This is a genomic window from Quisquiliibacterium sp., from assembly GCF_982640115.1.
Map to the genome: position 1 here is coordinate 1 of NZ_CEXFHW010000009.1, position 44,445 is coordinate 44,445.

General features: G+C 70.7%; 41 protein-coding genes and 2 pseudogenes. 20 read left to right on the forward strand and 23 right to left on the reverse strand.

Features of this window, described 5'->3' with window-relative positions; all coding sequences use genetic code 11:
- Nucleotides 1-367: 367 nt before the first annotated feature.
- The 11 genes from bchC to AC2H6A_RS02100 all read left to right on the forward strand — a co-directional run bounded on the left by bchC (nt 368) and on the right by AC2H6A_RS02100 (nt 10,224).
- Complete coding sequence (gene bchC / locus AC2H6A_RS02050) at nt 368-1,312, forward strand: chlorophyll synthesis pathway protein BchC (RefSeq protein WP_484271505.1); 945 nt, start codon at nt 368-370, stop codon at nt 1,310-1,312.
- Entirely contained in the window at nt 1,309-2,322 is a 1,014-nt protein-coding gene (locus AC2H6A_RS02055; RefSeq protein WP_484271465.1) for a chlorophyllide a reductase iron protein subunit X, read from the forward strand. The genes bchC and AC2H6A_RS02055 overlap by 4 nt, the downstream gene beginning before the upstream one ends.
- A 10-nt stretch (nt 2,323-2,332) precedes the next feature.
- Nucleotides 2,333-3,859 (forward strand): chlorophyllide a reductase subunit Y, encoded by a 1,527-nt coding sequence (gene bchY, locus AC2H6A_RS02060; protein ID WP_484271466.1) that lies wholly within the window; start codon nt 2,333-2,335, stop codon nt 3,857-3,859.
- On the forward strand, nt 3,859-5,316 hold the full coding sequence (gene bchZ, locus AC2H6A_RS02065) for a chlorophyllide a reductase subunit Z (protein WP_484271467.1): 1,458 nt from the start codon (nt 3,859-3,861) through the stop codon (nt 5,314-5,316). The genes bchY and bchZ overlap by 1 nt, the downstream gene beginning before the upstream one ends.
- A gap of 145 nt (nt 5,317-5,461) precedes the next feature.
- Nucleotides 5,462-5,605 (forward strand): light-harvesting antenna LH1, beta subunit, encoded by a 144-nt coding sequence (gene pufB / locus AC2H6A_RS02070; protein ID WP_484271468.1) that lies wholly within the window; start codon nt 5,462-5,464, stop codon nt 5,603-5,605.
- A 27-nt stretch (nt 5,606-5,632) separates the two neighbouring features.
- Entirely contained in the window at nt 5,633-5,854 is a 222-nt protein-coding gene (locus tag AC2H6A_RS02075; RefSeq protein WP_484271469.1) for a hypothetical protein, read from the forward strand.
- A 15-nt stretch (nt 5,855-5,869) separates the two neighbouring features.
- Nucleotides 5,870-6,085 (forward strand): light-harvesting antenna LH1, alpha subunit, encoded by a 216-nt coding sequence (locus AC2H6A_RS02080; protein WP_484271470.1) that lies wholly within the window; start codon nt 5,870-5,872, stop codon nt 6,083-6,085.
- A 106-nt stretch (nt 6,086-6,191) separates the two neighbouring features.
- Nucleotides 6,192-7,016: a photosynthetic reaction center subunit L gene (gene pufL, locus AC2H6A_RS02085; protein ID WP_484271471.1), complete on the forward strand. Its 825-nt coding sequence runs from the start codon at nt 6,192-6,194 to the stop codon at nt 7,014-7,016.
- 17 nt (nt 7,017-7,033) lie between these two features.
- Complete coding sequence (gene pufM, locus AC2H6A_RS02090) at nt 7,034-8,008, forward strand: photosynthetic reaction center subunit M (protein WP_484271472.1); 975 nt, start codon at nt 7,034-7,036, stop codon at nt 8,006-8,008.
- The gene (pufC, locus tag AC2H6A_RS02095; protein ID WP_484271473.1) at nt 8,005-9,159 is read left to right on the forward strand and encodes a photosynthetic reaction center cytochrome PufC; all 1,155 of its coding nucleotides are present in this window, start codon (nt 8,005-8,007) and stop codon (nt 9,157-9,159) included. The genes pufM and pufC overlap by 4 nt, the downstream gene beginning before the upstream one ends.
- Before the next feature lie 48 nt (nt 9,160-9,207).
- Nucleotides 9,208-10,224 carry a carotenoid 1,2-hydratase gene (locus AC2H6A_RS02100; protein ID WP_484271474.1) on the forward strand — a complete coding sequence of 339 codons (1,017 nt, stop codon included), beginning with the start codon at nt 9,208-9,210 and terminating at the stop codon, nt 10,222-10,224.
- 15 nt (nt 10,225-10,239) lie between these two features.
- On the opposite strand, the gene AC2H6A_RS02105 is transcribed toward AC2H6A_RS02100, so the two are convergent.
- Genes AC2H6A_RS02105 through bchF form a run of 17 tightly spaced genes read right to left on the reverse strand, consistent with a single transcriptional unit; the run spans nt 10,240 to nt 28,617 of the window.
- Nucleotides 10,240-11,166 (reverse strand): short-chain dehydrogenase/reductase, encoded by a 927-nt coding sequence (locus AC2H6A_RS02105; RefSeq protein ID WP_484271475.1) that lies wholly within the window; start codon nt 11,164-11,166, stop codon nt 10,240-10,242.
- On the reverse strand, nt 11,163-11,615 hold the full coding sequence (locus AC2H6A_RS02110; RefSeq protein ID WP_484271476.1) for a DUF2269 family protein: 453 nt from the start codon (nt 11,613-11,615) through the stop codon (nt 11,163-11,165). Before AC2H6A_RS02110 ends, AC2H6A_RS02105 begins: the two co-directional genes overlap by 4 nt.
- Complete coding sequence (locus tag AC2H6A_RS02115; protein WP_484271477.1) at nt 11,612-11,797, reverse strand: hypothetical protein; 186 nt, start codon at nt 11,795-11,797, stop codon at nt 11,612-11,614. The genes AC2H6A_RS02110 and AC2H6A_RS02115 overlap by 4 nt, the downstream gene beginning before the upstream one ends.
- Before the next feature lie 20 nt (nt 11,798-11,817).
- Entirely contained in the window at nt 11,818-12,897 is a 1,080-nt protein-coding gene (locus AC2H6A_RS02120) for a phytoene/squalene synthase family protein (RefSeq protein WP_484271478.1), read from the reverse strand.
- Nucleotides 12,878-14,425 carry a phytoene desaturase gene (locus tag AC2H6A_RS02125; protein ID WP_484271479.1) on the reverse strand — a complete coding sequence of 516 codons (1,548 nt, stop codon included), beginning with the start codon at nt 14,423-14,425 and terminating at the stop codon, nt 12,878-12,880. Before AC2H6A_RS02125 ends, AC2H6A_RS02120 begins: the two co-directional genes overlap by 20 nt.
- Nucleotides 14,415-15,266 carry a putative photosynthetic complex assembly protein PuhE gene (gene puhE / locus AC2H6A_RS02130; protein ID WP_484271480.1) on the reverse strand — a complete coding sequence of 284 codons (852 nt, stop codon included), beginning with the start codon at nt 15,264-15,266 and terminating at the stop codon, nt 14,415-14,417. Before puhE ends, AC2H6A_RS02125 begins: the two co-directional genes overlap by 11 nt.
- A 33-nt stretch (nt 15,267-15,299) precedes the next feature.
- On the reverse strand, nt 15,300-16,379 hold the full coding sequence (acsF, locus tag AC2H6A_RS02135) for a magnesium-protoporphyrin IX monomethyl ester (oxidative) cyclase (protein WP_484271481.1): 1,080 nt from the start codon (nt 16,377-16,379) through the stop codon (nt 15,300-15,302).
- A 14-nt stretch (nt 16,380-16,393) separates the two neighbouring features.
- On the reverse strand, nt 16,394-16,867 hold the full coding sequence (gene puhC / locus AC2H6A_RS02140) for a photosynthetic complex assembly protein PuhC (RefSeq protein ID WP_484271482.1): 474 nt from the start codon (nt 16,865-16,867) through the stop codon (nt 16,394-16,396).
- Nucleotides 16,864-17,535: a photosynthetic complex putative assembly protein PuhB gene (gene puhB, locus AC2H6A_RS02145; RefSeq protein WP_484271483.1), complete on the reverse strand. Its 672-nt coding sequence runs from the start codon at nt 17,533-17,535 to the stop codon at nt 16,864-16,866. Before puhB ends, puhC begins: the two co-directional genes overlap by 4 nt.
- 13 nt (nt 17,536-17,548) lie before the next feature.
- Nucleotides 17,549-18,316: a photosynthetic reaction center subunit H gene (puhA, locus tag AC2H6A_RS02150; RefSeq protein WP_484271484.1), complete on the reverse strand. Its 768-nt coding sequence runs from the start codon at nt 18,314-18,316 to the stop codon at nt 17,549-17,551.
- 32 nt (nt 18,317-18,348) lie between these two features.
- Nucleotides 18,349-19,806 carry a BCD family MFS transporter gene (locus AC2H6A_RS02155; RefSeq protein WP_484271485.1) on the reverse strand — a complete coding sequence of 486 codons (1,458 nt, stop codon included), beginning with the start codon at nt 19,804-19,806 and terminating at the stop codon, nt 18,349-18,351.
- Nucleotides 19,803-20,516, reverse strand: coding sequence for a magnesium protoporphyrin IX methyltransferase (gene bchM, locus AC2H6A_RS02160; protein WP_484271486.1), 714 nt, complete (start codon nt 20,514-20,516; stop codon nt 19,803-19,805). The genes AC2H6A_RS02155 and bchM overlap by 4 nt, the downstream gene beginning before the upstream one ends.
- Nucleotides 20,517-20,530: 14 nt before the next feature.
- Entirely contained in the window at nt 20,531-21,442 is a 912-nt protein-coding gene (gene bchL, locus AC2H6A_RS02165) for a ferredoxin:protochlorophyllide reductase (ATP-dependent) iron-sulfur ATP-binding protein (RefSeq protein ID WP_484271487.1), read from the reverse strand.
- Nucleotides 21,439-25,167, reverse strand: coding sequence for a magnesium chelatase subunit H (locus AC2H6A_RS02170; RefSeq protein WP_484271488.1), 3,729 nt, complete (start codon nt 25,165-25,167; stop codon nt 21,439-21,441). The genes bchL and AC2H6A_RS02170 overlap by 4 nt, the downstream gene beginning before the upstream one ends.
- A gap of 10 nt (nt 25,168-25,177) precedes the next feature.
- Complete coding sequence (gene bchB, locus AC2H6A_RS02175; protein ID WP_484271489.1) at nt 25,178-26,782, reverse strand: ferredoxin:protochlorophyllide reductase (ATP-dependent) subunit B; 1,605 nt, start codon at nt 26,780-26,782, stop codon at nt 25,178-25,180.
- 12 nt (nt 26,783-26,794) lie between these two features.
- On the reverse strand, nt 26,795-28,081 hold the full coding sequence (locus tag AC2H6A_RS02180; RefSeq protein ID WP_484271490.1) for a ferredoxin:protochlorophyllide reductase (ATP-dependent) subunit N: 1,287 nt from the start codon (nt 28,079-28,081) through the stop codon (nt 26,795-26,797).
- On the reverse strand, nt 28,078-28,617 hold the full coding sequence (bchF, locus tag AC2H6A_RS02185) for a 2-vinyl bacteriochlorophyllide hydratase (protein ID WP_484271491.1): 540 nt from the start codon (nt 28,615-28,617) through the stop codon (nt 28,078-28,080). Before bchF ends, AC2H6A_RS02180 begins: the two co-directional genes overlap by 4 nt.
- Nucleotides 28,618-28,893: 276 nt before the next feature.
- On the opposite strand from bchF, the gene AC2H6A_RS02190 reads away from it, so the two are divergent.
- From AC2H6A_RS02190 to AC2H6A_RS02230, 9 genes are all read left to right on the forward strand, one after another.
- The gene (locus AC2H6A_RS02190; protein WP_484271492.1) at nt 28,894-29,778 is read left to right on the forward strand and encodes a cobalamin B12-binding domain-containing protein; all 885 of its coding nucleotides are present in this window, start codon (nt 28,894-28,896) and stop codon (nt 29,776-29,778) included.
- A 61-nt stretch (nt 29,779-29,839) separates the two neighbouring features.
- Nucleotides 29,840-31,258: a transcriptional regulator PpsR gene (gene ppsR / locus AC2H6A_RS02195; RefSeq protein WP_484271493.1), complete on the forward strand. Its 1,419-nt coding sequence runs from the start codon at nt 29,840-29,842 to the stop codon at nt 31,256-31,258.
- Nucleotides 31,259-31,270: 12 nt separating this feature from the next.
- Entirely contained in the window at nt 31,271-32,017 is a 747-nt protein-coding gene (locus tag AC2H6A_RS02200) for a spheroidene monooxygenase (RefSeq protein ID WP_484271494.1), read from the forward strand.
- Entirely contained in the window at nt 32,010-33,509 is a 1,500-nt protein-coding gene (gene crtD / locus AC2H6A_RS02205) for a 1-hydroxycarotenoid 3,4-desaturase CrtD (RefSeq protein ID WP_484271495.1), read from the forward strand. The genes AC2H6A_RS02200 and crtD overlap by 8 nt, the downstream gene beginning before the upstream one ends.
- Nucleotides 33,510-33,566: 57 nt before the next feature.
- A complete protein-coding gene (gene chlG / locus AC2H6A_RS02210; RefSeq protein WP_484271496.1) occupies nt 33,567-34,448 on the forward strand; it encodes a chlorophyll synthase ChlG in 882 nt (293 codons plus the stop codon).
- Between the two features lies 1 nt (nt 34,449).
- Nucleotides 34,450-35,817, forward strand: a complete 1,368-nt coding sequence (locus AC2H6A_RS02215) for a BCD family MFS transporter (protein WP_484271497.1) — start codon at nt 34,450-34,452, stop codon at nt 35,815-35,817.
- Between the two features lies 1 nt (nt 35,818).
- Entirely contained in the window at nt 35,819-37,048 is a 1,230-nt protein-coding gene (locus tag AC2H6A_RS02220) for a geranylgeranyl diphosphate reductase (protein ID WP_484271498.1), read from the forward strand.
- A 5-nt stretch (nt 37,049-37,053) separates the two neighbouring features.
- Nucleotides 37,054-37,356 (forward strand): hypothetical protein, encoded by a 303-nt coding sequence (locus AC2H6A_RS02225; RefSeq protein ID WP_484271499.1) that lies wholly within the window; start codon nt 37,054-37,056, stop codon nt 37,354-37,356.
- Between the two features lie 111 nt (nt 37,357-37,467).
- A complete protein-coding gene (locus AC2H6A_RS02230; RefSeq protein WP_484271500.1) occupies nt 37,468-38,550 on the forward strand; it encodes a GGDEF domain-containing protein in 1,083 nt (360 codons plus the stop codon).
- Here AC2H6A_RS02230 and ptsP read toward each other — a convergent pair.
- The 6 genes and pseudogenes from ptsP to AC2H6A_RS02260 form a co-directional block, all read right to left on the reverse strand.
- Nucleotides 38,531-40,267, reverse strand: a pseudogene (gene ptsP, locus AC2H6A_RS02235) (phosphoenolpyruvate--protein phosphotransferase); the annotation flags it as partial. The gene AC2H6A_RS02230 and the pseudogene ptsP sit on opposite strands and share 20 nt — an antisense overlap.
- 3 nt (nt 40,268-40,270) lie before the next feature.
- Nucleotides 40,271-40,540, reverse strand: coding sequence for an HPr family phosphocarrier protein (locus AC2H6A_RS02240; RefSeq protein ID WP_484271501.1), 270 nt, complete (start codon nt 40,538-40,540; stop codon nt 40,271-40,273).
- Entirely contained in the window at nt 40,527-40,958 is a 432-nt protein-coding gene (locus AC2H6A_RS02245; RefSeq protein WP_484271502.1) for a PTS sugar transporter subunit IIA, read from the reverse strand. The genes AC2H6A_RS02240 and AC2H6A_RS02245 overlap by 14 nt, the downstream gene beginning before the upstream one ends.
- Nucleotides 40,959-40,990: 32 nt before the next feature.
- A complete protein-coding gene (gene gshB, locus AC2H6A_RS02250) occupies nt 40,991-41,953 on the reverse strand; it encodes a glutathione synthase (RefSeq protein WP_484271503.1) in 963 nt (320 codons plus the stop codon).
- 63 nt (nt 41,954-42,016) lie between these two features.
- On the reverse strand, nt 42,017-43,297 hold the full coding sequence (gene gshA, locus AC2H6A_RS02255) for a glutamate--cysteine ligase (protein WP_484271504.1): 1,281 nt from the start codon (nt 43,295-43,297) through the stop codon (nt 42,017-42,019).
- A gap of 241 nt (nt 43,298-43,538) precedes the next feature.
- Nucleotides 43,539-44,445 (reverse strand): annotated as a pseudogene (locus AC2H6A_RS02260) (ammonium transporter family protein); the annotation flags it as partial.

Genomic DNA, 44,445 nt, shown 5'->3' on the forward strand with positions numbered 1-44,445 from the left:
ATGCGTACTACGGGCTCTATCTGCTCGCGATGGGCCGCGGCCGTTCGCGCACGCCGCAGCGCCTGCGCGAACTGCTGCTCGAGGCGGGCTTTGCGCGCGCCAGCCTGCTGCCCACCCGGCTGCCGCTGCAGACCCGGGTGATGCTGGCCCGCGGCCGGCGCGGCTGATTCATCAGCCGCAACCCCGAATTCATTCCTTACCACTCCGGCCCGATGAAGTCATTTTTTCTTGACACCCCTTGCTGTACGGCTAAGATGACACTCAGACAAGATCGGCGGCGTGTCACCAGACCGTCTGCCCGGCCTGCCGGCGCCACACCAGCGCACCCGGCCAGCCGCATAAACCAGGGAGGAAACCGGTGAACACCATGGCTGTCGTGCTCGAGCAGCCCGGGCACATCCGCTTCGGCCAGATCGGCATCACGCCGCCGGCCGAGACCGATGTCGTGGTCGACATCGAGTTCAGCGGCATCAGCACCGGCACCGAGAAACTCCTCTGGAGCGGCAGCATGCCGTTCTTCCCCGGCATGGGCTATCCGCTGGTGCCCGGCTATGAATCCGTGGGCCGCGTGCGCCAGGCCGGCGCCGCCTCGGGCCTGCGCGAAGGCCAGACCGTGTTCGTGCCCGGCGCACGCTGCTTCGGCGAGATCCGCGGGCTGTTCGGCGGCGCCGCCTCCCGCGTGGTGGTCCCTGGCGACCGGGTGGTGCCGATCAGCGACCAGCTCGGCGAGCGCAGCGTGCTGCTCGCGCTGGCCGCCACCGCCTACCACGCGGTCGCAGGCAGCGCACCGCACGGCCCGCATCAGCCGCCCGAACTCATCGTCGGTCATGGCGTGCTCGGTCGCCTGCTGGCGCGCCTCACCGTGCTCTCCGGCGCGCCCGCCCCGGTGGTCTGGGAGCGCAACCCGCAGCGCGCCGCCGGCGCGATCGGCTATCCGGTGATCCGTCCCGAGGACGATGACCGGCGCAACTACCGCGTCATCTACGACGTGAGCGGCGACGCCTCGCTGCTCGACTCCCTGGTGGCGCGCACCGCGCCGGGCGGCGAGATCGTGCTCGCCGGCTTCTACACCCAGCCGATCGCCTTTGCCTTCGCTCCGGCCTTCATGCGCGAGACCCATCTGCGCGTGGCCGCCGAGTGGAAGCGCGCCGACCTGCTCGCCGTCAAGTGGCTGATCGAAAGCGGCCAGCTCTCGCTTGACGGACTGCTCACCCACCTGGAGCCCGCCAGCCGGGCGGCTCATGCCTACCCCGTGGCGTTCGATGACCCGGCATGTCTGAAGATGGTTCTCGACTGGAGGCAAAGCGCATGACCCCGACCGGCCCGTCCACCGCCACCGTGCAGTTCATCCAGAAGGAGCGGCTGCGCGCCGAGGCGGCGATCGAACCCGACCCGGTGAGCACCGCCCCGGCCACCAAGGAAACCCAGATCATCGCGATCTACGGCAAGGGTGGCATCGGCAAGAGCTTCACCCTGGCCAACCTCTCCTACATGATGGCCCAGCAGGGCAAGAAGGTCCTGCTGATCGGCTGCGACCCCAAGAGCGACACCACCTCGCTGCTGTTCGGCGGCCGCGCCTGTCCCACCATCATCGAGACCTCCTCGCGCAAGAAGCTCGCCGGCGAGGCAGTGTCCATCGGCGATGTCTGCTTCAAGCGCGACGGCGTGTTCGCCATGGAGCTCGGCGGGCCCGAGGTCGGCCGCGGCTGCGGCGGGCGCGGCATCATCCACGGCTTCGAAACCCTCGAGAAGCTCGGCTTCCACGACTGGGGCTTCGACTACGTCCTGCTCGACTTCCTCGGCGATGTGGTCTGCGGCGGCTTCGGCCTGCCCATCGCCCGCGACATGTGCCAGAAGGTGATCGTGGTCGGCAGCAACGACCTGCAGTCGCTGTATGTGGCCAACAATGTCTGCTCGGCGGTGGAGTACTTCCGCAAGCTCGGCGGCAATGTCGGCGTGGCCGGCATGGTCATCAACAAGGACGACGGCACCGGCGAGGCCGCGGCCTTTGCCCGCGAGGCCGGCATCCCGGTGCTCGCGGCCATCCCGGCCCACGAGGACATCCGGCGCAAGAGCGCGAGCTACGAGATCATCGGCCGGCCCGGCACGCAGTGGGCGCCGCTGTTCGAGACGCTCGCGGTCAATGTCGCCGAGGCCCCCCCGGTGCGGCCTGCGCCGCTCTCCCAGGACCGCCTGCTCGGCCTGTTCTCGGGTGCGGCGGTCGGCCGCGATGTGGTGCTCGAGCCGGCCACTCAGGCCGACATGACCGGCAGCACCCAGACCGTGCGCCCGTCCCTCGAAGTCGTCTACGACGCCGCCTGAGACCATGGCCATGGACAGCCCCGCTCAGGCTCCCGTCCCCAATCCGCAGGCCCTCGAGGGCGACGGGCTGGGCTGCCATTCCGGCGCCCAGGCGCTGCGCGAGGCCGCCGCCTCGGCCGGCAAGAGCGACACCCTGGCGCGCTACGCCGCCGACTACCCCAAGGGCCCGCACGACCAGCCGCAGAGCATGTGCCCGGCCTTCGGCTCGCTGCGCGTGGGTCTGCGCATGCGACGCACCCAGACCATCCTCTCGGGCTCGGCCTGCTGCGTCTACGGCCTCACCTTCACCTCGCACTTCTACGGCGCGCGGCGCAGCGTGGGCTATGTGCCCTTCAACTCCGAGACCCTGGTCACCGGCAAGCTCTTCGAGGACATCCGCGAGGCGGTGCACGCCCAGGCCGACCCGGCGCAGTTCGACGCCATCGTCATCATCAACCTGTGCGTGCCCACCGCCAGCGGCGTGCCGCTGCAGCTGCTGCCGCGCGAGATCAACGGCGTGCGCATCATCGGTATCGATGTGCCCGGCTTCGGGGTGCCCACGCACGCCGAGGCCAAGGATGTGCTTGCCGGGGCGATGCTGAAGTTCGCGCGTGGCGAGGTTGCAGCCGGCCCGGTGCAGGCGCCCCGCGCCGGCCGTGCGCAAAAGCCCACGGTGGCGCTGATCGGCGAGGTCTTCCCCGCCGACCCGGTGGGCATCGGCATGATGCTCGAGCCGCTCGGCCTGGCCGCCGGCCCGGTGGTGCCCACCCGAGAGTGGCGCGAACTCTATGCCGCGCTCGACTGCAGCGTGGCCGCGGCACTGCATCCCTTCTACACCGCCAGCGTGCGCGAATTCGAGGCCGCCGGACGGCCGGTGGTCGGGTCCGCGCCGGTCGGCCATGACGGCACCGAGGCCTGGCTGCAGGCCGTGGGCAGCGCCGCCGGCGTGGCCCAGGCCCGCATCGATGACGCCAAGAACCGATTCCTGCCGGCCATCCGTGCAGCGCTGCAGCGCACGCCCATCCAGGGCCGCATCACGCTGAGCGGCTACGAGGGCAGCGAGCTGCTGGTGGCGCGGCTGCTCGTCGAGAGCGGCGCCGACCTGCGCTATGTCGGCAGCGCCTGCCCGGGCACGCCCTGGTCGCAGGCCGACCGCGAGTGGCTCGAGTCGCGCGGCGTGCTGGTGCGCTTTCGCGCCTCGCTCGAAGACGATCTCGCCGCCATGCGCGAGTTCAAGCCCGACCTCGCGGTGGGCACCACGCCGGTGGTGCAGGCCGCCAAGCAGGCGGGCATCCCGGCGCTCTACTTCACCAACCTGATCTCGGCCCGGCCGCTGATGGGTCCGGCCGGTGCTGGCTCGCTCGCCACGGTGATCAACACCGCGATCGCCAACAAGGCCCGCTTCGATGACATGAAGGCCTTCTTCGGCGATGTCGGTCACGGTCATGCCTCGGGGGTCTGGGAAGGCGTGCCGCAGGACCGGCCCGAGTTCCGCGAGCACACCCGTCGCCAGGTGATCAAGCTCCAGAAGAAGCTCAAGTCCGAGGAGATGATCTGATGCTGGTCCTCGACCACGACCGGGCAGGCGGCTACTGGGGCGCGGTGTATGTCTTCACCGCGATCAAGGGGTTGCAGGTGGTCATCGACGGCCCGGTGGGCTGCGAGAACCTGCCGGTCACCTCGGTGCTCCACTACAGCGACGCGCTGCCGCCGCACGAGCTGCCGATCGTGGTCACCGGCCTGGCCGAGGAACAGCTCGGCCGCGAGGGCACCGAGGGCGCCATGAAGCGTGCCCACAGCGTGCTCGACCCCGACCTGCCCGCGGTGGTGGTCACCGGCTCCATCGCCGAGATGATCGGTGGCGGCGTCACGCCCGAGGGCACCAACCTCAAGCGATTCCTGCCGCGCACCATCGACGAAGACCAGTGGCAGTGCGCCAACCGCGCCATGTTCTGGCTGTGGTCGGAGTACGGCATGCGCAAGGTGCCGGCACGCAAGCCGCGCGCCCCCGGCGAGAAGCCGCGCGTCAACCTGATCGGCCCGAGCTACGGCGTTTTCAACGCGCCGAGCGATCTCGCCGAGATCCGCCGCCTGGTGCAGGGCATCGGGGCCGAGATCAACATGGTGTTCCCGCTCGGCAGCCACCTCGCCGATGTCTCGCGCCTGGTCGAGGCCGACGCCAACATCTGCCTGTACCGCGAGTTCGGCCAGATGCTGTGCGAGGCGCTCGACCGCCCCTGGCTGCAGGCGCCGGTGGGCCTGCACAGCACCACCCGTTTCCTGCGCAAGCTCGGCGAACTGCTCGATCTCGACCCCGAGCCCTTCATCGAGCGCGAGAAGCACACCACCATCAAGCCGCTCTGGGATCTCTGGCGCTCGGTCACCCAGGACTTCTTCGGCACCGCCAGCTTCGCGGTGGTGGCCAACGACACCTACGCCCGGGGCATACGCCGCTTCCTCGAAGACGAGATGGGCCTGCCCTGCCGCTTCGCGGTGGCGCGCAAGCCCGGCGAGAAGACCGATAACGCCACGGTGCGCCAGCTGGTGCAGGAACAGACCCCGCTGGTGCTGTTCGGCAGCTACAACGAGCGCATGTACCTCGCCGAGTGCGGCGGGCGCGCGGCCTATATCCCGGCTTCGTTTCCGGGCGCGATCATCCGCCGCCACACCGGCACGCCCTTCATGGGCTACGCCGGCGCCACCTACCTGGTGCAGGAGGTGTGCAACGCGCTGTTCGACGCGCTTTTCCACATCCTGCCGCTGGCCACCGACATGGACCGCATCGAGGCCACGCCCAGTCGGGCGAGCGGCACCGGCTCCATGCCCTGGGATCCGGCCGCGCACCGTCTGCTCGAGCAGCTGCTCGAGTCCGAACCGGTGCTGGTGCGCATCTCGGCAGCCAAGCGCATGCGCGATGCCGCCGAGCACGACGCGCGCGCCGCCGGCCTCGAGCAGGTGCAGGAAGAGCAGCTTTCAAGGTTGTTTGGTCGACCCCGGATGGGGAGCCCCGCGTGACAGGCGGAGCCCTCCCCCAGGGTCGGTCGGGCATGCGTCGGGGTTCTCCCGGCGTCTGGGTGCCGGCGCGGGAACGCGCAGGCGTTATGGGCCGCGCCGGTCGGCAAGGCCGTTGCCGCGAGGCAATTCAACGAGGACTTCGACTATGGCTGACAAGGTGAATCCGTCCGGATTGACGGACGCGGAGTGTCAGGAATTCCACAAGTACTACATCCAGGGCTACCTGCTCTGGGCGGCTGGCGCGTTCTTCGCGCACAGCCTGGTGTGGATCTGGCGCCCCTGGTTCTGAGATAGACCCCAACCCAAGGAGGCAGTCATGGCACTGAAATCCGTTGACCAGCCGATGGCGATCGGCAAGCCCCTCGACGGGCTACACCTGATCTTCTTCGCGCTGTTCGCCGTGTTCCTGGTGCTCGCTGTTGTCGGGCAACTGCTGAATTGGAACTGGCGTACCTGGCTCCCCGGAGCCGAAGGGGCGCAATCGACCTGGAGCGGCGTGAAGTCTGCCGTCTACACGGTCATCTCCCATCTGAGCTAGCGAAAGGACACCAACATGTGGCGTTACTGGCGAATCGTCGACCCACGCAAGGCGATCATCCTCACCGGACTGCTGATCGCTTTCGTCTCGACGAGCATCCATCTGATCCAGATCAGCGGCGATCGTTACAACATCAACAGCTGGCACCCCGACACGGCCAAGGCCGCGGCTGCGAAGGCTTCGCAGAACGCGCCGACGCCCCCGGGCAAGGAGCGGCCGCGCGGCGTCTGACGCCGCGCGGGCGGGCGGATCAGGGCTGCGGCCCCCGCCCGCCTTCCGCGACAACGCCGGAACGCGATCGGCCGCCACGCAGCGCACAGCAACTGGAGAACCCGACATGGCCATGCTGAGCTTCGAGAGAAAGTACCGAGTTCGAGGGGGAACCCTCGTCGGCGGAGACCTGTTCGATTTCTGGATCGGACCGTTCTACGTCGGCTTTTTCGGTGTCACCACCGCGTTCTTCACGCTGGTGGGCACCGCCATGATTCTCTGGGGCGCGGCCATGGGCCCGACCTGGAACCTCTGGCAGATCAGCATCGCGCCGCCCGATCTCAAGTACGGGTTGAACCTCGCGCCGATGATGGAGGGCGGCCTGTGGCAGATCATCACGGTCTGTGCGCTGGGGGCCTTCTGCTCGTGGGCGCTTCGCGAGGTGGAGATCTGTCGCAAGCTCGGCATGGGGCTGCATGTGCCCGTCGCCTTCAGCTTCGCGATCCTCGGCTATGTGACGCTGCAGGTGATCCGCCCGGTGCTGATGGGCGCGTGGGGACATGCCTTCCCCTACGGCATCTACAGCCACCTCGACTGGGTGAGCAACGTCGCCTACCAGTACCTGCACTTCCACTACAACCCGTGGCACTGCATCGCGGCGAGCCTGTTCTTCGCGACCACCCTGGCGCTGTCCATGCACGGCGGCCTGGTGCTGTCGTCCACCAACCCCAAGAAGGGCGAGGTGGTGAAGACCCCGGAGCATGAAGACACCTTCTTCCGCGACTTCATCGGCTATTCGGTCGGCACCCTGGGCATCCACCGCCTGGGCCTCTTCCTGGCGCTGGCGGCGGGCTTCTTCAGCGCCCTGTGCATCGTGGTGAGCGGACCTTTCTGGACACGCAGCTGGCCCGAGTGGTGGGGCTGGTGGCTCAACATGCCGATCTGGCGCTAGCCGCTCAGGAGGAAGTCATGGCGGAATATCAGAACCTCTTCACAGCTGTGCAGCCGGTGGGTCCGCTGCACGACGGCGTCGCGCTGCCGCGCGGCGACTGGCAGCGCACCGGCAAGCCCTTCCTGTGGCACCTGCTGGGCCGCATCGGCAATGCGCAGATCGGGCCGGTGTATCTCGGCGGTCTGGGCGTGGCCTCGCTGGTCTTCGGCACGCTGGCCTTCAACATCATCGGCTTCAACATGCTGGCGGCGGTCGACTTCAGCCCCATCCAGTTGCTGCGCCAGATCTTCTGGCTGGCCCTGGAGCCGCCCGCACCGGCCTACGGCCTGAGCATCCCGCCGCTGGCGCAGGGCGGCTGGTGGATCATCACCGGCTTCCTGCTCACGGTCTCGATGATGCTCTGGTGGGTGCGCACCTACCGGCGAGCGCGGCAGCTCGGCATGGGCACGCACGTGGCCTGGGCCTTTGCGGCGGCGATCTGGCTGTACCTGGTCTGCGGCTTCTTCCGGCCCCTGCTGATGGGCAACTGGTCTGAGGCGGTGCCCTTCGGGATCTTCCCGCACCTCGACTGGGTCTCGGCGCTGTCACTGCGGCACGGCAACCTGTTCTACAACCCGTTCCACGCGCTGTCGATCGTGTTCCTGTACGGCTCGGTGCTGCTGTTCGCCATGCACGGCGCGACCATCCTCGCGGTGGGCCGCTACGGTGGCGAGCGCGAGATCGAGCAGATCGTCGATCGCGGCACGGCCTCGGAACGCGCGGCGCTGTTCTGGCGCTGGACCATGGGCTTCAACGCCACCATGGAATCCATCCACCGCTGGGCCTGGTGGTTCGCGGTGCTGTGCCCGCTCACCGGCGGCATCGGCATCCTGCTGACCGGCACTGTCGTGGACAACTGGTACCTGTGGGCGATGAAACATCACGTGGTGCCGTCCTACCCCGCCGTCTATCCGCTGAGCGTCGACCCTGCCCTGCTGGGAGTCAAACCATGAGCGCGTTCGCCAAATCGATCCGGCTGCTCGCCCTGCCGCTGGCAGCCCTGCTGCTGGCCGGCTGTGAGCGCCCGCCGGTTGTCTCGGTCCAGACCGGTTATCGCGGCACGGGCATGGAGCAGGTCTACAACCCGCGCACCCTCGCCACGCAGGCCAGCCTGAATGCCGCACCGGCCCCGCAGCCGGCCGCGGCGTCCGACGGGCCCAAGGCGAAGGAGATCTACCAGAATGTGCAGGTGCTCGGCGACCTCAGCGTGGCCGAGTTCACCCGTCACATGACGTCGATCACGCAGTGGGTGGCGCCCACGCAGGGCTGCGGCTACTGCCACAACCTGCAGAACCTGGCCGACGACAGCAAGTACACCAAGGTGGTCGCCCGACGCATGATCCAGATGACCCAGCATGTGAACGCCGACTGGAAGAAGCATGTCGGCGACACCGGGGTCACCTGCTATACCTGCCACCGGGGCAACCCGGTGCCGGCGCAGGTCTGGTTCGCGCCGAAGGATCGCCGCCACGAGAACTCGCTGATGGGTGACCTCGCCGGGCAGAACATCGCCGCGCCGAGCGTGGCGCTGAGCTCGCTTCCCTTCGATCCCTTCACGCCGTACCTGAAGGACGACAAGCCCATCCGGGTGAATGGCGATCAGGCCCTGCGATACACCGGCGCAGCGTTCAACCGCAACACCACCAAGCAGGCGGAGCACACCTACGCGCTGATGGTGCACATGTCCGAGTCGCTGGGCGTGAACTGCACCTACTGCCACAACACGCGCAGCTTCCAGTCCTGGAGCGAGGCGCCGCCGCAGCGGGTCACCGCGTGGCACGGCATCCGCATGGCCCGTGACCTCAACAACGCCTACATGGAGCCGCTCACCAAGACCTTCCCGGCTGAACGGCTGGGGCCGAAGGGTGACGTCGCCAAGGTGGCCTGCGGCACCTGCCACCAGGGCGCCTACAAGCCCCTGTATGGCGCGAAGATGGCCAAGGACCATCCCGAGCTGCTGGCGGTGTCTGGTGCGGCAGCAGCGGCCGCGCCGGCCACGGCTGATGCCGCGGCGGCCCCGGCGGCTCCAGCAGCCAGCGATGCGGCACCCGGCGCCGCGCCGGCTGCCGCACCTGCCGCGCCCGCGGCAGACGCCAAGAAGTAAGCAGGCCTCGCCCTTCCCGGGGCGGGCGCGCCGGCGCGTCGATACCGAGTGATCGACCCGCCGGTCAGCCTCACCCCACCGGGCAACACGCCCGCCGATCGCGACACTGCGGCCGGCGGGCGTGGTCCTGATGGGGCACCGCGTTTCGACCAGGCCGTTCCGCGCGGCGGCTACCTCTGGTGGTACTTCGATGCCCTGAGTGACGACGGCCGCCACGGCCTGACCGTGATCGCCTTCGTGGGCAGCGTGTTCTCGCCCTACTACGCGCTCGGACGGGCCATCGGCCGCGATAACCCCGAAGACTACTGCGCGCTCAATGTCGCGCTCTATGGCGAGGGCGGCAAGCGCTGGTCGATGACCGAGCGCGGACACCGCCACAGCCAGCGCTCGCGCGAATCGTTTCACATCGGCCCGAGCAGCCTGTCATGGGACGGACGCTGCCTCACCGTGGACATCCACGAGCGCTGCATGCCCATCCCCTTCCCGCTGCGCGGCCGCATCCGCCTCTGGCCGGAAGGGCTGTGCCGCTTCGTCGCGGACCTCGATGCGCCCGGTCGTCACCGCTGGGGGCCGATCGCGCCCTGTGCGCGGGTGGAGGTCGCGCTCGAGCAACCCTCGCTGCGCTGGGCGGGCCATGCCTACATGGACGCCAATGACGGCGCCGAACCGGTGGAGCGGGCCTTCGCCGACTGGGACTGGTCCCGCGCCGGCATGGCCAACGGCGACACCACCGTCATCTACGATGTGCGCCCGCTGGGTGGCGGCGAGCGCGTGATCGCGCAGCGCTTCCGGCCCGATGGCAGCCACGCGCCCTTCGAGGTACCGCCACGGCATCGGCTGCCCCGATCGCTGTGGCGGATCAGCCGCCAGGCGAGAGGCGATGCTGCAGCCCCGCCCGTGCTGATCGACACGCTCGAGGACACGCCCTTCTATGTGCGCTCGACCATCCGATCCTCGCTGCTGGGCGAATCGGTGGTGTCGATCCACGAGACCCTGGATGTGCCGCGCGTGGTCTCGCTGCCGGTGCGGCTGATGCTGCCCTGGCGGATGCCGCGACGGCCCTGACCGCCGTCCGCGAGGCTAGCTCCGGTCGTCTTCCGTTCCTTCGCGGGCCCGCGCCAGCGCTCGCTCGTGCTCGCGCGGCCCGAAGGACGAGGCGAGCGCGCCGTGGCTCTGAAGACCTTCCAGGTAGATGCGCTCGAGCTCCGGTGCGGCGCGACGCAGCTCGCGCTCGGCGCCGCGCAGGTGCAGCAGCGGACGCAGCCAGTGCAGAAGCCGCACCCAGCCAGGCACCCATACACGGTCGGCGCGGACCTCGAGGGCGTCGGCGATGCGCCGGCCGGCCTCCTCGGCGCTCATCTGCGCGCGCAGCATCGGCGGGGCGGCATCGCGCAGGCGCTGGAAGCCGGGATGCATCTCGCCCTCCTCGACCAGCGGCGTGCGCACCCAGGAGGCATGCATGACGCCCACGCCCACACCGTGCGCGGCCAGCTCGATGCGCCAGGCATTGCACATCGCCTCCACCGCGGCCTTGGAGGCCGCGTAGGCCGACATCATCGGCGGGTGGGCAAAGCTGGCGGCCGAGGCCGAGGCGAGCAGGTAGCCGCGCTGCGCGCGCACCGGCGGCAGCGCCGCGCGCAGGGTGTTGAACACGCCGATGACATTGACATCGATACAGCGCCGCCAGGCCTGCGGATCGGTGTGCGAGAGCGGCCCGAAGGATGCGATGCCGGCATTGGCCCAGGCGGCGTCCAGCCGGCCATGGCGTTCGAGCGCAGCGGCCACGGCGGCCTCGCAGTCGGCCATCTCGCAGACATCGCCGACCACGGCCATGGCCTGCGGGCCGATGGCCTTGGCTGCGGCCCGGGCGAGGCCCGCATCGACATCCATCAGCACCGGGAAGGCGCCGCGGCGTGCGAACTCGCGTGCGCCGGCCGCGCCGATGCCCGCGCCGGCACCCGTCACCAGGATCACCTGGCCGCGCAGCCCGGCGCCGGCCGCGCTCATGCCGCCTTGGTGACCATGAAGTAGAGGATCGGCAGCGGCAGGATGGTGGCCCCGGCGCCCCAGATCTGCCACTGGCGCGAGAGCCTGAGGTACTGCGGCGTGATCACATCGTTCTGGCGCAGCAGCTGGCGCTGCTTGAGCTGGATGGGCATGAGCACAAACAGCCAGATCAGGCCCGAGAGCCCGAAGAGCAGGTAGGACCAGCGGATCCAGGGATGCTGCGCCTCGCCGCCCCAGCGGTCGGCCATCAGGTAGCCGGTGATCACCACGCCGAGCGAGCCGGTGAGCGTGAAGAGCACATCGGTGATCAGCACCATGCGGTTGCTGAACTGGATGATGGTGTGATTGCGGGTGCGCTCGGCGAGCGCCGCCCAGGTGCCGCTCACGATCACATTGCCCAGGAACAGGCAGGCGCTGAGCACATGAATGATCTTGAGCGTGGCGCTCACGGCGGGTTCTCCGGACCGGCGGCCGACTGCGCCCGCTCGCGAGCCGCCGCCTGCTCCCGCTCGCGCTCGGTCTGCCGCCGGGCGCGGGCCAGGTCCGAGAACTGCCACCAGGCAAAGCCCACCCCGGCGGCCAGCACCACCAGCACCTCGACCAGCTTGAGCAGGGGCACCGACTCGCTCATGGCGGCTGCTGCGCGGCGGCTCAGCGCGCCCCGCGCTGGTCCTGCTCGGCCAGGCGGGCGAAGAGATCGGCCGCCCAGATCATGCGTTCATCGAAGCTGCGCCGGGGCACCGCGGGCTCACGCCCGATGCGCGCCGGCAGCCCGCCGGCCTGCACCGCGTCGACCAGGAAAGCGATCTCGGGCAGCGGCGCCAGCCCGTCGGACCCACCCGGCGCGGGCAGCAGCATGGCTCCGGTGGAAGCCGCGATGAGCACCAGCTTGCGCCGGCCCGACACCACCGCGCGGCGGCTGACGGAGTCGAGACCGTCGCGCGACAGCTGGTGGCCGATCTCGGCGTAGACCTTGCGGGCGGCGTTGATCGCGGGCCGACAGTCGCGCGGCAGCTCGGCGATGCCGTAGGTGGAGCGGCGGTAGAGCTGATCAGCCTCGTCGAGCAGCCGGCGGACCACGCCAGCGATCGCCGGGGTGAAGCGCGGCTCGCGCAACCAGGCATCGGCATCGACCCCGGCCTGGGCCAGCCAGTCGCGCGGCAGATAGAGCCGGCCGTTGCGGGCGTCTTCACCGACATCGCGGGCGATGTTGGTGAGCTGCATGGCCACGCCCAGCTCGCAGGCGCGGGCCAGCGCGGCCGGCGAGCGGGTCTCCATCACCAGCGCCATCATGGCGCCCACCGTGCCCGCCACACGGGCGCCATAGGCCATCACATCGGACAGGGTGTGGTAGCGCCGCCCCTGGGTGTCCCACAGGAAGCCCTCGAGCAGCGCATCAAGCAGCGCGCGCGGCACCGCAAAGGCATGCACCACCTGGGCGAGCGCCCGGTCGGCATCCTCGGGGCCCGGCCGACCCTGGTAGATGGCATCGAGCCGCGCCTGCAGCGCGCGCATCTCGGCAACCGGATCGGCACCGTGATCGATGGCGTCGTCGGCCAGCCGGCAGAAGGCATAGAGCGCGGTGGCCGGGGCGCGCACCCGCGGAGGCAGCAGCAGCGAGGCGGCGAAGAAGGTCTTGGAGCCGCCGCGCATCAGCGCGCGGCAGGCCCGCAGATCGAAGTCGGCCGCCGGCACGGCGGGTTCAGCAGATTCACGCGAAGGCGCGGACATCGGGAAGCACCTGTTCGAGCGTCCTGGCGGACATGAGCACGCCGGGCACGCCTGCGCCCGGGTGGGTTCCGGCGCCGACCATGAACAGCCGGTCGACATCCTCGCTGCGATTGTGCGGCCTGAACCAGGCGCTCTGCAGCAGCAGCGGCTCCATGCCGAAAGCCGCGCCCTTGTAGGCGAGCAGCCGGTCCTGGAAGTCCTGCGGGGTGGTGACCCGAGAGGTGACCACATGCCGGCTCAGCCCGGGCAGCACGGTTCGCTCAAGCGCCTGCTCGATCGACTGCCGATACGCCTCGGCCTGCGCCGGCCAGTCGGTGCCGCTGGCCAGGTGCGACACCGGGCTGAGCACATAGAAGGCGTCGCAGCCGGGCGGCGCCACCGAGGGATCGCTGGCGCTGGGCCGGTGCAGGTACAGGCTGAAGTCGGCCGGCACCACATGGCGCTTGAAGATGTCCCGCAGCAGGCCTTCATAGCGCGGGCCGAGCACCATCATGTGATGGGGCACCTCGTCCCAGCGGCGATCGGTGCCGAAGTACCAGACGAACAGGCTCATCGAGTGGCGGCTCTTCTCGATGCGCTGATCGGTCCAGCGCCGGCGCCACTGCGGCGCGACGAGATGGCGGTAGGTCCAGAGCGTGTCGGCGTTGGAGACCACGATGTCGGAGGCGATGCGCTCGCCGCTCGCCAGGGTGACCCCGGTGGCACGGCCACGGCCGCCCGCCGGGCCCTCGATGTCGATGCGGGCCACCTCGGCGTCGTAGCGGATCTGCCCGCCGAGGCTCTCGAGCAGCCTCACCATCGCCTGGATGATCGCGCCGGTGCCGCCCATGGCCCAGTGCACGCCGAAGCGGCGCTCCAGCGTGTTGATCAGGCTGTAGATGCGGGTGACCGCCAGCGGGTTGCCGCCGATCAGCAGCGGATGGAAGCTCATGACGATCCGCAGCTTGGGATCGTGGAAGTGATGGCAGGCCATCTGCCAGATGCTGCGCCAGCCGCGCATGCGCGCCATGTTGGGCAGCGCACCGACCAGATCGCCGAGCGTGTTGTAGGCGATGGTGCCGAGCTCGATGAAGCCGAGCTGGTAGCACTTGGCCGCCTCGACGAGGAAGGCCTCGTAGCCGGGCAGGTCACCGGGATTGAACCGGGCCACCTCGGCGCGCATGCGTTCCGGGTCGCCGGAGTAGTCGAACCAGGTGCCGTCGTCGAAGCGGATGCGGTAGAAGGGATCCATCAGCCGCAGCTCGACATCGTCGGCGAAGCGCCGGCCGGCGGCCTCCCAGAGCTCCTCGAGCAGGAAGGGCGCCGTGATGATGGTCGGGCCGGCGTCGAAGCTGAAGCCGTCCTGCTTCCAGACATAGGCCCGGCCGCCGGGCGCATCAAGCTTTTCGAGGACCTGCACCCGCCAGCCGCGCACGGCCAGCCGGATGGCGGCGGCGAGCCCGCCGAAGCCACTGCCGATCACCAGGGCGAGCGGCGCGCGGCCGTCGCCCGCAGAGCCCGTGGGACGGCCCGATGGACTATCGGGCATGAAGGAGTGTTTCATCAGCGCGGACCGGTGAATCGGTACCGGGACCCGCCCGGACGGAAGGGACGGCGGCATCCGGCGCGCCGCCCGAGAATCGCAGCGCCCAGCGCCACAGCGCGGCGGTATCCACCGGCAACACCAGGAGCGCGTGTTCGACGATGGCCAGCGCCAGCATGGTGCCCACCAGGGCGTGGCCCACCGAGGTGGCTGCCGGCGTGGAAGGCTGCAGCGCGACCATCACCAGCGCCACCAGCGCCAGCATCGAGAGGCTGACCGCCACCGGGAAGAAGCCGTTCATGCGCCGCCGGCGGAAGAAGCTCTGCAGGTAGGCGAGATGCTCGGGCAGGAACTGCTCGCTGAGATTGCGCACGCCCAGGAAGAGATTGAGCTTGGCGCTGGTGCGCATCACCCACAGCACGAGGAAGGTGCCGGTGCCCACCTGGTTGGGCTGGCGCCAGGTGATGGCCACGATGATCAGGCCCACCGCGAGGATGCCGAGCTCATGCCACAGGATGGCGCGCACCGACTGCACGAAGCGCGGCCAGCCGCTCAGTCCGGCGGGCAGCGCGGTGCGTCGCGGACCGGTGATCCAGCCGGTGAGGAAGGTGAGCTCGTGCCAGGCCCAGGCCAGCAGCGCACAGGTGAAGGCGCAGTAGGCACCGGCCAGCCCGGTCTGACGCGCGGTATGGGACAGGCCGTAGAGCGCCGCCACACCCACCAGCGTGGCCAGCGTCACGCTCAGGCGGATCGCCCGACGCGACAGGCGCACCAGGATGAGCACCAGGCCCGTGCTGAACCACCACACGAAAACGGCGGTGGCAACGGCGGGCAGCAGGCCGTTCACGCGGGCGGTTCCGAAGCAGGCTGGGCAGCCGGCCTACCAGGCCGGTGCCACCCGGACCTGGGCCGGCAGGTCATGGCGCTTCACCGGATGCAGGTAGAGCCGCGCGAAGGTGAGCGCGCCGGCCACCGCCAGCCCGGCCTGCTGCAGGCGTCCGATGAGGCCGCCACGCTCACGGGCGCGGTTGACCCCGATCTGGATGCGGCACAGGCGCTCCAGCCCGGCCATGAAGGCGGGATGGCGGGTGTCGAGCGAGATGGGGAACACCTGCCGGGAGATCTCGGTGGTGATGTCGAAGACCCGGTGGTCGTAGTCGGTGGAATCGAGGCCCATGGCCTGATGCAGCATCGGCCGGGTGTGGTCGCGCACGTACATGGTGGCGTAGACGGCCAGCAGGAAGAAGCGCACCCAGAGCAGGTTCGCACCCCGCAGCAGGTGCGGGTTGGCGCGCATGATCAGCGCGAAGGACTCGCCGTGGCGGAACTCGTCGTTGCACCAGCGCTCGAACCACCGGAAGATCGGATGGAAGCGCTTGTCGGGGTTGCGCTCGAGCTGCCGGAAGATCGTGATGTACCGGGCATAGCCGATCTTCTCGGACAGGTAGGTGGCGTAGAAGATGAACTTCGGCCGGAAGTAGGTGTAGCGCTTGGTGCGCTTCAGGTCGCCCAGATCGAGACCCAGGCCGAAGTCCTTCAGGCTCTGGTTGATGAACCCGGCGTGGCGTGACTCGTCGCGGGTCATGAAGCGCATCAGCGCCTTGATGTCGGGGTTGCTGACGTTCTTCTGGATCTCGTTGTAGAGGATGCAGCCGCTGAACTCGCTGGTCACCGAGGTGATCAGGAAGTCGAGGAATTCCTGGCGCAGCTCGGGCGAGACTGTCGAGAACACCTCGCGCACCTCCTGCGTGAACTGCTCGTCGCGCTGGAAATGGTCGTGGTTGTTGTCGCCCTCGTACTCGGCCATCATCGCGTCCCACTCGGCCCGGATCGACGAGACATCGATGCGATCCATGGCCGCGAAGTCGGTGGTGTAGAAACGCGGGCTGATCAGCGACTCGGTCTTCGCACGCTGGGCAACATCCTGCGGCGAGTCGATGGTGGCGGTGGCGGGCTGCATGTCGGATTGACCTTTCAGCGGGGAGCCGGTTCGAGCAGCGCGGCAAAGGCGCCCGCGTTGACCGGACCGAAGGACTCGAGATCGATGCGCTGGCCGGTCGCCGGATCGGCGAGCGTCAGGCGACCGTCGGTGCGGGCGATGAGCTGGAAAGGCTGCTCGCTGCCCAGACCGCGCACACGACGCTCGCGGGCCAGGGCGCGCAGCGCACCACGCAGGAAACCCTGTTCGCCATGGATGTCGGCCACCGGCTGGCCGGTGAGCGCATCGACCACCGCGATGCCGCCATCGGGCCGGTCCATGAATCGCAGCGGCCGCTCCTGCACCGCCGGCGCGGCGCGCTGGTCGGGCCCGTTGCCGGTGATGCGCACCAGGGCCACGCTGACCAGCGAAACCAGGATCAACGCACCGGCGCCGTAGAGGAACCAGCGCGGAAAGCTGTCGGGCGCCGGCCGGCCGGCAACCATCCGGGTATGTGGCAGGCTGTTCATGTCGGGCTCGGCTGCCAGTCGGGCGTGCGACCGGTGTCGGCAGCGGTCTCGACGGCCGGGCGCGCGGCCACGCCGGTGGCCTGCGACCAGGCCTGCGACAGGCTGGCGGCCACGGCGCGGGCATCGGGCAGCGCGCGCAGCATCGGCTCGGGTCGGGCGAGCCGCCAGGGTCGGGCATGGGGCCAGAGCTGCAGCCAGGCGATGCGGTCGGTGCCGGCCAGGGTGAGCACGATGTCGCCGCAGCCGTCGGGGCCTTCACGGAAGGCCGCCGACGCGATGCGGGTGTGCGGCAGGTTGAAGGCCATGGTGAGCACGATGCCCACGCGCATGACCACCCGGCGGTCGGTCAGGGTGTAGACCGTGGTGCGGGCCGACAGCCAGGCGAGCAGCGCCACGGCGGCCAGCGCCACCACGGCCAGGAGCGTGGGCCAGAGCAGCGCGCCCAGCGCCTCGGCCAGGCTTGCGCCCTCGGCCAGCACGAACGCGCCGCGCGAGCCGACCATCAGCGCGAAGTAGACCACCAGCTTGCGCCAGTGGAACGCGGTACGCGCCAGCACCCGGGCGTCGGGAGAGCCCTGCCAGAGGATGCGCTCGCCCGCAGGCAGACGCTCCGGGAGCCCGTACTGGGGCTCGAGTTCATGCTCGTGCCGATGACCCGGGATGTTCATGCCGCCTCCGCGTTCAGAGAATCGGTTCGCTGCGCTTGGGGTCGGCGTACAGCGTGCCGCCGCCGTAGTAGGCCGAGATCCGGTCTTCCTCGAGGAAGGTCACCTGATCGGCGCTGCGGGTGGCCGGCACCTGGGCGAAGTGACGGGCCATGATCGAGTTGACCTCGATCCGGTCGCGGCGGATGCGGGCGAAGGGGATCGGCAGCAGCACGCGGCGCGAGCCATTCTCGGCCGAGGTCTCGACCTCGAGGTAGCGGAACATCATCTCGGACTGGTCGAGCCAGATGTCGCGCACGGTGCCGGCCTGCACGCCGTCGGCACCCATCACCGGCAGGCCGCGCGGATCGGTGTCGTTGCCCGAGACCTGGTAGCTGCTGGCCACCCGCAGCGGCACGATCTTCACTTCGCCATGGGCGGTGAGGTCGGGCTTGTCGGCCCGGTTGGACCAGGCGCCGGCGCCGGTGCCGGCGAGCATCGGATCACCGGTGGGTTCGATCGGCGATCCGGGCGAGGCGGCGGTGCTGGCGGCCGAGTAGTTGCTCTCGGATCGGGTCAGATCGGGCACGGTCACCTCATGACCGTCGGCAAGCTTGAAGGTCTTGGGCTCGGGAATCGGCCAGCCACGGATGGTGGCCGTGCCCAGGCTGTCGGACTCCATGGGATAGCCCTCGCGATGGTTCTCGCGGGCCAGGTAGTAGATCAGGCCGGCGAAGAACAGCCAGAACAGGTACAGGAGCACCTGGGCCAGATCGACATAACCGGTGAACGCGCCGAATTCCATGATGACTTCTCCTCTCGTCTTTTTGAGGGCGACTAACCCGGCAGATCGGAAAGCCCGAACCGGCCAGGGGTGTAGGGCACCGCCGACCGCCTTCCGACCAGCGGACCGATGGCAACCAGGGTGATGAACAGCAGCAGCATCTCGAGGTGGTAGACCATGCTGTAGCCGGTGACCGGCGAAGACAGGGCCGTGCCCAGCGCACCATGCGTGGCCAGCCCCGAGATCAGATCGCGCAGGGCGCCGCCCGCGGCCACCGACAGCCCGGCGGCGGTGGCCTGCACCGCGCCCCAGGCGCCCAGCGCCAGACCGATGAATTCGCGCTGCTCCATGCGCATCGCGGCCGAGAGCGTGCCCACCGAGAACACGCCGCCCGCAAAGCCGATGCCGAGCGCGCCCAGGCGAAACAGCCAGGGCGCCTCCAGGGGGGCCGCGAAGATCACCGCCGAGAAGGCCGGCAGGCCGGCAAGCGCGCCATAGGCCGCAAGCCGCAAGGGGTCGACACCCGCGGCGAGCCGGCGGCCCGAGAGCGCGAAGCCGATCAGCGAACCCCCCGCCAGCAAGGCGGTGAGCGCGCTGGTCTGCCCGACCGACAGGCGCAGGATCTCGCCGCCGTAGGGCTCGAGCACGATGTCCTGCATGTTGAAGGCGGCGGTGCCCAGGCCCACCGACCAGAGGAAGCGACGGGCGCGGCCATTACGGATGAAGCGGCGCCACACCGGCAGGAAGGCGGGCTCGGGCTGACCGCGCAGGGCCGCCACGCGCGCGGGATCGCGGGCTTCCTGCTTCCAGAGGGCCACACCGTTCAGGGCCAGGGTGAACAGCGCGGCGCCCTGCACCACCTGCACCAGCCGCTGGGGACTGAAGTCGGCCAGCAGGAGGCTGAACACGAAGCTGCTGCCGACCATGCCGGCCAGCAGCATCACGTACATGAGCGCCACCACACGCGGCCGGGTCTCGTCGCTGGCCTGATCGGTGGCCAGCGCGAGGCCCGCCGTCTGGGCGGTCTGCAGGCCCACACCGACCACCAGGAAGGCGATGGCTGCCACGGCCGGGCCGAACCAGGCCGGCACCGGCACCGCGCCCTGGCCGGAGAGCACCAGCAGCGCGAAGGGCATCACCGCCAGGCCGAAGAACTGCAGCATCGTGCCGGTCCAGATGTAGGGCACGCGTCGCCAGCCGAAGGCCGAACGGTGGGTATCGGAGCGAAAGCCGGTGAAGGCCCGGAAGGGCGCGGCCAGCAGCGGCAGGGCCACCATCAGGGCCACCAGCCAGGCCGGCACGCCGAGCTCGACGATCATCACCCGGTTGAGCGTGCCGACGATGAGCGCCGTGGCCATGCCCACCGACACCTGGAAGAGCGACAGCCGGACCAGGCGTGACAGCGGCAGATCGGCGCTGGCCGCGTCGGCGAAGGGCAGATAGCGCGGCCCCAGGCGTGACCACGCCTGGATCATGCGCACCCCCACCGGCGGACGGCCCGAGGATCTCATCGGCGCACGAGCTCCATGGCCTGCGAGGTGTAGAAGCCGCTGGACACCCGCTCGGTGCGTGCCGGCTGCCAGGCCGCGAGATCGGGATGCGACCCGATGCGCGCCCGCAGCGCGCGCTCGGCCACCGGCTCGATCCAGGGCGCGCGGTTGGCACGCGGGAACAGCCGCCCGGTGGCACGCATCAGCGCAAGCATCGGATTGCTCGGCGCGAAGGTGAAGAGCATGGCCGAGCCGGTGCGCGGCGCCAGCGCCGCGAGGCAGCGCACCGCGTCGGCGGTGTTGTAGTGGATCAGCGAGTCCATGGCCACCACATGATCAAAGGCGCCGAGCGCCGGATCGAGCATGTCGCCGCTGTGGAAGCGGATGCGCTCGGCGAGCAGCGCGGCATCGGGCTGCTCGGCCACCCGGCGGCGGCCGATCTCGACCAGCGAGGGCGAGAGGTCGATGGCCAGCACCTGCGCGCCGCGGCGCGCCGCTTCGATGGCCAGCGCGCCGGTGCCGCAGCCGGCGTCGAGCAGGCGCGCGCCGGAGAGATCGGCGGGCAACCAGGCGAGCAGGGTCTCGCGCATGCGGTCGCGACCGGCGCGCACGGTGGCGCGGATGCGGCCCACCGGCGCGGTGGAGGTGAGGGTCTCCCAGGCCCGGGCCGCGGTGCGATCGAAGTAGGTCTCGATCTGGCCGCGGCGCTGCTGGTACGAGGCGGTGTTCATGGGCGCGCTCCGGCTCAGTCGAACCCGAGCAGGTCGAAGATCTCGCGGTCCTTGAGGGCCTCGGGCGCGAGCGGGTCGGTGCCGGCCCACAGCGCGGCGGCCAGCCGCAGGTACTCCTGCTGCACGGCCTCGAGCTCGGGCGAAGGCTCCATCTCGAACAGGGTGGACTTCTTCAGCCGGCTGCGGCGGATGACATCGAGATCGGGAAAGTGCGCCATGCGCTTGAGACCCACCCGGTCGTTGAAGCGGTCGATCTGGTCGGTGTCGCGGCTGCGGTTGGCGATCACTCCGCCCAGGCGCACGTTGTAGTTCTTCGCCTTGGCGCCGATCGCCTGCACGATCCGGTTCATGGCGAAGATGGAGTCGAAGTCGTTGGCGGTGACGATCAGCGCGCGGTCGGCGTGCTGCAGCGGCGCGGCGAAGCCGCCGCAGACCACATCGCCGAGCACATCGAAGATCACCACATCGGTGTCCTCGAGCAGGTGATGCTCCTTGAGCAGCTTGACGGTCTGGCCCACCACATAGCCGCCGCAGCCGGTGCCGGCGGGCGGGCCACCGGCCTCGACGCACATCACGCCGTTGTAGCCCTCGTAGACGAAGTCCTCGACCCGCAGTTCCTCGGGGTGGAAGTCGACCGACTCGAGCACATCGATCACCGTGGGCATGAGCTTCTTGGTGAGCGTGAAGGTGCTGTCGTGCTTGGGATCGCAGCCGATCTGCAGCACCCGCTTGCCGAGCTTGGAGAAGGCCACCGAGAGGTTCGATGAGGTGGTGCTCTTGCCGATGCCGCCCTTGCCGTAAACCGCGAAGACCTTGGCGTTGCCGATCTTCAGGTTGGGATCGAGCTGGACCTGCTGGCTGCCTTCGCCATCGGGGCGGCGGCCTTGGCGGCGGATTTCGGTGACCGGGACACTGGCGACGTTCATGCGGATGCTCCTTCGTAGACTCCCTCGAGGCGGTCCTCGAGTTCCTCGCTGGCTCGACGCAAGGCTTCGAGTTCCTGGGGGTCTGGCTGCCAGTAGGCCCGCTCGGAGGCCTCCAGCAGGCGGCTGGCCACGCGGGCCGACGCCGTGGGGTTGAGGCGCGCGAGCCGGTCGCGCATCTCGGGATCGAGCATGAAGGTCTGGCTGAGCTGGCGGTACACCCAGGGCTGGACCTGCCCGGTGGTGGCCGACCAGCCCATGGTGTTGGTGATGTGAGCCTCGATCTGGCGCACGCCCTCGTAGCCGTGCTCGAGCATGCCCTCGTACCACTTCGGGTTGAGCATGCGGATGCGGGTCTCGAGCGCGACCTGCTCGTCGAGGCTGCGCACCGCGTCCTGGCCGCGGGTCTGGTCGCCGATGTACACCGGCGGCACCCGGCCGCCGCGGGCGCGCTTGACCGCGCCGGTGATGCCGCCGAGGGTGTCGAAATAGGTGTCGACGGTGGTGACGCCGAGCTCCACCGAGTCGAGGTTCTGATAGGTGAGCTCGACATCGGCCAGCACGCTGCGCAGCAGTGCGGCGTGCTGCGCCGGCTGGCCGCTGCGGCCGTAGGCGAAGCCCTTGCGCCGCGACCAGGTCTCGGCGAGCTCGTCCTCCTCCTGCCAGCGGCTGCTCTCGACGAGGTTGTTGACATTGGACCCGTAGGCGCCGTCAGCGTTGCCATAGACCCGCAGCGCTGCGATCTCGAGCGTGCAGCCATGCTCGCGCTGATAGGCCAGCGCATGCTTGCGCACGAAGTTGCTGTCTTCAGGCTCGTCAGCCGCCGCGGCCAGGTAGGCCGCCTCGGCCAGCAGCCGGATCTGCAGCGGCATGAGGTCGCGGAAGATGCCCGAAATGGTGATCACCACATCAATGCGCGGGCGGCCGAGCTCGGCCAGCGGCACGAGCGTGGCGCCGGCCACCCGGCCGTAGCTGTCAAAGCGCGGCAGCGCGCCGAGCAGGGCCAGCGCCTGGGCGAGCGGGCCGCCCTCGGTCTTGAGGTTGTCGCTGCCCCAGAGCACCAGGGCGATCGACTCGGGAAGCCTTCCCTCACGCTCGATCGTGCAGTCGAGCAGGCGCTGCGCCTGGCGCTGACCGTCACGCATCGCGAAAGCACTGGGAATGCGAAAGGGATCGAAGCCGTGCAGGTTGCGCCCGGTGGGGAGCACATCGGGCGTGCGCAGCAGGTCGCCGCCCGGCGCGGGCGCGATGAAGCGGCCGCGCAGCGCGCGCAGGATCGCCGGCACCTCGGTGTCGTGGGCCAGCAGGCGCGCGGTGCGGGCCAGGTCTTCGAGCAGCGTGACGGTGGACGGCTCGGCACGCTGGCCGCCCGCGGCCAGCGCGCGCTCGGCAGTCTCGCCGCGCACCAGCGCGGCCAGGCACTCACGCGGCAGCGACGCGCCACCGGCGGCCTGCGCCATGATCTCCAGCAGGTCGATGCGCTGCTCGGGCGAGGGCGGGCGGCCGGCCACATGCATGCCGTGGGGGATGACGGTGTGCTCGAGCTCGAGCACATCCCGTGCGAGCTGCGTGATGCGGGCCGGCGCCTCGGCGGCCGACCAGACCGGGTCGGCATCGACCAGTTCCAGGGCCGCGGCCTGCGCCTGGATCAGCACCGCGGCTTCGGTGCGCGCGCCCTCGGCATCGGGCGACAGGCCGCGCCAGTGCTCGAGCGAATCCTTGAGATCGAGCAGACCGGCATACAGGCCGGCCTGCGCCAGCGGGGGCGTGAGATAGCTGATCAGCGTGGCCCCGGAGCGACGCCGCGCCACGGCGCCCTCGGAAGGATTGTTGGAGGCGTAGAGGTAGAGATTGGGCAGGTCGCCGATCAGGCGATCAGGCCAGCAGCCGCCGCTCATGCCGGTCTGCTTGCCGGGCATGAACTCGAGCGCGCCATGGGTGCCGAAGTGCAGCACCGCGTGCGCGCCGAAGTCCTCGCGCAGATAGCGGTAGAAGGCCGAGAAGGCATGGGTGGGCGCGAGCCCCTTCTCGAACATCAGGCGCATGGGGTCGCCCTCGTAGCCGAAGCCCGGCTGCACGCCGACCATCACCTGGCCGAACTGCCGGCCGAGCACGAGGATGGACTGGCCGTTGCTCAGCTGCCGACCCGGCGCCGGCCCCCACTGCGCCTCGATCTCGGCCAGCCAGGGTTCGCGGCGGACATGATCGTCAGCACGGATGGTGGCCATGACATTGGCGTCGGCCCCGTACTGCGCGGCATTGCCGCTGAGGATGGCCTCGCGCAGGGCATCGACGGTGTCGGGCAGCTCGACCGAGTAGCCGTCGGCCTTCAGCGCGGCCAGGGTGTGGTGCAGCGACTCGAACACCGAAAGGTGCGCGGCCGTGCCGATGTTGCCGGCGTTGGGCGGGAAGTTGAACAGCACGATCGCCACCCGGCAGCGGGCGCGCTCGGCGCGACGCAGCGCCACCAGGCGCGATACCCGCGCGGCCAGCATCAGCGCACGCTCCGGGCACGAGCGCATGTCCTGCGCGGTGTCGGCGGGGCCGAAGGTGCAGCGGTGCGAGCAGCCGGTGCAGGTGACGCCCTGCGCGCCGGGGCGGCCGCCGAAGACCATGGGGCTGGTGGCGCCATCGAGCTCGGGGATGGCCACCATGATGGTGCTCTCCACCGGCATCAGGCCGCGGCCCGAACCGCCCCACTGGTCGAGGGTCTGGAACTCCACCGGATGGGCCGCCAGATAGGGCACATCGAGGCGCGACAGCGCCTCCTCGGCGGCATGCGAGTCGTTGTAGGCAGGGCCGCCGACCAGCGAGAAGCCGGTGAGCGAGACCACCGAGTCGACGAGGCTGCGGCCGTCCTTCATGAAGAAGCGCTCGATCGCCGGTCGGGCGTCGAGCCCGGCGGCGAAGGCCGGCACCACCCGCAGACCGCGGGCCTCGAGCGCGGCGATCACGCCATCGTAGTGGGCGGCGTTGCCCGAGAGCAGGTAGGAGCGCAGCAGCAGCACACCCACCGTGCCGGCGGCCTGGGGCGGCGCTGCGGGCAGGTCGTCGGCACGCTCGGAAAGCCGGCCCGGCATGCGCGGGTGGTACACGCCCACCTCGGGGTACTCCACCGGGTCGCCGGCGCGGCCCTGGCCGCGCAGCCCGCGGCGCGGGCCGTCGGCATAGCGGTCGATGAGGGCGCGCACCATGTTGAGCACGTTCTCCTCGGAGCCGCCGAGCCAGTACTGCAGCGTGAGGAAGTAGGTGCGGACATCCTGCGCGGTGCCGGGAATGAAGCGCAGCATCTGCGGAATGCGCCGCAGCATCTTCATCTGCGCCGCGCCGCCGGTGGCCGCCTTCTGGCGGCTGTCGCCGCGCAGGCGCTTGAGCAGCGCCAGCGGCCCGGAAGCCGGCTTGCCCATGTCGAAGCGGCCGACGCGGGTCAGGCGCACCACCTCGGCGGCCGACATCATGCAGATCATCGCGTCGCACTGGTCGCGACGCGCCTGCAGCGCCGGCAACAGGGGGAGGAAGTGATCCTCCATGAAGAGCATGGTGGCGATCACGATGTCGCCCGCGGCGATGTCGGCGAGGCAGCGCTCCAGGCCGGCCGGATCGGCGCTCCACTCGGAGGCCGCGTGCAGGCTGAGCACCAGCCCGGGAAACTGGCGTCGCAGCCCGGCGGCCGCCCGCTCGGTGGCGCTGGCCAGGTGCGTGTCCATCGTCACGATGACGACGCGCACCGGGGTCCGGTCAGCGGCCGAAGTGCGCTTTGGCGTCATAGAGGGTCTCGACGGTGATCAGCGCCACGCCGCGTTCCTGGGCGAACCGCTCGGTGTTGCGCCGTGCCTTGCCGCGCACGAAGAAGGGGATCTTCTGGAGCTCGGCGCGGGCGTCGTCGGACCAGGCGAGGTCATTGGCGGCAGCCGCTTGCGACTCGGCGGCGGGGCTGCCGGCCTCGGCCCGCGCGGGGGCAAGCGTCGTCGGCTCCTGCACCACCGCGACCGCCGACTCGCCCCGGCCCGGCATCGCCCGACCGAGATGCGAGGCCGGCGCCTCGGCGTGGAACTCGAAGTCGTCGCGGAACATGCCCAGCAGGTGCTCCTCGAGGCCCATCATCAGCGGCTGCACCCAGGTATCGAAGAGCACATTGGCGCCCTCCAGGCCCATCTGCGGCGCATAGCGGGCGGGGAAGTCCTGCACGTGCACCGGCGCGGAGATCACCGCGCAGGGCAGGCCCAGGCGCTTGGCGATGTGGCGCTCCATCTGGGTGCCGAGCACCAGATCGGGTTGCAGGGCGGCCACCCGCTCCTCGACCTCGAGGTAGTCGTCGGTGATCAGCGGCTCCACGCCGTAAACCTTGGCGGCCTCGCGCACCTCGCGGGCGAACTCGCGGCTGTAGGTGCCCAGCCCCACCACCGTGAAGCCGAGCTCGGTGGCGGCGAATCGGGCCGCCGCCACGGCGTGGGTGGCATCGCCGAAGACGAACACCCGTTTGCCGGTGAGGTAGGTGGAATCGACCGAGCGTGAGTACCAGCGCGCGTTCTGCGGCAGGCGCGCGATCGCCGGCTCGGGGTCGATGCCGACCAGGGCTGCGGCCTCGCGCAGGAAGGCCAGCGTGGCCGCGATGCCGATCGGCACGGTGCGCGTCATGGGCTGGCGCAGGGTGCGCGAGAGCCACTGCGCCGCCTGCATGCCGGTCTCGGGATAGAGCACCACATTGAAGTCGGCCTGGCCGAGCCGCGCGATCTCGTCGGGGCCGGCGCCCAGAGGCGCGACCACATTCACATCGATGCCGATCTCGGCCAGCAGGCCGGTGATCTCGCGAACGTCATCGCGGTGACGAAAGCCCAGGGCGGTGGGTCCGAGCAGATTGCACGAGGGCCGCTCGCCCTCGGCGCGCGGCGCCCGCGCCTCGGTGGAGGCAAGCCGGCGCACCACCTGGTAGAAGGTCTCGGCCGCGCCCCAGTTCTCCTTGCGCTGGTAGGAGGGCAGCTCGAGGGGCACCACCGGCACCGGCAGGGCGAGCGCCGCAGCCAGACCGCCGGGGTCGTCCTGGATGAGTTCGGCGGTGCACGATGCGCCCACCAGCATCGCCTTGGGCGAGAAGCGCTCGAAGGCCTCGCGCGCCGCGTTCTTGAACAGCTCGGCGGTGTCGCCGCCGAGGTCGCGCGCCTGGAAGGTGGTGTAGGTGACCGGCGGGCGCCGCGGCAGCCGCTCGATCATGGTGAAGAGCAGGTCGGCGTAGGTGTCGCCCTGCGGCGCATGCAGCACGTAGTGGACATCGCGCATGGCGGTGGCCACACGCATGGCGCCGACATGCGGCGGGCCTTCATAGGTCCAGAGGGTGAGCTGCATGGGGTCGGCCGATCAGATGGCCAGGCGGTCGCGACGGACCAGGGGCCGGGCGAACAGCTCGGCGAGATCGCCGGCCTGGTCATAGCCGTGCACCGGCGTGAAGACCAGCTCGATCGACCACTTGGTGGTCATGCCGCGGGCCTCCAGGGGATTGGCAAGGCCCAGGCCGCACACCACGATGTCGGGTTGCGCCTGCAGGCAGCGATCGAGCTGGCGTTCGACATCCTGGCCTTCGGACAACTGGACATCCGCGGGCAGCAGCGCCAGCTCGGCAGCAAGATGCTGGCGGTGCAGGTAGGGCGTGCCCACCTCCAGCGGCAGCATGCCGAGCTCACGGGCGAGGAAACGCGCCAGCGGGATCTCGAGCTGGGAATCGGGGAAGAAGAAGATGCGCCGGCCGCTCAGACGCTCGCGGTGATGCGCCAGCGCCCGGCGGGCGCGGTCACGCGGCGCTCGGGTGACCGCCTCGAAGCGTTCGTCGGACACGCCCCAGGCCTGGGCTGCTGCGCGCAGCCAGGCGGTGGTGCCCTCCTCGCCGAAGGGGAAGGGCGCGGCCAGACGGGTGGCGCCGCGGTCTTCGAGGGCGCGGGCGGTGTCGGCCAGGAAAGGCTGGGCAAGCAGGTAGCGGGTGCCCGGACCCACGCGCGGCACCGCGCCGGAACGACGCGGCGGCAGGAAATCCACCGGGCCGATGCCCAGCTCGCCGAACAGCCGACGGAACTGGTCTTCGACGACATCGGGCAGCGCGCCCACCACCAGCAGCTCGGCCGCCTCGGCGGGGGCTTCGGCCATGGCCGGCACCATCGACGCGAGGCAGGCATCCTCGCCCTGAGTAAAGGTGGTCTCGATGCCGCTGCCGGAGTAGCTCAGGATGCGCACTTCCGGCGAGAAGCGCTGCGACAGGCGCGCTGCGGCACGGGAGAGGTCGAGCTTGATGACTTCGGAGGGACACGAGCCGACCAGGAACAGCAGCTTGATCTCGGGCCGGCGCGACAGCAGCCGGCTGACCACCCGATCGAGCTCTTCGTTGGCATCGGCCAGGCCGGCGAGATCGCGGTCGTCGATGATCGCGGTGGCAAAGCGCGGCTCGGCGAAGATCATGACGCCGGCGGCCGACTGGATCAGGTGAGCGCAGGTGCGCGAGCCGACCACCAGGAAGAACGCGTCCTGGATCTTGCGATGCAGCCAGATGATGCCGGTGAGGCCGCAGAAGACCTCGCGCTGGCCGCGCTCGCGCAGCACCGGCGCGCTTTCGCAGCCGCCCTCGGCGACCACCGGGATGGGCACACGCGCGTTCATGCGACACCTCGGGCAGTCTGGCCGGCCAGACCGGCCGCCTCGAGCCGGGCTGCACGCAGCTTGAGCAGGAACTGCCCGGCATTGATCACATAGGTGAAATAGGCGGCGAGCGCCAGCAGCATCTGCTCACGCGCGCCCAGGACATCGGTGACCAGGGCCACCAGGTAGGCGGTGTGCAGGGCCAGCACCGCCATGCTCACCATGTCTTCCCAGTAGAAGGCCGGGGCGAAGAGGTAGACGCCGAACACGTCCTTCTCCCACAGGCAGCCGGTGATCATGATCGTGTACAGGGTGAGGGTCTTGACCACCACCGAGACAGCCGCCGCAAGCTGCCCTTCGCCGGTGATCAGGAAGCGCGCGATCAGGCCGAGGCTGACCAGGAACACCAGGAACTGGATGGGGGCCAGCACGCCCTGCACCAGCGTCCAGCGCGAGGCGTCGCGGCGGGCGCGTTCGGCAGGGGTGTAGAGCCCGCGACGCGGTCCGTCGAGCGGGGACGACCGGGTCTGAACGAGGCCTGTCGGCGTGGTGTCCATGAGCGCAATCTAGACGCCGCCCTCCCTGATGTCAATTATTCTTGACATCAATTGTCCATGACACTACCGTGACACTCCGTTCGCTGGCTTGACACTGCCGGATGACAACCGCGACACTGGTTCCGCTCCTCGTGGAACCGAGTCCCGGTCGGCGTTACAGACCCTGCGAGCGGTGGCTTCTGACGGCAGGAAGAAAAATCGATCGGGATCCACCGCATGCCGATGCGGTGTCAGGTGGCCGAGTCCCCGCGCGGGGGTCGGCGAAGGAGGAAGCAGATGGACCGGTCCGGACAGGAGAGTCCTGCAGCCGAGGCCCAGGGGTCGAGGTCCCCCATGGGTTACGAGGGCTGGGACCAGGAGCCCGACGCCGCCGATCGCGAGACGTTCCAGAATCGCCTCAAAGCGACGATCGAGGCCGAACTCATTCCGCGCCTGATGCTCATGATGCGGGTAGTGCCGCCCTCCCGCGGCCTGCGAGCCCCCGGCGTGTCAGAGACCTTCTCCCTCGATCCGGAAACCTTCGCCCGGCGTCTGCTGTCCGACGAGGACAGCGCCTGCGCCGAGGTCGAGCGCGCCCTGCGTGACGGCTCGATCGACTTCCTCGGTTTCTGCGAGCGCCTGGTGGTGCCCACCGCGCGCCTGCTGGGCGCCATGTGGGTGGAAGACAGCTGCGACTTCACCCAGGTCACCCTGGCGGTGTGGCGGCTGCAACGGCTGGTGGCCGATCACGAGCAGTCGGGCGATGCCCCGGCCGCGCCGGCGCTCGCCCCCGGCCGCATCCTGCTCTCGTCGATGCCCGGCGCCCAGCACTCGCTGGGGCTGTCGGTGCTGGCCGGCACCTTCCGGCGCGCCGGCTGGGATGTGCGCGCCGAGCCCTGCCTGGGCGTCGACGCATTGACCCGGCTGCTGGCTGCCGACGCATTCCATCTGGTGGGTCTGTCAGCCAGCCTGCAGGCCGATCTCGAGCCGATGCGCTCGGTTATCATCGCGCTCCGTCAGTCGTCTCGGAATCCGACGGTAGGGGTGATGGTGGGCGGTCCGCTGCTGCTGCAGGTGCCCGACCTGTCCTCCCGTGTCGGCGCCGATCTCAGCGCGCCGGACGCCGCCTCGGCGGTGACGGCCGCGCAAGCCTACCTCGCCGCCCGGCATCGCCAGTCCTAGCCATGTCCGCGTCCGACCGCCGTCGCCCGTCTCGCGCAACCCCCTTCCCCCGAAAGTCGCTGTGACCCAAGCTCGCCCGGTGGACCAGACCATCGCCGGTCTGCGTCCGGCCGACACAGCCTCGCTGATCGCCGCTGCGGCCGATGTCGCCCTGCTGCTCGACAATCAGGGCGTCATCCGCGATGTCTCGGTCGCCAGCCAGGACCTCGCCGAGCTGGTGCGGCCCGACTGGATCGGCCGGCCCTGGCTCGACACGGTCACCCTGGAGAGCCGGCCCAAGGTCGAGGCTCTCCTCAAGGGCACCGACGCCACCGCCAAGCCGCGCTGGCGTCACATCAACCACCCCGGCAACCGCGGCGATTCCATGCCGGTGCTGTACTCCATCGTGCGCGCCGGCACGGCCGGGCAGATGCTCGCCATCGGCCGCGACCTGCGCCAGTTCACCGCCATCCAGCAACGGCTGGTCAGCGCGCAGCAGGCCATGCAGCGCGATTACGCCCGGCTGCGCCAGATGGAGATGCGCTACCGCGCGCTTTTCGAGGTGGTGTCCGAGCCGGTGCTGGTGGTCGATGGCGGCACGCTGCGCGTCACTGAAGCCAATCCGGCGGCAGCGCGGCTCTTCGACGAGACCGTGCGCCGCCTGGTCGGTCGGCCGGTGGCCGACTGCGTCGAGGCCGGTGGCCGCCCGGTGCTGCTCTCGCTGCTCGAGACCGTGCGCAGCGGCAAGCAGGCCGAGCCGCTGGCGCTGACCCTGGCCCGCCCCGAGCCGACGCCGGTGGAGGTCTCGGCCACGGTCTTCCGCCCGGATGCCGGCGTGCTCTTCCTGGTGCGGCTCTCGGTGGGTGCGGGCACCGCCGTCGGCCAGCCCTCGGGCACCCAGAGCTCGGTCATGCAGGCCATCGACGCCGTGCCCGATGCGCTGGTGGTCACCGACCCGGGCGGGCAGATCCTCTACGCCAACACCAGCTTCGCCGAGATGGCCGAGCTCGACTCCACCGATCAGGCCGTGGGCGACCCCCTCGACCGCTGGCTTGGCCGCTCCGGTGTCGACCTCGGCGTGCTGATGTCCAACCTGCGGCGCAACGAGGCGGTGCGGCTGTTCCCCACCGTGATCCGCGGCCGCTTCGGCAACGAGACCTCGGTCGAGGTCTCGGCCGCCGCCGCCAACGGCGGCAAGCTCGCCTGCCTGGGCTTCACCATCCGCGATGTCAGCCGGCGCCTGAGCCCTGAGGGCACCGGCAATCCGCGGCTGTCGCAGTCGGTGGGACAGCTCGCCGATCTCGTCGGGCAGATGCCGCTCAAGGACATCGTCGGCGAGACCACCGACCTCATCGAGCAGATGTGCATCGAATCGGCGCTGCAGCTCACCCGCGACAACCGTGCTGCGGCAGCCGAGATGCTCGGGCTCTCCCGCCAGAGCCTGTATGTCAAGCTGCGCCGCTACGGCCTGGGCGATCCTCAGGCCGGCGACGGGCACTAGCCGCCGCCGGCCATGGAGCGGTCGCCGCCGCTGGCCGCTCACCCCCGCGACACCGCTGCCAGCCCGGCGGCCGGACCGGCGCCGGTGGTGCTCTTCTGCCTCTTCGACATCGCGCCGCGCTTCCGGCTGTGGGGCTGGTCGCGCTTCGTGGTCGGCCGCTTCGCGCTGCGCGGCGTGCCGGGGCTGCGCTTCGTCAAGGTGCTGGGCAGCGGTCATGAAGGCCGCTTCGGCCTGAAGCCCAGCGCCTCGATCACCGGCCTGTTCTGCGTCTTCGATGACGCCGCCAGCGCCAACGCATTCACCGCGCCCGGGGGCCCGCTGCAGGCCTGGCGCAAGCGCGCCGGCGACCACTTCTGCGTGCGCCTGCATCCCTGGTCGAGCCGCGGCAGCTGGTCGGGCATGCGCCTGCCGGTCACCGCAGTCGCGCCGGCCCAGGGGCCCGTGGCCTCCCTCACCCGCGCCTCCATCCGGCCGAGCCGGGCCGCCGCCTTCTGGGGCATGGAGCCGGCCGCCGAGCGCGCGCTCACCGGCGTACGCGGCTGTCGACTGGCGGTGGGCGTGGGCGAAGCACCGCTGCTGCGCCAGGCCACCTTCAGCCTGTGGGACAGCGTGGCCGACATGAACGACTACGCGCGCCAGGGCGCGCACCAGGCCGCCATCCGCGCCGCGGCCGAGCGCGGCTTCTTCTCCGAGTCGATGTTCGTGCGCTTCGTGCCCGAGCGGCTCGAGGGCTGCTGGCAGGGTCGCACGCTTGGCTGAGCACCGTGTGGTGGTCATCGGCGCGGGCGCGGCCGGCCTGAGTGCGGCCATCGATCTCGCCCGTCGCGGCCTGTCGGTCACGGTGCTCGAGCGCGCGGCCGAACCCGGCGGCAAGCTGCGCCAGGTGCACGCGCTGGGCGCCGGCATCGACAGCGGTCCCACGGTGTTCACCATGCGCTGGGTGTTCGAGTCGCTGTTCGCCGATGCCGGCGTGCGGCTCGACGAGGCGCTCGCCCTCACCCCGCTGAGCGTGCTGGCCCGCCATGCCTGGGGTGAGGGCGGCCGGCTCGACCTGTTCGCCGACCGTGAGCGTTCGGCGCAGGCGATCGGCGAGTTCAGCGGCCCCCAGGAGGCGCGCCGCTTCCTCGCCTTCTGCGAGCAGGCGGCCGCGGTCTATCGCACCCTGGAGGGCCCGTACATCCGCTCGGCCCGGCCCACGCTGACCGGGCTCACCCGCGCGCTCGGCCCGGCAGGCCTGGCCACACTCTGGCGGCTGGGGCCGCTGCAGACGCTCTGGCGCTCGCTCGCCCGGCACTTCCACGATCCGCGCCTGCAGCAGCTCTTCGGCCGCTACGCCACCTACTGTGGCGGCTCGCCGATGCGCGCGCCGGCCACGCTGATGCTGGTGGCCCAGGTCGAGATGGACGGGGTCTGGGCGGTGCGCGGCGGCATGATCGCGCTGGCGCGCGCGCTGGCCGGCCTGGCGCAACGCCATGGCGCGCAGATCCGCTGTCAGGCGCACTGCGAACGCATCCTCGTGGAGGGCGGGCGGGTGCGCGGCGTGCTGCTGGCCGACGGCGAACGCCTGGCGGCCGACTCGGTGGTGTTCAACGGCGATGTCGGCGCGCTGGCCGGCGGCCTGCTCGGCGAGGCCGCCCGGCCGGCCACCCGGCCGGTGCCGCCCGGCGCGCGCTCGCTGTCGGCACTGACCTGGTCGATGAACGCGCCGACCGAAGGCTTTCCGCTGCTGCACCACAATGTCTTCTTCGACCAGGACTACGCCAGCGAGTTCAGCGATGTGTTCGGGCGCGGCCAGCTGCCGCGCCGGCCCACGGTCTATCTCTGCGCCCAGGACCGGCTCGACCACGACGCCGCCCCGGCGGCAGCCGGCGAGCGGCTGCTCTGCCTGGTGAACGCGCCGCCGGTGGGCGACCGACGCGCTTTCGAGCCGCCCGAGATCGAGGCCTGCGCCGAGCGCGCCTTCGGCCTGCTCGCGCGCTGCGGGCTGCAGGTGACGCGCAACGCGGCCAATGCCGTGGTCACCACGCCGGCCGACTTCGAGCGGCTGTTCCCAGCCACCGGGGGTGCGCTCTACGGCCGCGCCTCCCATGGCTGGATGACGCCCTTCGCGCGGCCGGGCTCGGCCAGCCGGATCCCGGGCCTGTGGCTGGCCGGCGGCAGCGTGCATCCCGGCCCGGGCGTGCCGATGGCGACGCTCTCCGGCCGGCTGGCGGCCCAGGCCCTGATCGCCGGGCTCGGCGGTTCCGCTTAGGCCCGCGTCATGTAAGCAGAGATTGACGCCTGCCGGTGTCATGGGCAGACTGCATCGATGTCCCGGCCCGCGCTGTCCACCGTCACCGAGCTGCTCAAGCCCATCACCTGGTTTCCGCCGATGTGGGCGTTCGCCTGCGGGGTGGTGGCCTCGGGTGTGTCGCCGGTGGAGCGCTGGCCGATGGTGCTGGTGGGCGTGCTGCTGGCCGGGCCGCTGGTCTGCGCCACCAGCCAGGCCGTCAATGACTGGTTCGACCGCCATGTCGATGCCATCAACGAGCCGCATCGGCCCATCCCCTCGGGCCGGATGCCCGGGCGCTGGGGCCTGTACATCGCCATCGGCTGGAGCGTGCTGTCGCTGCTGGTGGCCAGCGCGCTCGGCCCCTGGGGCTTCGGGGCGGCGCTGGTCGGCCTCGCGCTGGCCTGGGCCTACAGCGCGCCGCCCATCCGGCTGAAGCTGAACGGCTGGCTGGGCAATGCCGCCTGCGGCCTGTGCTACGAGGGCCTGGCCTGGGTCACCGGCGCGGCGGTGATGGCCGGCGGCACCATCCCCGATGCCCGTTCGCTCGGCCTGGCTGCGCTCTACAGCCTGGGCGCGCACGGCATCATGACCCTGAACGATTTCAAGTCGGTGGAAGGCGACCGGCGCATGGGCGTGGGCTCGCTGCCGGTGCGCCTGGGCATCGACCGCGCCGCGCGCGTCGCCTGCTGGACCATGGCCCTGCCGCAGGTCGCGGTGATCGGTCTGCTGCTGTCCTGGGAACGGCCGGCGCATGCCGCCGGTGTGGCAGCGCTGCTGGTCGCCCAGGCGGCACTCATGCGCTGGTTCGTCGCCTCGCCCAGCCGGCGCGCCCTGCCCTACAGCGGCTTCGGCGTACCGCTGTTCGTCGCCGGGATGATGGTCAGCGCCTTCGCGCTGCGCTCCCTCGGAGGAAGCTGACATGAGCGGTGCGCCTTTCGGCTGGTGGGCCATCGTCCGCCTGGGCCTGGTCCAGATGTCGCTGGGCGCGATCGTCGTGCTCACCACCTCCACGCTCAACCGCGTCATGGTGGTCGAGCTCGCGCTGCCGGCCCTGCTGCCCGGGCTGCTGGTGGGCGTGCACTACGCCATGCAGGGGCTGCGGCCGCGCATGGGCTTCGGCTCCGATGTCGGCGGCCGGCGCACGCCCTGGATCGCCGGCGGCATGGCGGTGCTGGCGCTGGGTGGTGTGGCCGCGGCCGGCGCCACCGCACTGATGGCTACCGAGCCGGTGGCCGGCACGCTGGCCGCAGTGCTGGCCTTCGCCACCATCGGCGTGGGCGTGAGCGCGGCCGGCACCTCGCTGCTGGTGCTGCTCGCCAAGCGCGTGCCCGAGCCGCGGCGGGCGGCCGCGGCCACCATCGTCTGGCTGATGATGATCATGGGCTTTGCGGTCACGGCCGGCGTGGCCGGCCGGCTGCTCGACCCCTACTCGCCGCAACGGCTGATCGCGGTCACCAGCGTGGTCGCGCTGTGTGCGGTGCTGCTCACGCTGGCCGCGCTCTTTCGCCTGGAAGGCCGGGCTGCGCCCGGTGCCGAGCCCGGCCAGCCGCGGCCACGCTTTCGCGAGGCGCTGGCCGAGGTCTGGGCCGAACCCCAGGCGCGCCGCTTCACGGTCTTCGTGTTCGTGTCGATGCTCGCCTACAGCGCCCAGGACCTCATCCTCGAGCCCTTCGCGGGCGCAGTGTTCGGCTACTCGCCGGGCGAGTCCACCCAGCTCGCTGGTCTGCAGCACGGCGGTGCCTTCGCCGGCATGCTGCTCGCCGCCTTCGCCGGCAGCCGGCTGGCCGGGCGGCAGCTCGGCACGCTGCGGGCCTGGACCATCGGCGGCTGCCTCGCCTCGGCGCTCACCCTGGCCGGGCTGGCCGGTGCCGGCCTGAGCGAAGGCGAGTGGCCGCTGCGGGCCAATGTCTTCGCGCTGGGCGTGGCCAACGGCGCCTTCGCCATCGCCGCCATCGCCTCGATGATGCGCCTGGCCGGCGAAGGCCACGCCCGCCGAGAGGGCGTGCGCATGGGCCTGTGGGGCGCAGCGCAGGCGCTGGCCTTCGGCATCGGCGGGCTGGCCGGTGCGGCCGCCAGCGACCTTGCCCGCTGGCTGATCAGCACCACCGGCTGGGCCTACGCCACGGTCTTCGCGCTGGAGGGGCTGCTGTTCGTGGCTTCTGCCGTGCTCGCCGCCCGCATCGGCCGTGCCGACAGCGGCGAATTCCGCATCGACCCGGCCGATTCCGGCCGGCCCGCCGGCCCCCGGGTCGGCGAACTGCGGGTTGCCCCGCTTGAAAGGGGCTGACATGCCCGATACCGGACACGCGGCGCCCCCGGCCGACGAAACCTTCGATGTGGTGGTGGTGGGCGGTGGCCCGGCCGGCGCCACCGCCGCGCAGGAGCTCGCCAGCAAGGGCCGCAAGGTGCTGCTGCTTGATCGCGCCGGGCGCATCAAGCCCTGCGGTGGGGCGATCCCGCCGCGGCTGATCCGCGACTACGCCATCCCCGACTCCCAGCTGGTGGCAAGGGCCACCTCGGCGCGCATGGTCTCGCCGCGCTCGGCCCATGTCGACATCCCGATCGAGAACGGCTTCGTGGGCATGGTCGATCGCGACCAGTTCGACGAGTGGCTGCGCCAGCGCGCCGCTGCCGCCGGCGCGGTGCGCCGCACGGGCCAGTTCGAGCGCATCGAGCGCGACCCAGACGGGGTGGCCGTGGTGCACTACCAGCACCGCGAGCGCCTGCGCCCCGGCGAGGGCGTGCCGGCGCGGGTGCGGGCCCGCACCATCATCGGCGCCGATGGCGCGAAGTCGGGCGTGGCGCGCCAGGCCGTGCCCGGCGCCGAGAACACCCGCTATGTGTTCGCGTATCACGAGATCATCGCCGCGCCGGCCCGGCCGCCGGCGGGCTACGACGGATCGCGCTGCGATGTCTGGTACCAGGGCTCGCTCTCGCCCGATTTCTACGGCTGGGTCTTCCCGCACGGCAACACCCTCTCGGTGGGCACCGGCAGCGCCGACAAGGGCTTCTCGCTGCGCAACGCGGTGGGGCGCCTGCGCGAGGCCGCCGGCCTGGCCGACGCACCCACCCTGCGCCGCGAGGGCGCGCCGCTGCCCATGAAGCCGCTGCGGCGCTGGGATAACGGCCGCGATGTCGTGCTCGCCGGCGATGCCGCGGGCGTGGTCGCGCCCGCCTCCGGCGAGGGCATCTACTACGCGATGGTCGGCGGCAGCCTGGCTGCCGACGCGATCGACGAACTGCTGCGCACCGGCGACGCCCGCGCGCTGGCCGGCGCACGACGGCGCTTCATGCGCGCCCACGGCAAGGTGTTCTGGGTGCTGGGCATCATGCAGCGCTTCTGGTACTCGAGCGACGCGCGACGCGAGCGCTTCGTGAGCATCTGCCGCGACAAGGACGTGCAGCAGCTCACCTTCGAGTCGTACATGAACAAGGAGCTGGTGCGCCGCAAGCCGATCGCCCATGTGCGCATCTTCCTGAAGGACATGGCCCACCTGCTCGGGCTGGCGCGGGTCTGAGCGGCATGACCTCGCCCGCCGGGCCGGGCGGCCTGCTCGCCGCGGTGGGCATGCCCGATGTCCTGCTGCTGGTCGACGCGGTGATCGCCTTCACCCTGCTCGAGACCCTGCTGCTGCTGGCCTGGCGCCGATACAGCGGCCGCGGCATCGCCCCCCGGCCGCTGCTGAGCACCATGGCAAGCGGCCTCACGCTGATGGCCGCGCTGCGCGCGGTGGTGGCGGGCGCGCCCTGGCCCTGGCTGGTGGCCTGCCTGATGGCCGCCGGCGTGGCCCACGCGATCGACCTGCGGATCCGCTGGCGGGGCTGAGCCGTGGCCGGGGCCCGGGCCCGCGCGGCCGACGCGGCAGGCCGCTCGACCGATACCGGAAACCGACCATGACCCGCCCTGATCCGCGGCCGGTATGATCCGGCCCTGCCCATGAACCCCGACCCGTCCCGCACCACGGCCATCCCGGGTCCGCCCGATGCCGGACCGCGCCAGCCCTCGATGATGCGCAACGCGCTCTGGCTGACGGTACGCCGCATCACGGTGCTCGCCGCGGCCACCGACGCGGTTTTCTTCCTGCTTTTCTGGGCGATCGGCTCGTCGCTGCTGCAGTGGGTGAATGTGGCCAGCATGGCGATCTACGGGCTGGCCTGGTGGCTCAGCCGGGACCGGTTGAATCGCGTCTCGATCGTGCTGATCTGGGTCGAGGTGCTCAGCCACGCGGCGCTCGGTTCGCTCATCCTCGGCTGGGGCAGCGGCTTCCACTACTTCCTGATGATGTTCATCCCGGCCATCGCGGTCAGCACCCGCCCGCGCCGGGCCGTGCCCGCGCTGGCCCTGCTGCTCGCCTTCTACCTCGGGCTGGAGCGGCTGTGCGTGCTGCTCGGACCGCTGCAGCCGGTGTCCCCGCTCAGCCTGGCCGTCGTGCACGGCCTGAACCTGTCGATCGTGTTCGCCATGTTCACGGCGATCACCATCGCCTATGTGGGACTGGTTCGCGGCGCGGAGCGCCGGCTCGAACACATGGCCACCCGTGACCCGCTCACCCGTCTGTCCAACCGCCGGCACTTCTGGCTGCAGGCCGAACAGCGCGCCGCCCAGGGCCCGGCAGGCGGGCCGATGGCGCTGGTGCTGGTCGATGTCGACCATTTCAAGCAGATCAACGACACCCATGGCCACGCCGTGGGCGACGAGGTGCTCACCGGCATCGCCGAACGGCTGCGCGAGGCCTGCCGCGACCATGATGTGGTTGCGCGCTGGGGCGGCGAGGAGTTCCTGCTGCTGCTCACCCGCACCGATCTCGACGGCGGCCGACGCGCGGCCGAGCGCATCCGCCAGTCGATCGCCACGCAGCCGCTGTCGGCTTCGCGGCCGGCGCTGCGGGTGACGGTGTCGGTGGGCGTGACCGAATCACTGGCCGCCGAGCCCCTCGGCGAGGGCATCGCCCGCGCCGACCGCGCGCTCTACCGCAGCAAGCAGGCCGGCCGCGACCAGGTCACGACCGAGCCGAGCTGAGTTCGGCCGGGGCGCTCTCGCGCAGGCGGCGGATCGCCGAGCTCACCCGGGTGGGGTCGTCGGAGCGCAGCAGACGCGCCACCCGCGGGGCCAGCCAGCGGGTGTCCGACTGCAGCACCTCGCGCTTGACCGGCAGCAGGCTGGCGGTGTGCATGGAGAACTGCTGCAGGCCCATGCCGAGCAGCAACCGGGTGGCATCGACCTCGCCGGCCATCTCGCCGCACACCGACACCGGCTTGCCGGCCCGCCGCGCCTCGCGGATGGTCATGGCGATCAGCCGCAGCACCGCCGGGTGGAAGGGATCGTAGAGCGGCGCCACGGTGTGGTCGGCACGATCGATCGCCAGCGTGTACTGGATGAGGTCGTTGGTGCCGATGGACAGGAAGTCCAGGCGGCTGAGGAACAGCCGCGCCGAGAGCGCCGCAGCGGGCACCTCGATCATGCCGCCCACCGGCACGCCCGCGCCGTCGTGCAGGCCACGCTCGCGCAGCTGCTCGCGGGCCTGCGCGATCATGGCCAGGGAATGATCGATCTCGTGACGGTGGGCCAGCATGGGAATCAGCAGCCGCACCGGCCCGTGCTCGGCCGCGCGCAGGATGGCCCGCAGCTGCGCGAGGAACATATCGGGCTCGGCCAGGCAGAAGCGGATGGCCCGTTGGCCCAGCGCCGGGTTGGGCGACAGACCGGCATTCGGCGGTTCGAGCGCCTTGTCGGCGCCGATGTCGAGCGTGCGGATGGTCACCGGCTTGCCGCGCATGGCCAGCACCGCGGCGCGGTAGGCCTCGTACTGCTCGTCTTCGGCGGGCAGGTCGCGCCGGTTCATGAACAGGAACTCGGAGCGGAACAGCCCGATGCCGTCGGCGCCGAGGTCGCGCGCCTGCTGCGCCTCCTCGGGCAGCTCGATGTTTGCATGCAGCTCGACGCGGGTGCCGTCACGGGTGTCACCCGGCACCGAGACCAGGCCGAGCAGCTTCTCGCGCTCGGCCAGGTCGGCGGCCTGCCGACGACGATACTCGGCCAGCAGCGGCTCGTCGGGGGCGACGATCACCACACCGGCCTCGCCGTCAAGCACCAGCCAGTCGTCGTCCTCGATGAGTTCGCTGGCGCTGCCCAGGCCGACCACCGCCGGCAGATTCATGCTGCGCGCCAGGATGGCGGTGTGCGAGGTGGTACCGCCGAGGTCGATGGCAAAGCCCAGCGCCGAGCGCAGCGCCAGCATGTCGCCGGGCGCGATGTCGGAGGCGACATAGATGGCCGGCTCGCCCATGCCGTGACGGCTGCGCATGCCGGCCAGCGCCTTGAGCGCGCGGTCGGTCACCTGCTGCACATCGCGCCCGCGCTCACGCAGATAGGGATCGTCGAAGCCGGCGAACTGCTCGGCGAGCTCATCGGCCTGATGCGAGAGCGCCCACTCGGCGTTCCAGCCCTGGGCCTGGACCAGGGTGAGCGCAGCCTCGGCGAGCGAGGGATCGTCGAGGATCATGGAGTGGACCTCGAGCAGCGCCCGCGCCTCGGGCGGGGCCTCGGGCGGCAGCTCGTCGGCGAGCGCGGCAAGGTCGGCCTTGACCTCGCCCAGGGCGCGCCGCAGACGGGCCTGCTCGGCGCCGCGCAGCTCCTCGGCGACCCGGTAGCGTGCGATGTCGAAGCGGCGCGACTCGAGCACGCGCGCACGGCCGATGACGATGCCGCCGCCGATGCCCGTGCCGCACAGGGTGAACACTCAGATCTCCTCGCCGAAGCCGTCGGCCACGAGCTGCGCGAGCGCGGCGGCGGCCGCGTCCTCGTCGGGGCCGCTGGCCTCGATGACCAGGGTGGTGCCCCTGGCCGCGGCCAGCATCATCACGCCCATGATGCTCTTGGCGTTGATGCGGCGTGCGCCCTTGGCCATCCAGACATCGGACTGGAAGCGGGTGGCAAGCTGCGCCACCTTGGCCGAGGGCCGGGCATGCAGCCCGAGCTTGTTGACCACCACCGCTTCAACGCTGCGCATCGGGGTCTCCGGGGACAGGGGCCGCATGCGGCTCGCAGGGCACTTCGATGATCGCGCCCTTGGCGCTGTCGATCAGCATGGCGGCCAGGGTCTCGAGAGGCGAACGCCGGTTGCCCAGCGCCTTGAGCAGCATGGGCAGGTTCACCCCGGCAATCACCACCGATCGCCCGGGATCAGCCAGCCCGCGCGCAATGCGCGAGGGCGTGGCGCCGAAGACATCGGTGAGCACCACCACGCCGCTGCCGTCATTGATGCGCGACATGAGGTCGCCGGCGGCGCGCACCGCCGCGGCCGGATCTTCATCGGGGATGACATCAAGGGCGGCGAGCTGCACCGGCAGGCGGCCGTAGATGTGGCGCGTGCAGTTGAGCAGCGCCGTGCCCAGGGGCTCATGGGAGACGATCAGGATGCCGATCATGGCCGCAATGATAAGAGACGGCGCCGCCGGCCTCAGCGCGGCCCGGCGGCGACCGCGCGCTCGAGCGCGTCGATGAACAGGCCGGCCACATCGAAACCGGTCTGGTCCATGATCTCGCGAAAGCAGGTCGGGCTGGTGACATTGACCTCGGTGAGGCTCTCGCCGATCACATCCAGGCCCACCAGCAGCAGCCCGCGGGCGGCCAGCACCGGTGCCAGGGCCTCGCCGATGCGGCGGTCACTGGCCGACAGTTCGCGGGCCACGCCGGTGCCGCCGGCCGCAAGATTGCCGCGCGCCTCGCCCTGCTTCGGGATGCGCGCGAGGCACCAGGGCACCACCGTGCCGCCGATCAGCAGCACCCGCTTGTCGCCGTCGACGATCTGCGGCAGATAGCGCTGGGCCATGACGGTGCGGGCGCCGAACTGGTTCATGGTCTCGATGATCACCGAGAGGTTCGGGTCATCGGCGCGGGCACGGAAGATCGAGGCACCGCCCATGCCATCGAGCAGCTTGAACACCGCCTCGCCGTGCTCGGCCGCGAAGGCGCGCAGCCGTGCCGGATCGCGGGTGACGATGGTGGGCGCAGTGAACTGCGCAAACTGCGCGATGCTCAGCTTCTCGTTGTGGTCGCGCACCGATCGCGGGTCGTTGAACACCCGCGCGCCCTCACGCACCGCGTGCTCGAGCAGGTAGGTGGAGTAGATGTACTCCATGTCGAAGGGCGGGTCCTTGCGCATCAGCACCGCGTCGAAGGCCTTCAGCGGCTGCTCGGTGTCGGCCTCCAGGCGATACCAGTCGGGCTGCGCACCGGTGACATCGGTGAGGTGCAGGCGACGGATGCGCGCGACCACGCTGCCGCCCACCAGCGAGAGTTCGCCCTGCTCGCAGACATGGATCTCATGGCCGCGGGCCTGGGCCGCGACCATCATCGTGTAGGTGGAATCCTTGTAGGTCTTGAGCGTGTCGAGCGGGTCGAGGACGATGGCGATGCGCACGGGCGATCTCCGGAAGGCGGGGTGGCGCGGCAGGCGCGCCGCGCGGGTGGGGCGGAGGCCGGCTCAGCCGTAGAGCGACTGGTCGGGGTCTGTCTTTTCGAGCTCGATGGCGGCGGCCAGCATCGCCAGCCGTGCCACCACGCCGTAGGCATAGAACCGATTCTGCGCCAGGTCGGGATCGGCGTCGCAGTCGGGCAGGTGGCAACTGGTGGCGAAGGGCAGCGGCACATGATGCGGTTCGGCCGCAGCGGCCTGCGCCTGCCCGCCGGCCTCGCCGTGCACCCGGTAGAAGCCGCCGACCACATACCGGTCGATCAGGTAGACCACCGGCTCGGCGGTGGCGCTGCCCAGGGTCTCGACGGTGGGCACGCCCTCCTGCAGCAGCAGGGCGCAGGGGCCGTCGGGGCACAGACGCTCGCGTTCGCGCGAGGGCAGGCGGCGCACCTCGCCGGTCTCGCGCACCGTGAGCGGCGGCGAGGGCGCATCACCGGCATCGGGCCGCAGCACCACGAAGGGTGCGCTCTGGACACCGTACTCGCGGTACTTCGCGCGGGTCTGGCGCAGCAGGGAATCGACCGCGCCCGCCACGCTGTCTTCGCCGGCGCGGGTGGTCAGATCGGCGCGCTCGCACAGGCCGTGAAGCGGCGAGATCAGCCACGGGTCGATCTCGAGCATCTTCGCGAAGCGCTTGGCCACCTCGCGGTAGGCGACGGCATGCTGGGAGCGGCGGCGCACCGGCCAGCCGGCATGCAGCGGCGGCAGCAGCACCTGCTCGTGCAGGTCGGCAAGCAGGGCCGGCGCGCCGGTGGCCAGATCGTCGTTGAGCAGGATGGAGCAGGGATCGAAGTCGGTGAGGCCCACCCGGCGACCCTGACGGCGCAGCGGCTCCAGCAGCAGCGCCGAGCCGTCGGGCAGCGCGATGCGCACCGGGTTGACGATGGCCGGATCGGGCGAGCCGAAGCGCACATTCAGACCGGTCTGGCGCAGGATGGCCGCCAGGCGGTGGATGCTTGCGAAGTAACCCGGCTCGCGCCGCCGCCGATCGGGGATGAGCAGCAGGTTGCGGGCATCGGGGCAGTACTTCTCGATCGCCGCCATGGCCGCCTGCACGGCCAGCGGCAGCGTGGTGTCCGAGAGCTGATCGAAGGCACCCGGAAACAGGTCGGCCTCCACCGGCGCGAGCTTGAAGCCGGCATTGCGCAGGCCCACCGAGCAATAGAAGGGCGGGGTGTGCTCCTGCCACTCCAGGCGCAGCCAGCGCTCGATCGCCGGCGTGGCCTGCAGGAAGCGCCGCTCCAGGTCGAGCAACGGGCCTTTCAGGGCGGTGATCAGGTGCGGAACCATCGCGGGCGGCGGCTTTCGGCGGGCAAGGACGGGGCTGTGCGGACTGCGCGGCAGGCAGGGTGCGGCCGGTCGCCGCGCGACGCGCGAACAGCCTTGCGAACGGCAGCCGATGATTGTAGCCAAACAAAAAAAAGCGGGCTCCAGGAGGAGCCCGCTCGACCGGCCGCCGGTGAGGGTCGACTGCCGGTGATCCGGCCCCGCAGGGCCGACCGAGGAGGAGATGGGAAAGGGAGGTGAGCGATCAGTGGTGGTAGGCAGACTCGCCGTGCGAGGCGATGTCCAGGCCCTCGCGCTCTTCATCTTCGGCCACCCGCAGGCCGACGATCATGTCGACCAGCTTGTAGGAGATGTAAGCCACGACGCCCGACCAGACCACCGCCACGACCACCGCCTTGATCTGCGTCCACACCTGACCGCCGATCGAGTACTCGGCGGTCTGCATGGTCACCCAGTCGGGGAAGCCGATGCCGCCGAGCGAGGGCGCAGCGAACACACCGGTGAGGATGGCGCCGAGGATGCCGCCCACACCGTGCACGCCGAACACATCCAGCGAGTCATCGGCACCGAGCATGCGCTTGAGGCCGTTCACGCCCCACAGGCAGACCACGCCAGCCACCAGACCGATGATCAGGCCGCCCATCGGACCGACGAAGCCGCAGGCCGGGGTGATGGCGACCAGACCCGCCACCGCGCCCGAGGCGGCGCCGAGCATCGAGGGCTTGCCCTTGCCCATCCACTCGCCGAGCACCCAGGACAGCGTGGCGGCAGCGGTGGCGATCAGCGTGTTGACGAAGGCGAGCGCGGCCGCACCGTTGGCCTCGAGATTGGAGCCGGCATTGAAGCCGAACCAGCCCACCCACAGCAGCGACGCGCCGATCATGGTCATGGTCAGCGAGTGCGGGGCCATCGATTCCCTGCCGTAGCCCACCCGCTTGCCGATCACATAGGCGCCCACCAGGCCGGCCACACCGGCGTTGATGGGCACCACCGGGCCACCGGCGAAGTCGAGCGCGCCCACGGCCAGAGCAGACCGGCGTTGGCGGTGACCTTCTCGACCACATCGGCCGAGGTGAAGGCGTCCGGGTCGTCCCAGAACCACACCATGTGGGCCATCGGGACATACGAGAAGGTGAACCACAGCACCGTGA

Coding starts and splice junctions, on each gene's coding strand:
- puhA (WP_484271484.1), bottom strand. CDS start 18,316: ATGGAATTCGGCGCGTTCACCGGTTATGTCGATCTGGCCCAGGTGCTC.
- AC2H6A_RS02155 (WP_484271485.1), bottom strand. CDS start 19,806: ATGAGATCCTCGGGCCGTCCGCCGGTGGGGGTGCGCATGATCCAGGCG.
- AC2H6A_RS02220 (WP_484271498.1), top strand. CDS start 35,819: ATGCCCGATACCGGACACGCGGCGCCCCCGGCCGACGAAACCTTCGAT.
- AC2H6A_RS02200 (WP_484271494.1), top strand. CDS start 31,271: ATGGAGCGGTCGCCGCCGCTGGCCGCTCACCCCCGCGACACCGCTGCC.
- AC2H6A_RS02245 (WP_484271502.1), bottom strand. CDS start 40,958: ATGATCGGCATCCTGATCGTCTCCCATGAGCCCCTGGGCACGGCGCTG.
- AC2H6A_RS02080 (WP_484271470.1), top strand. CDS start 5,870: ATGTGGCGTTACTGGCGAATCGTCGACCCACGCAAGGCGATCATCCTC.
- AC2H6A_RS02230 (WP_484271500.1), top strand. CDS start 37,468: ATGAACCCCGACCCGTCCCGCACCACGGCCATCCCGGGTCCGCCCGAT.
- puhB (WP_484271483.1), bottom strand. CDS start 17,535: ATGAACATCCCGGGTCATCGGCACGAGCATGAACTCGAGCCCCAGTAC.
- AC2H6A_RS02055 (WP_484271465.1), top strand. CDS start 1,309: ATGACCCCGACCGGCCCGTCCACCGCCACCGTGCAGTTCATCCAGAAG.
- AC2H6A_RS02180 (WP_484271490.1), bottom strand. CDS start 28,081: ATGAACGCGCGTGTGCCCATCCCGGTGGTCGCCGAGGGCGGCTGCGAA.
- puhC (WP_484271482.1), bottom strand. CDS start 16,867: ATGAACAGCCTGCCACATACCCGGATGGTTGCCGGCCGGCCGGCGCCC.
- bchZ (WP_484271467.1), top strand. CDS start 3,859: ATGCTGGTCCTCGACCACGACCGGGCAGGCGGCTACTGGGGCGCGGTG.
- pufM (WP_484271472.1), top strand. CDS start 7,034: ATGGCGGAATATCAGAACCTCTTCACAGCTGTGCAGCCGGTGGGTCCG.
- pufC (WP_484271473.1), top strand. CDS start 8,005: ATGAGCGCGTTCGCCAAATCGATCCGGCTGCTCGCCCTGCCGCTGGCA.
- AC2H6A_RS02120 (WP_484271478.1), bottom strand. CDS start 12,897: ATGTCCGCGCCTTCGCGTGAATCTGCTGAACCCGCCGTGCCGGCGGCC.
- bchY (WP_484271466.1), top strand. CDS start 2,333: ATGGACAGCCCCGCTCAGGCTCCCGTCCCCAATCCGCAGGCCCTCGAG.
- AC2H6A_RS02125 (WP_484271479.1), bottom strand. CDS start 14,425: ATGCCCGATAGTCCATCGGGCCGTCCCACGGGCTCTGCGGGCGACGGC.
- AC2H6A_RS02190 (WP_484271492.1), top strand. CDS start 28,894: ATGGACCGGTCCGGACAGGAGAGTCCTGCAGCCGAGGCCCAGGGGTCG.
- bchC (WP_484271505.1), top strand. CDS start 368: ATGGCTGTCGTGCTCGAGCAGCCCGGGCACATCCGCTTCGGCCAGATC.
- bchM (WP_484271486.1), bottom strand. CDS start 20,516: ATGAACACCGCCTCGTACCAGCAGCGCCGCGGCCAGATCGAGACCTAC.
- chlG (WP_484271496.1), top strand. CDS start 33,567: ATGTCCCGGCCCGCGCTGTCCACCGTCACCGAGCTGCTCAAGCCCATC.
- AC2H6A_RS02225 (WP_484271499.1), top strand. CDS start 37,054: ATGACCTCGCCCGCCGGGCCGGGCGGCCTGCTCGCCGCGGTGGGCATG.
- AC2H6A_RS02240 (WP_484271501.1), bottom strand. CDS start 40,540: ATGCGCAGCGTTGAAGCGGTGGTGGTCAACAAGCTCGGGCTGCATGCC.
- acsF (WP_484271481.1), bottom strand. CDS start 16,379: ATGCAGCCCGCCACCGCCACCATCGACTCGCCGCAGGATGTTGCCCAG.
- AC2H6A_RS02115 (WP_484271477.1), bottom strand. CDS start 11,797: ATGAGCGAGTCGGTGCCCCTGCTCAAGCTGGTCGAGGTGCTGGTGGTG.
- AC2H6A_RS02075 (WP_484271469.1), top strand. CDS start 5,633: ATGGCACTGAAATCCGTTGACCAGCCGATGGCGATCGGCAAGCCCCTC.
- bchF (WP_484271491.1), bottom strand. CDS start 28,617: ATGGACACCACGCCGACAGGCCTCGTTCAGACCCGGTCGTCCCCGCTC.
- gshA (WP_484271504.1), bottom strand. CDS start 43,297: ATGGTTCCGCACCTGATCACCGCCCTGAAAGGCCCGTTGCTCGACCTG.
- pufB (WP_484271468.1), top strand. CDS start 5,462: ATGGCTGACAAGGTGAATCCGTCCGGATTGACGGACGCGGAGTGTCAG.
- bchB (WP_484271489.1), bottom strand. CDS start 26,782: ATGCAGCTCACCCTCTGGACCTATGAAGGCCCGCCGCATGTCGGCGCC.
- pufL (WP_484271471.1), top strand. CDS start 6,192: ATGGCCATGCTGAGCTTCGAGAGAAAGTACCGAGTTCGAGGGGGAACC.
- bchL (WP_484271487.1), bottom strand. CDS start 21,442: ATGAACGTCGCCAGTGTCCCGGTCACCGAAATCCGCCGCCAAGGCCGC.
- AC2H6A_RS02105 (WP_484271475.1), bottom strand. CDS start 11,166: ATGAGCGCGGCCGGCGCCGGGCTGCGCGGCCAGGTGATCCTGGTGACG.
- AC2H6A_RS02215 (WP_484271497.1), top strand. CDS start 34,450: ATGAGCGGTGCGCCTTTCGGCTGGTGGGCCATCGTCCGCCTGGGCCTG.